Origin of the sequence: Streptomyces sp. DH24 (assembly GCF_029813775.1) — a bacterium.
Taxonomy (GTDB): Bacteria; Actinomycetota; Actinomycetes; order Streptomycetales; family Streptomycetaceae; genus Streptomyces.
On the sequence record NZ_JARVKW010000016.1, the window covers coordinates 111,913 to 158,227 of the forward strand.

The 46,315-nt window shown below is 73.2% G+C and carries 36 protein-coding genes (1 of these 36 cut by a window edge); 25 read left to right on the top strand and 11 right to left on the bottom strand.

Features of this window, described 5'->3' with window-relative positions; translation table 11 throughout:
* The 4 genes from QC282_RS15600 to QC282_RS15615 all read left to right on the top strand — a co-directional run.
* Positions 1–32, top strand: the 3' end of a protein-coding gene (locus QC282_RS15600; RefSeq protein ID WP_279549982.1) for a hypothetical protein. Its footprint begins 1,387 nt before the window's first position; the window shows 32 of its 1,419 coding nt (coding positions 1,388–1,419); the start codon falls outside the window, past its left edge; the stop codon is at positions 30–32.
* Positions 29–1,444 (top strand): VWA domain-containing protein, encoded by a 1,416-nt coding sequence (locus QC282_RS15605; protein ID WP_279549983.1) that lies wholly within the window; start codon positions 29–31, stop codon positions 1,442–1,444. The genes QC282_RS15600 and QC282_RS15605 overlap by 4 nt, the downstream gene beginning before the upstream one ends.
* Positions 1,445–1,524: 80 nt before the next feature.
* On the top strand, positions 1,525–2,649 hold the full coding sequence (locus QC282_RS15610) for an AAA family ATPase (protein ID WP_279549984.1): 1,125 nt from the start codon (positions 1,525–1,527) through the stop codon (positions 2,647–2,649).
* A complete protein-coding gene (locus QC282_RS15615; RefSeq protein WP_279549986.1) occupies positions 2,646–5,444 on the top strand; it encodes a DUF5682 family protein in 2,799 nt (932 codons plus the stop codon). Before QC282_RS15610 ends, QC282_RS15615 begins: the two co-directional genes overlap by 4 nt.
* A 57-nt stretch (positions 5,445–5,501) precedes the next feature.
* On the opposite strand, the gene QC282_RS15620 is transcribed toward QC282_RS15615, so the two are convergent.
* Positions 5,502–5,873 carry a ferredoxin gene (locus tag QC282_RS15620; RefSeq protein ID WP_279549987.1) on the bottom strand — a complete coding sequence of 124 codons (372 nt, stop codon included), beginning with the start codon at positions 5,871–5,873 and terminating at the stop codon, positions 5,502–5,504.
* Between the two features lie 124 nt (positions 5,874–5,997).
* On the opposite strand from QC282_RS15620, the gene QC282_RS15625 reads away from it, so the two are divergent.
* The 3 genes from QC282_RS15625 to QC282_RS15635 all read left to right on the top strand — a co-directional run bounded on the left by QC282_RS15625 (position 5,998) and on the right by QC282_RS15635 (position 7,239).
* Positions 5,998–6,402: a ChaB family protein gene (locus QC282_RS15625; RefSeq protein WP_279549989.1), complete on the top strand. Its 405-nt coding sequence runs from the start codon at positions 5,998–6,000 to the stop codon at positions 6,400–6,402.
* 37 nt (positions 6,403–6,439) lie between these two features.
* Positions 6,440–6,805, top strand: coding sequence for a DUF6479 family protein (locus QC282_RS15630; protein ID WP_279549990.1), 366 nt, complete (start codon positions 6,440–6,442; stop codon positions 6,803–6,805).
* A gap of 83 nt (positions 6,806–6,888) precedes the next feature.
* On the top strand, positions 6,889–7,239 hold the full coding sequence (locus QC282_RS15635) for a hypothetical protein (protein ID WP_279549991.1): 351 nt from the start codon (positions 6,889–6,891) through the stop codon (positions 7,237–7,239).
* Between the two features lie 202 nt (positions 7,240–7,441).
* On the opposite strand, the gene QC282_RS15640 is transcribed toward QC282_RS15635, so the two are convergent.
* The 4 genes from QC282_RS15640 to QC282_RS15655 form a co-directional block, all read right to left on the bottom strand.
* Positions 7,442–9,814, bottom strand: coding sequence for a glycoside hydrolase family 65 protein (locus tag QC282_RS15640; protein WP_279550027.1), 2,373 nt, complete (start codon positions 9,812–9,814; stop codon positions 7,442–7,444).
* A 69-nt stretch (positions 9,815–9,883) separates the two neighbouring features.
* Positions 9,884–10,690: a beta-phosphoglucomutase family hydrolase gene (locus QC282_RS15645; RefSeq protein ID WP_279549992.1), complete on the bottom strand. Its 807-nt coding sequence runs from the start codon at positions 10,688–10,690 to the stop codon at positions 9,884–9,886.
* 273 nt (positions 10,691–10,963) lie between these two features.
* The gene (locus QC282_RS15650) at positions 10,964–11,965 is read right to left on the bottom strand and encodes an alpha-L-glutamate ligase (protein ID WP_279549993.1); all 1,002 of its coding nucleotides are present in this window, start codon (positions 11,963–11,965) and stop codon (positions 10,964–10,966) included.
* 247 nt (positions 11,966–12,212) lie between these two features.
* A complete protein-coding gene (locus QC282_RS15655) occupies positions 12,213–14,636 on the bottom strand; it encodes a phosphoketolase family protein (protein ID WP_279549994.1) in 2,424 nt (807 codons plus the stop codon).
* 243 nt (positions 14,637–14,879) lie between these two features.
* Here QC282_RS15655 and QC282_RS15660 point away from each other — a divergent pair, with 243 nt between their 5' ends.
* Both QC282_RS15660 and QC282_RS15665 read left to right on the top strand, forming a co-directional pair.
* On the top strand, positions 14,880–15,560 hold the full coding sequence (locus QC282_RS15660; RefSeq protein WP_279549995.1) for a class I SAM-dependent methyltransferase: 681 nt from the start codon (positions 14,880–14,882) through the stop codon (positions 15,558–15,560).
* A 215-nt stretch (positions 15,561–15,775) separates the two neighbouring features.
* Positions 15,776–17,494, top strand: coding sequence for a SpoIIE family protein phosphatase (locus QC282_RS15665; protein ID WP_279549996.1), 1,719 nt, complete (start codon positions 15,776–15,778; stop codon positions 17,492–17,494).
* Between the two features lie 547 nt (positions 17,495–18,041).
* Here the strand turns inward: QC282_RS15665 and QC282_RS15670 are convergent.
* Entirely contained in the window at positions 18,042–18,578 is a 537-nt protein-coding gene (locus tag QC282_RS15670) for a MarR family transcriptional regulator (RefSeq protein ID WP_279549997.1), read from the bottom strand.
* Positions 18,579–18,945: 367 nt separating this feature from the next.
* Here QC282_RS15670 and QC282_RS15675 point away from each other — a divergent pair, with 367 nt between their 5' ends.
* The 13 genes from QC282_RS15675 to QC282_RS15735 all read left to right on the top strand — a co-directional run bounded on the left by QC282_RS15675 (position 18,946) and on the right by QC282_RS15735 (position 35,929).
* Positions 18,946–20,208 (top strand): sodium:proton antiporter, encoded by a 1,263-nt coding sequence (locus QC282_RS15675; protein ID WP_279549998.1) that lies wholly within the window; start codon positions 18,946–18,948, stop codon positions 20,206–20,208.
* A gap of 117 nt (positions 20,209–20,325) precedes the next feature.
* Positions 20,326–22,278: an NAD-binding protein gene (locus QC282_RS15680; RefSeq protein ID WP_279549999.1), complete on the top strand. Its 1,953-nt coding sequence runs from the start codon at positions 20,326–20,328 to the stop codon at positions 22,276–22,278.
* A 259-nt stretch (positions 22,279–22,537) separates the two neighbouring features.
* The gene (locus QC282_RS15685; protein WP_279550001.1) at positions 22,538–23,056 is read left to right on the top strand and encodes an SRPBCC family protein; all 519 of its coding nucleotides are present in this window, start codon (positions 22,538–22,540) and stop codon (positions 23,054–23,056) included.
* A 58-nt stretch (positions 23,057–23,114) separates the two neighbouring features.
* Positions 23,115–25,448, top strand: a complete 2,334-nt coding sequence (locus QC282_RS15690; RefSeq protein WP_279550002.1) for an FdhF/YdeP family oxidoreductase — start codon at positions 23,115–23,117, stop codon at positions 25,446–25,448.
* Between the two features lie 233 nt (positions 25,449–25,681).
* Positions 25,682–27,973: an FdhF/YdeP family oxidoreductase gene (locus tag QC282_RS15695; protein ID WP_279550003.1), complete on the top strand. Its 2,292-nt coding sequence runs from the start codon at positions 25,682–25,684 to the stop codon at positions 27,971–27,973.
* 129 nt (positions 27,974–28,102) lie between these two features.
* Positions 28,103–28,939 carry a formate dehydrogenase accessory sulfurtransferase FdhD gene (gene fdhD, locus QC282_RS15700; RefSeq protein ID WP_279550004.1) on the top strand — a complete coding sequence of 279 codons (837 nt, stop codon included), beginning with the start codon at positions 28,103–28,105 and terminating at the stop codon, positions 28,937–28,939.
* Between the two features lie 63 nt (positions 28,940–29,002).
* Positions 29,003–29,932 (top strand): LysR family transcriptional regulator, encoded by a 930-nt coding sequence (locus tag QC282_RS15705; RefSeq protein ID WP_279550005.1) that lies wholly within the window; start codon positions 29,003–29,005, stop codon positions 29,930–29,932.
* 240 nt (positions 29,933–30,172) lie between these two features.
* Positions 30,173–30,445, top strand: coding sequence for a hypothetical protein (locus QC282_RS15710; RefSeq protein WP_279550006.1), 273 nt, complete (start codon positions 30,173–30,175; stop codon positions 30,443–30,445).
* A gap of 241 nt (positions 30,446–30,686) precedes the next feature.
* Complete coding sequence (locus QC282_RS15715) at positions 30,687–31,505, top strand: alpha/beta hydrolase (protein ID WP_279550007.1); 819 nt, start codon at positions 30,687–30,689, stop codon at positions 31,503–31,505.
* Positions 31,489–32,844, top strand: coding sequence for a PP2C family protein-serine/threonine phosphatase (locus QC282_RS15720; protein ID WP_279550008.1), 1,356 nt, complete (start codon positions 31,489–31,491; stop codon positions 32,842–32,844). The genes QC282_RS15715 and QC282_RS15720 overlap by 17 nt, the downstream gene beginning before the upstream one ends.
* 1,030 nt (positions 32,845–33,874) lie before the next feature.
* The gene (dhaK, locus tag QC282_RS15725) at positions 33,875–34,867 is read left to right on the top strand and encodes a dihydroxyacetone kinase subunit DhaK (protein ID WP_279550009.1); all 993 of its coding nucleotides are present in this window, start codon (positions 33,875–33,877) and stop codon (positions 34,865–34,867) included.
* 49 nt (positions 34,868–34,916) lie between these two features.
* On the top strand, positions 34,917–35,522 hold the full coding sequence (gene dhaL / locus QC282_RS15730; RefSeq protein ID WP_279550010.1) for a dihydroxyacetone kinase subunit DhaL: 606 nt from the start codon (positions 34,917–34,919) through the stop codon (positions 35,520–35,522).
* Complete coding sequence (locus QC282_RS15735; RefSeq protein ID WP_279550011.1) at positions 35,519–35,929, top strand: PTS fructose transporter subunit IIA; 411 nt, start codon at positions 35,519–35,521, stop codon at positions 35,927–35,929. Before dhaL ends, QC282_RS15735 begins: the two co-directional genes overlap by 4 nt.
* A 268-nt stretch (positions 35,930–36,197) precedes the next feature.
* Here QC282_RS15735 and QC282_RS15740 read toward each other — a convergent pair whose 3' ends face one another.
* Positions 36,198–36,893 (bottom strand): glycoside hydrolase family 75 protein, encoded by a 696-nt coding sequence (locus tag QC282_RS15740; protein WP_279550012.1) that lies wholly within the window; start codon positions 36,891–36,893, stop codon positions 36,198–36,200.
* Between the two features lie 368 nt (positions 36,894–37,261).
* Here QC282_RS15740 and QC282_RS15745 point away from each other — a divergent pair, with 368 nt between their 5' ends.
* Complete coding sequence (locus tag QC282_RS15745; protein ID WP_279550013.1) at positions 37,262–38,251, top strand: fibronectin type III domain-containing protein; 990 nt, start codon at positions 37,262–37,264, stop codon at positions 38,249–38,251.
* A 166-nt stretch (positions 38,252–38,417) separates the two neighbouring features.
* Complete coding sequence (locus QC282_RS15750) at positions 38,418–38,972, top strand: hypothetical protein (protein WP_279550014.1); 555 nt, start codon at positions 38,418–38,420, stop codon at positions 38,970–38,972.
* 91 nt (positions 38,973–39,063) lie between these two features.
* Here the strand turns inward: QC282_RS15750 and QC282_RS15755 are convergent, their stop codons facing one another.
* The 4 genes from QC282_RS15755 to QC282_RS15770 form a co-directional block, all read right to left on the bottom strand.
* Positions 39,064–39,615: a PadR family transcriptional regulator gene (locus QC282_RS15755; protein ID WP_279550015.1), complete on the bottom strand. Its 552-nt coding sequence runs from the start codon at positions 39,613–39,615 to the stop codon at positions 39,064–39,066.
* 206 nt (positions 39,616–39,821) lie between these two features.
* A complete protein-coding gene (locus QC282_RS15760; RefSeq protein ID WP_279550017.1) occupies positions 39,822–41,837 on the bottom strand; it encodes an NADPH-dependent 2,4-dienoyl-CoA reductase in 2,016 nt (671 codons plus the stop codon).
* A gap of 182 nt (positions 41,838–42,019) precedes the next feature.
* Entirely contained in the window at positions 42,020–42,391 is a 372-nt protein-coding gene (locus tag QC282_RS15765; protein ID WP_279550018.1) for a hypothetical protein, read from the bottom strand.
* A 115-nt stretch (positions 42,392–42,506) separates the two neighbouring features.
* Positions 42,507–43,382, bottom strand: coding sequence for a hypothetical protein (locus QC282_RS15770; RefSeq protein ID WP_279550019.1), 876 nt, complete (start codon positions 43,380–43,382; stop codon positions 42,507–42,509).
* Positions 43,383–44,094: 712 nt separating this feature from the next.
* Between QC282_RS15770 and QC282_RS15775 the strand changes: the two genes are divergently transcribed.
* Positions 44,095–46,119: a SpoIIE family protein phosphatase gene (locus QC282_RS15775; protein WP_279550020.1), complete on the top strand. Its 2,025-nt coding sequence runs from the start codon at positions 44,095–44,097 to the stop codon at positions 46,117–46,119.
* Positions 46,120–46,315: the final 196 nt, after the last annotated feature.

The following is a 46,315-nucleotide window of genomic DNA, read 5'->3' on the forward strand; positions in this document are numbered from 1 at the left end:
GGGAGCGGGCCGGAAGGTTGCTGCGGAAATGACCCAGGAGACGAACGAAACCCCGGACGCTCCCGCCGTCGACCCGGGCGCCAACCGCCGGCAGGTCCTGTACTGGCGGCTCCTCGCCCGCCTCTTCGACCAGGAGGAGCAGGCCACGCTGGAGTCCGCGAGCCTCTCCGTCGTCGAGGACATCGGCCTGCCGGCCGCGCTGCTCGACCCGGGGGCCTCCGTCGACTCCGTCGTGCAGCGCCACCCGGAACTGGCGGCCGAGTTCGACGGACTGATGACGCCGGACGCCGATACCGACCGCGACCGGGACGCGGAGGTCCGGCGGGCCGCCCTGGTGTCGAAGGTGCTGCTCAACGTGTTCTCCTCGGGCACCGGCACGGTCACCGCCGGGCAGCTCGCTCGCTGGCAGTCCGACGCGGGCTGGCTGGAGCGGGCCCTCGGCTGCAAGCCGGGCGAGCTGCGCGGCGGCCGGGCCGGCGGCGGGGCCGGGCGGGGTGCCGGCCCGACCGGTACCGGGGGCGGCGGCACGACGCCCGACCTCGGCACGCTGATCCCGGCGATCGGCCCGGAGCTCGGCGCGATCGAGGCGGACCTGGTCAAGCGCATGCACCTGCGGGAAGTGCTCGCCGACCCGAAGCTCGCCGCGCAGCTCACCCCGAGCATGTCGCTGATCGAGCAGCTCCTGCGGGACAAGAACAACCTGTCGGGCGTCGCCCTCGCCAACGCCAAGGCGCTGATCCGCCGGTTCGTCGACGAGGTCGCCGAAGTGCTGCGCACCCAGGTGGAGAAGACCACCGTGGGCGCCCTGGACCGGTCGGTGCCGCCGAAGCGGGTGTTCCGCAACCTGGACCTCGACCGCACCATCTGGAAGAACCTCACCAACTGGGACCCGGAGGAGGAGCGGCTCTACGTCGACCGCCTCTACTACCGGCACACCGCCCGCCGGACGACTCCGCAACGCCTGATCGTCGTCGTGGACCAGTCGGGTTCGATGGTCGACTCGATGGTCAACTGCACCATCCTGGCGTCGATCTTCGCCGGGCTGCCCAAGGTGGACGTCCACCTGATCGCGTACGACACGCAGGCGCTCGATCTGACGCCGTGGGTGCACGACCCGTTCGAGACGCTGCTGCGCACCAACCTGGGCGGCGGCACGGACGGCACGGTCGCCATGGCGCTGGCCCAGCCGAAGATCGCCGAGCCGCGCAACACGGTCGTGGTGTGGATCTCCGACTTCTACGAATGGCGCCGGGAGCCCCTCTTCGAGAGCATGGCCGGCATTCACCGCTCGGGCGCGAAGTTCATCCCGGTCGGGTCGGTGACCAGCTCCGGCCGCGGCAGTGTCGACCCGTGGTTCCGGGAGCGGTTCAAGGACCTCGGCACGCCGGTGCTCTCCGGCCACATCCGCAAGCTCGTCCAGGAACTCAAGACGTTCCTCGCCTGACGCTTCGTCAGGCCGATCCACCTTCTTTGTCTTCGTACATCCCTCTTCCTTCCTTCGTCTTCCGTACCGAAAGGCACGTCATGTCCGACCTGTTGCGCGCCCCCGCCGAGCTCAAGTACGCCGAGGAGCTGGACTGGCTGGAGTCCGTCGACGACAACCCCAAGCCGTTCTCGTGGCGGCTGTCGCCGAAGATGGTCCGGCTGTTCATTCTGGGCTCCGAGCGCTCCGACGGCCTGGACCGGGAGATCTCCCAGAAGTGGTTCGGCGACCGCAGCTTCGTCGAGCGTTCCATCGTCACCCTGGCCTCCGACCGCGGCCTGCTGCTGATCGGCGACCCCGGCACCGGCAAGAGCTGGCTGGCCGAGCTGCTGTCCGCGGCGATCTGCCGCAACTCCACCCTGGTCGTGCAGGGCACGGCGGGCACCACCGAGGACCACATCAAGTACTCGTGGAACGTGTCGATGGTCATCGCCAAGGGCCAGTCGCGGGAGTCGATGATCCCCTCGCCGATCATGACGGCGATGGAGGCCGGCGCGATCGGCCGGTTCGAGGAACTGACCCGTTCCACCAGCGACGTCCAGGACGCGCTGATCTCGATCCTGTCCGAGAAGTACATCTCGGTGCCGGAGCTCGGCAGCGACCGGGACAGCGACAACATCGTCTTCGCCAAGCCCGGCTTCTCGATCATCGCCACCGCCAACAGCCGCGACCGGGGCGTCAACGACCTGTCCTCCGCGCTCAAGCGCCGCTTCAACTTCGTGCGCATCCCGGTGGTGACGAACAAGAAGAGCGAGGCGGAGATCGTCCGCTTCCGCACCGAGGAACTGCTGCGCCGCCACCAGATAGAGCTGGACGTGCCGCCGACGCTGCTGGACGTGCTGCTGCAGAGCTTCGCCGACCTGCGCGCCTCGGCCGCGGCGGCGGGCAGCGACGACGAGAAGCTGGAGTCCGCGCTGTCCACCGCCGAGCAGATCGGCGTCCTGGAGGACGCGATCCTGCACGGGAACTTCTTCGGCGAGCGCGCCCTGACCGCCCGCACGCTCGCCTCCTCGCTCGTCGGGTCGCTGGCCCGGCGGGAGCCCGAGGACCTGGCCATCCTCAACAAGTACCTGCACGGCGTGGTCGAACCGCGCAGCAAGGAAGAGGGCGGCTCCTGGCCGGAGTTCCTGGAGGGCGGCCGCGACGCGATCGCCACCCTGTCATGAGCGGCGGCCACGAGAGCGCCTTCGCGGCACTGCGGGGCCAACTCCGGGAGGCAGCCGCGGCGTTCGCCGACGGGCCGGGCGCCCTGGAGGGCATCCTCCTCGGCATCGTCGACGACGTGGACCGCGCGGTGCGCGAACCGCTGGAGATCTTCCCGGTCTGCCACCACTCCCCCGCCTCCGCGCTGGCGATGGCCCGCCGGCTGCGCGAGAAGCAGCCGAAGGTCGTGTACCTGGAGCTGTGCGAGGACATGGCGCCGCTGCTGACCGAGCTGCGCAACTGCCGGCTGCCGGTGGCGGTCCAGGCGTTCGCGTCCGAGATCGACGGTTTCCCGGTCGAGTGGGCACCGCTGTCGGTGGTCGCGCCGATCACGGAGGCGTCGGCCGAGTACCAGGCGATCGCCTACGCGCTGGACACGCCGGGCGTCGAACTGGTCCTCGTCGACCGGTCCTCGGACCACGTGTTCCAGTGGGACGCGCGCGGCGAACGGCAGACCGGGCAGGCCGGCCCGGACGCGCCGCCCGCCGAGGAGGAGGCCGCGCTGCACGGCGACGCCGTCGGCGTGGAGATCGGCGACCTGCGGCCGCGCTTCGCCGAGCTGGAGGAGCACCTGCTGCGGCACGGCAAGGTGCGGCACTGGTCGGAGTGGTGGCACCAGTACGTGGAGCTGCCGCTCGGCGACAGCGACCACGACACCTACCGGCAGGTCATGCTGCTGATCGGCAGCCTGTTCCGGCGCCTGGCGCCCGGCGACCCGCACCGGGTGCGCGTCGACGAGGACCGCGAGCGGTACATGTGGACCCGGATGCGGGAGCACCTTGCGGCGACGGGCACCGATCCGGAGGACTGCCTGTACGTGTGCGGCGCGTTCCACGCGGCCAGCCGGGTCGAGGAGTTCGGCGTGGCGGGTTCGGACGGCTTCGAGATCTCGCCGCGCTCGGCGACGAAGTGGCAGCACGGTCTGATCCCGTCGAGCCACGCCGCGATCGAGGCGCAGTTCGGCCTCGCCGCCGGTTCGGTGTCCATCGCGGCGACCCTGTGGGCGAAGAACCTCAGGCGGACGCGGGTGCGGCCGTACCGGCTGGCGGGGCAGGCGGGCACGAAGAAGGCGAAGAAGGCCGTCACCGCGCCCCCTGCCCCGGTGGCCCGGGCACCGGAGGCGTCCGACAAGCTGACGGGGTTCCTGCAACGGCCGCCGGTCATCGACCAGTTGGACGAGGCCGAGCTGCTCGGCTGGTCGGTGGACATCGTGCGCGCCGCCCGCCGCAACGGCTATCTCGCCTCCACCGCCGACGCCATCGCGGTGTTCGAGACGTCCATCCTGCTGGCCGGGATGCGCGACCGGGCCAAGCCGACGCCGTACGACTTCCAGGACGCGGCCGTCACCTGCATCGAGAAGGACGTCGTGCCGGGCCGGCGGGACGTGCGCAGGCTCGTCGAGATCATGATGGGCGGCGACCGGATCGGCCAGGTCGGCTACGACGCGCTGCCGCCGCTCGCCCGTGACGTGCACGACCGGCTGGAGCCGCTCGGTCTCAAACTGCAGCAGCGCGGGGTGCGACGGGCCCTGCTGGACATCGCCGGCCGGCCGGAGCTGGAGGCCTGCTCGGACGTGCTGTGGATGCTGCGGTATCTGATGCCGCACGGCGCCGCACGGCCGATCATGGGCGAGCGCACGCTCGGCGAGCGGCCCATCCAGGAGTCCTGGGACCTGGCGCTCGGCACCCACCAGCGGGCGCTGATCGAGCTCGGCTACGAGGGCGTCAGCATCGAGCAGGTCCTGGAGCAGCGGCTGCGCCGCACGGCGTACGACGCGCGCGCCACGGCGGCGACGGTGCTGCAGACGGTCGAGGACGCCACGCTGTACCTGCGCAGCCGACGGCTCGCCGACGAGCTCGGCACGCGCGCCCTTGAGGTGCTGTCGGCCGAGCGCAGCGTCGACGGCGCGCCGGAGGTGCTGCGCCGGGTGCGGCGGCTGCTGGCGTACTACCGCACCAGCGAGCCGGTGCTGCCGCAGTGGATCGAGCAGTTCACGAAGACGGGCTACGCGCACTACTGCACGCTGCTGCCCACGGCGTTCACCGACGAGGACGCGACGGTCGGGCAGGTGGCGGCGATGCTGGGGTTCCTGTTCGGCATGGAGGGCCTGGCGCTGTCGCTGGGCTGCGACCGCACGCAGCTGGAGCTGGCGGTCGGCCAGTCGCATCCGGAGGACCCGGCGAAGTCGGCGCTGCTGTGGGCGGCGCAGACCCATCTCGGCACCCTGTCCCGGGCGCGGTTGCGGGAGCGGTGCGACGAGCTGCTCGGCAACCCGCTGGTGCTGCCCGCCTATCCGCGGTACCTCAGCGGTTTCCTGCACGCGCTCGTGCCGGTGCCGGGGCTGACCGACTTCGTCGTGGAGGCGGTGTCGAACGCGTTCGCTCGGCTGCCGGACCCGGTGCTGCTGCCGTGGCTTCCGACGCTGATCAGCACGCTGCGCTCGGGTGGCGCCGAGCTGGCTCCGCTGCTGGTCAGGGAGGCCGGGCGGATCTTCCCCGGCCGGCTGGCGGCGCTGGACTCGTGGGTGCCGCCGTGGCTGGCGCAGCCCGACCCGGCCGCCGCGCTCCCGAAGCGGCGCGCGGCGGCCGGCGGTGTCGCCCTGCTCGCGGCGCACCCCGCCACGTGCGACGCGGTGGCGGAGCTGCTGGGCTGCGACGGGGAGTGGGCCGCGCCGGGCGGCGGCCCGGACGGGGTGGCCCTGCTGGGCCGGCATCCGGAGACGGCCGTGGCGCTGGAGGCGCTGCTGGCCCGGTCCTGACCGGCCGTTCCGGTGCGGGGAGGGACGGCCGGCGGTGTCCGGCCGGCCCTTCCCGCGTCACCTGAGCGTGGCCAGGAAGTCCGTGCAGGCCTGGGCGCATTCGCGGCAGGCCTTCGCGGTGTCCTCGGCGCCCGGGTGGTCGTCGAAGACCTGAGCGCCCTCCAGGCACACGGTGCGGCACCACTCCAGTTGCATGCGGATGGCGCCCTCGTCCACCTGGTTCTGTTCGGAGAGCACTCGGCACGTCGCGTCGCACACCTCCGCACACATGATCGCCTTGCGTCGTACGAGTTCCTGTTTCTCGCTCCCGTCCGGCTCCACGAGGCTCGCGCGCAGCGCGCACGCCCTGGCGCACTCGGTGCACGCCTGAGCGCAGGCGAAGCGGTCCTCCAGGAACCGGAAGAGCTCCTGCTGGGATGTCGTGGTCACACGGCGCGGGTAGCCGTCGCCGACGGCGTCAAACCCGGTGGTCCCAAGGGTTCCGGCCAGTTTTCGCGGCGGGGTGCCGGGCACTCGGGGCGCACCGGCCCGACGACGGACGGAGGTGGGTCCCGTGCCCGGACGACAGGAGCTCCCGTCGACCCTGGAGCGGTCCGCGAGGGACGCGCAGCGCACCTGGATCAAGGCGCACGACTCGGCGGTGGAGCAGTACGGCGAGGGCGAGCGCGCCCACCGGGTGGCGTTCGGAGCGCTGAAGCACACGTACGAGAAGGTCGGCGACCACTGGCAGCGCAAGGAGGCCGGCCGCAAGGGCCCCTCGGACCCGCGGTCGGCACGACCCCGCGGGCAGGGCGGCCGCAGCGGTGAGGGCGTCGACGAGCAGGCGTCGAAGCGGCACCTGTACGACCTGGCCCGTGACCTGGGCATCGACGGACGCTCGCGGATGTCGAAGGCGGAGCTGCTGGACGCGATCCGCAAGGCGAACCGCGCCAAGACCCGCGCGGCCCGGTCGCGGTGATCGGGTTCATGCCGGGCGGCCGGGGTACTCGCCGCCCATGAACACCGTATCGATGGACATCGCCGCAGGTCGGGGTGCGGTCGGCGGCGGACTGCTGGTGGCGGGACTGATCGTCGTCGCGGTACTGATCGGCGCGTTCGTATTCGGAGTTCGCGTCATGCGCCGCGAGTCACGACGGCCCCGGCGCGAGGAGCAGCCGCACCTGCCCGCCGACGGCCCGGTCCGCGAGGTGCGGGAGAACCGGGCGCCGGACGAGATGCCGCGCAGCGACGAGCGGATCCTGCCGCACGACCTGCCGGCCCACGGCAACTCCGGCAGCCGCACGGACCCGTCGGCGGACCGGCCGCGCTGGAACGACGGCAGCAGCGGCTCGTTCGGCAGTGGCGGCCCGGGCGGCCGCTGACCGCGCCGGACCGCGACCGCACCCGGTCGCACGTGAGGCCGTCGCCGCGTCGTGCAAGCCGTCGCACAGAGGGAGTGAGAACCATGGCAGACCCCGCCCGCAACACCCTGCCGCTGCCCGACTACGACCATCTGCCCCTCGGTGGACTGGAGAGCCGCGTGCGGTCGCTGTCCGCCGAGGAGGTGGAGGACCTGCTCGCCTACGAGCGGTCGCACGCCGACCGGCTCCCTGTGACGGAGCTGCTGACCGCCCGCCTGGAGCAGCTGCGGTCCGGCGCCGAGCCGACGTCCGGTGACCCGGGCGCGCTGCGGCCCGAGAGCAGTTCCGGTCGTGCGGGTTCGCCGGTGTCGCCGGCGACGTCGCCGGAGCCGTTCAGCCCGCCGCCGCACGGCACCCCGGACCAGCGGGGCAAGCCGAAGGGTGACCGCACCTAGGCCGTGTCCGCGAAGTGGCGCAGGTCCGCCGTTTTCCGGCACGGCGACGGAAGGGCCCGGGCAGTCGCCCGGGCCCTTCGGCGTGTGTGGACGCGCCGCCGGCCGGACCGGCGCTCGCCTCCCGATCCGGCGCGGTGCGGGGCGGGCCCGGCCGCCCGGCTTGCCTGCCCCGCCCCCGGGACTGCGCCCCCGGCCGGCGCGTTCAGTCGGACAGCGCGAGCGTGGTCGTCCCGCCGGGCTCCAGGCGGACCGCGCGGCCGGGCAGTCGCAGGTCGATGGGCGGCAGGTCGGAGGACGGCACGGTGACCTCCATGTGTCCGGACTCCAGCCGCAGCCGGACGCCCCAGTGGCCCTGGTAGCGGACGGAGAACCCGTAGGAGGACAGCTCCGGCAGCGGCACGGGGTCGAGCCAGAGGGCTCCACCGCGGGTCTCCATACCGGTGAGGCCGCGCTGCACCAGGTCGAGGGTGCCGGCCATGGCGCCCAGATGGATGCCCTCGCCGGTGGTGCCGCCCTGCACGTCGGCGATGTCGCCCCGCAGGGCCTCCTGGCAGAACTTCCACGCCTCGGCGCGGCGGGCGCGGGCCAGGACCCAGCCGTGCACCAGGCCGCTGAGCGTCGAGCCGTGGCTGGTGCGGTGCAGGTAGTGGTCGACGGTGCGCCGCCAGGTGTCCTCGTCGAGCCGCAGCCCCAGCCGCCGGAACAGGTTCTGGAGTTCGCCGGGTGAGAACAGGTAGCCGAGCATCAGCACGTCGGCCTGCTTGGAGGCCCGGTAGCGGTTGACGGTGTCGCCCTCGGCCTCCAGGATCCGGTCCAGCCGGCGGATGTCGCCGTAGCGCTCCTGGTAGCCGTCCCAGTCGAGCTCGGCGAGGTCGCCGTAGCCCTCGAACTGGCTGACGACACCCTCGTGGAACGGCACGTGCAGGGTGCGCGACACCTCCTCCCAGCGCGCGGTCTCGTCGTCCCCCAGGCCGATGCGCTCGACGAGTTCACGCCGGCGCGGCTCGGGCAGCGTGTCCAGCAGCTCCAGCGTCCGGGACAGCACCCAGGCGGCGGTGACGTTGGTGTACGCGTTGTCGTCCAGGCCGGGTTCGGTGGCCCCGGGGTACGCGTCGTGGTACTCGTCGGGGCCCATCACGCGCAGGATGCGGTGCCGTCCGAGGGTGTTGTCCCAGGAGGCCGAGTCGCCCCAGAACCGGGAGATCTGGAGCATCATCTCGGCGCCCTTGGTGTGCAGGAACTCGGCGTCGCCGCTCGCCTCGCAGTACTGCCACACGTTGTACGCGATGGCCGAGCCGACGTGGTGCTGGAGGTGGGTGTGGTCGGGCAGCCAGCGTCCGGAGCGGGGGTTCAGGTGCAGTTGCTGGGTCTCCTCCCGGCCGTCGCTGCCGCTCTGCCAGGGGTACAGCGCTCCCCGGCGGCCGATGTCGCGGGCGGCGGTGCGGGCCCGCTCCAGGCGCCGGTGGCGGTAGCGCAGCAGGGCGCGGGCGACCTCGGGGAAGTGCAGGTTGAGGAAGGGCAGCACGAACAGCTCGTCCCAGAAGACGTGCCCGCGGTAGGCCTCGCCGTGCAGTCCCCGGGCGGGCACGCCGACGTCGAGGTCGGCGGTGTGCGGGGACAGCGTCTGCAGGACGTGGAAGAGGTGCAGCCGCAGGATGCGTCCGGCGTCGCCCGGGACGTCGAGCCGGGCACGCCGCCACAGCTGGTTCCAGGCCGTGCGGTGCGAGGCCAGCAGCGCGTCGAAGCCGGGCGCCCGCCCGACCCGGTCGACCGCGGCGTACAGCGGGTCGCTGATCGCCGGGTCGCGGGAGGTGTGCAGGGCGACGGTCTTGTCGACGGTGGCGGTCCGTCCGTCCGTCAGGCGCAGCCGGGCCAGCTGCCGGGTGACGGGCGGTTCGTGCCGGATGGTCAGGGGCGCGCCGTCGGCGGTGACGCGGGACGCCATGCCGATGCGGATGTCGGAGGTGCGGGTGCGGCAGCGCAGCCACACCCGGTCGGGGGCGGCGGTCCCGGCGTGCACGTGGGTCAGGTGGCGGCCGTCCAGGTCCCGGTAGCGGGGCACACCGTCGTTGGTGACGCCGCCGTCGAGGGCCGCCGCGACCTCCAGCTCGCCGGAGAACCCCTCGGCGGTGAACTCGGTGCGCAGCGCCGCCAGATGCGGGTCGGCCATGTGCACGAGCCGCTGCTGGCGCACGGCGAGTGCGCGGCCGTCGCCGAGGTCGAACCGGGTGCGGCGTTCCAGCACGCCCGGGCCGAGGTGCAGGACCTGACGGTGGTCGAGGACGGGCGCGGTGTCCGGGGTCAGCCACTTCCCTCCGGCGAGGCGGAACCGCAGGGGCAGCCAGTTGGGCACGTTGACCATGTCCTCGTTCTCGACCCGGCGGCCCGACACCTCGGAGGTGAGCCGGTTGTAGCAGCCGGCCACATAGGTGCCCGGGTAGTGCACGTCGTCCGCGGTGCACTCGGGGAGGACGCCCCGGCTGCCGAAGTAGCCGTTGCCGAGGGTGCACAGGGACTCCCGCAGCCGCTCCTCGACCGGGTCGTAGCCCTCGTACTCCCAGGTCAGGTCCGGCAGTTCGGCCGGTTCCGGTGCCTTCACCGGTTCGGTCGGTTCGGTCGGTTCCGTCACGTCGGTGCTCCTCATTCACTCGCCCGGGCCGGGTCGCCGGCCGCCGCGGGCCGTGTCGAGCAGTTCCGCGAGGTCGCGTACGACGAGGTCGGCGCCGTGCCGCAGCAGGCCCTGCCGGGTCTCCTCGCTCGCGGCGCGGTCCACCCCGACGACGAGGGCGAACCCTCCGGCCCGGCCCGCCGCCACGCCCGCCAGCGCGTCCTCGACGACGGCGGCGCTCCCGGCCGGGACGCCGAGCCGCCGCGCGGCCTCCAGGAAGAGGTCGGGGCGCGGCTTGCCCGGCAGGCCGAGACGGGCCGCCTCGCCGCCGTCGACGAGCACGTCGAAGAGGTCGAGTACCCCGGCCCGGGTCAGCAGCTCGCCGGCGTGCCGGGAGGCGGACGCCGCCGCGCGCGGGACGCCGGCCCGGCGCAGGGCCCGCACCAGCCGTACCGTGCCCGGGTAGGCGTCGACGCCGTCCTCGCGCAGGCGCCGGGTGAACAGGGCCTCCTTCGCCTCGGCGACGGCACGCACCGCCTCGTGGGAGGGGTCGGGCACGCGGGAGGCGAGGAACGCGGCGGCGCCGTCGAGCCGGGACCTGCCGTCCACGTACCGCAGGTAGTCGTCCCGCACGTCGAACGGGCGCCGCAGGGCGGGGTCGGGGGGCGGATGTGCGCGCAGGTAGGCGTCGAAGGCCTCCTTCCAGGCGGCGGCGTGCACCCGGGCCGAGTCGGTGATCACTCCGTCGGTGTCGAAGACGACGCCGCGCACGTCGCGCAGCTCGGCGGCGAGCACGTCGGGGGACGTTCCGGTGGTGCCGGTGCGGTGCGCGGGCTGCTCCATCGTCCGCACCGCCTTTCGCCGGGTCGGGGGCCGGTTCGCGGGCCCTGTCGGATGCGTGCAGAACCAGCGTCCACCGTCGGCGGGCCGCGCGCAGCCGGGCGGGCCGGACGGCCCTGGCGGTTCCGGGGCGGGTGTGGTCTGCTGAAGGGAGACGGGAAGGACCCGTGTGTGAAGACGCGGAGAAGCGGCCTCGAGCCGTGCACCGCGCAATCCGGATCCGCGAGAAGCGGATGGGTCCTTCCCGCCGCCGTGTCGTGCCGCTCCCGCGGTCCGTCAGACGGTGGACGCGCCCGTGGCCCTGGGTTCCCCGGCCTGGCGCGGCAGCACCCCCGTCCGCTCGCGGCCCCGGGCCAGCGCGTCCAGATGGGCCCGGACGTAGGGCACGGCGACCTTGTCGAGTTCCCCGTCGACGAACGCCGGGTGGACGTTGACCTCGAAGACGACCCCGCCGTTCTCGGGCGCCAGGTCGACACCGGCGAACGGCAGGCCGACCGAGGCGGTCGCGGCGACGGCGAGTGAGGCCAGGTGCGGGGGCAGGTCGGCGGGGGCGAGGGGTACGGGGGTGGCGCCGCGGCAGGTGTTGCAGGGGGTGTCGGGCGCGGGCTGGACGTGCTCGCGGGCGTGGATGACGCGGCCGTGCAGGACGAACACCCGCAGCTGGTGGCGGGCGCCGCCCGCGGTGAAGTTCCCGGCGTCGCGGGACAGGAGCCAGTCGGTGCCGCGCCGGGCGTAGAAGGCGGTGGCGTGTTCCAGGGCGTCGGTGGTGGTGACGTGGAAGGTGTCGTCGCCGCCGGTGCCGACCACGGGCCGGGCCCAGGTGTCGCCGCCGAGCCTGTCGAAGGCGGCCCGGGCCTGAGCCGGGGTGGGCCGGGACAGGACGACGGTCTCCATCTGGGCGACGCCGTCTTGCTGGAGGCGTGCGACGGTCAGGTCCTTCTCGGTCGCCGTCCGCCAGGCCTGCGGGCCGGCGTCGAGCGTCACCGCGCCGTGCCCGTGCAGCAGGTCCTGGAACGCGGCGAGTCCGGCCCGGCGGTGCGGCGGGATCTCGTAGAGCAGGACGACGTCGGGCACGAAATCCAGCTCCTCTTCGGGCACTTGGAGCCGTAAGCGGCCCCCGGCGGGAGTCGCGCGGCCGGTTCCGCCGGCGGCGAAGTGCCGGGCGGCCACGCGGACCGGTGGCGCGCCGGTGAGCAGTTCGACGGCCTGGGCGAGGTACTCCCGGCAGCCTTCGGACGAGGTGGGGTCCGCGATCAGGGCGACGCGGGGTCGGGACACAGCAGCCTCCAGCGACGATCGACGCGCATCGGCCGCGCCCTGGGCGACGCGGCCCGAGCGACTTGCGGGTGGTGCGTCTCGCGTGGGCTTGTCATCGGCGGGGGCCTCAATGTATGTGCCCGCCGGGTGCCCTGCCAGGGCGCACGGCCGACCGCTGCTCTGCTCCCGTCCCTGCGCCGGTCCGCCCCGCCCGTGCGCCCTGTGGCACCCGCTGTGAGCAGGGCGGATTCCGGCCGTGTGGCGTGCTTCAGCCGTCCCAGGTCCAGTCGGCGACCTCGGGCAGGTCGGTGCCGTGGACGCGGATCCAGTCGTGGTGGCGCATACGGGTGTCCGCCATGCGCTGCCGTACGTCGGCGGCGCGCACGGCGAGGCCGGGGACGCGGTCGACGACGTCCATGACGAGCCGGTAGCGGTCGAGGTCGTTGCGGACCACCATGTCGAACGGCGTGGTCGTGGTGCCGATCTCCTTGTAGCCGCGCACGTGCAGGTGGGCGTGGCCGGTGCGGCGGTAGGCGAGGCGGTGGATCAGCCACGGGTAGCCGTGGTAGGCGAAGATCACCGGCCTGTCGCGGGTGAACAGCCCGTCGTACTCGAAGTCGCTCATGCCGTGCGGGTGTTCCTCGCCGGGCATCAGCCGGGCGATGTCGACCACGTTGACCACGCGCACGGCCAGGTGCGGCAGGTGTTCGCGCAGCAACCGGGCGGCCGCGAGCACCTCCTGCGTGGGCACGTCACCGGCGCAGGCGAGGACCACGTCGGGGTCGCGGGAGCCGTCCTCGGTGCCGGCCCAGTCCCAGATCCCGGCGCCGCGTGCGCAGTGGGCGCGGGCGGCGTCCATCGGCAGCCAGTCGAAGCAGGGCTGCTTGCCGGCGACGATCACGTTGACGTAGTCCCGGCTGCGCAGCGCGTGGTCGGCGACCGACAGGAGGGTGTTGGCGTCCGGCGGCAGGTAGACCCGTACGGCCTCGGGGCTCTTGTTGAGGATGTGGTCGACGAAGCCGGGGTCCTGGTGGGAGAAGCCGTTGTGGTCCTGGCGCCACACGTGCGAGGTGAGCAGGTAGTTGAGGGAGGCGATGGGGGCGCGCCAGGGCAGCCGGCGGGTGACGCGCAGCCATTTGATGTGCTGGTTGACCATGGAGTCGACGATGTGCACGAACGCCTCGTAGCAGGAGAACAGTCCGTGCCGGCCGGTCAGCAGGTAGCCCTCCAGCCAGCCCTGGCAGGTGTGTTCGGAGAGGATCTCCATCACGCGTCCGTGCCGGTCGAGGTGTTCGTCGACCTGGAGGGTCTGCGCCTGCCACGCCTTGCCGCTGGCGCCGTAGACGGCCTGGAGCCGGTTGGAGGCGGTCTCGTCGGGGCCGACGAGGCGGAAGTCGCGCCGGTCGGCGGTGGCGCGCATGACGTCCTCCAGGCAGTCGCCGAGGACGCGGGTCGGCTCGTGCAGGGTGGCGCCGGGTTTGCCGACGGCGACGGCGTACGACTCCAGGTCGGGCAGGGGCAGTTCGCGCAGACGCAGTCCGCCGTTGGCGTGCGGGGTGGCGCCGAGCCGGCGTTCGCCGTCCGGGACGCAGGCCAGCACCGGAGGGCGGGGCCTGCCCTGCTCGTCGAACAGTTCCCCGGGCCGGTACGAGCGCAGCCAGGCCTCCAGTTGCCGCAGGTGCTCGGGGTTGTCCCGGACGGCGGCCAGCGGCACCTGGTGGGCGCGCCAGGTGCCCGCCACGGGCAGCCCGTCGACCTCGGCGGGGCCGGTCCAGCCCTTCGGGGTGCGCAGCACGATCACGGGCCAGCGCGGCCGTTCGGTGGCGCCGTCGTCGCGGGCGGCGCGCTGGAAGGCGGTGATGCGGTTCAGCGCCAGGTCCATGGCCTCGGCCATGGCGCGGTGCACGGCGGCCGGGTCGTCGCCCGTGACGTGGATCGGGTCGTGGCCGTAGCCCTTCAGGAGGTCGTCGAGCTCGCTCTCCGGGAGCCGGGCGAGCACCGTGGGGTTGGCGATCTTGTAGCCGTTGAGGTGCAGGATCGGCAGGACGGCCCCGTCGTGCACGGGGTCGAGGAACTTGTTGGAGTGCCAGGAGGCGGCCAGCGGGCCGGTCTCGGCCTCGCCGTCGCCGATGACGCAGGCGACGAGCAGGTCCGGGTTGTCGAAGGCGGCGCCGTAGGCGTGCGACAGGGCGTAGCCGAGTTCGCCGCCCTCGTGGATCGAGCCGGGTGTCTCGGGCGCGACGTGACTGGGCACGCCTCCGGGGAAGGAGAACTGCCTGAAGAGGCGCGCCATGCCGGGCGCGTCCCGTGTGACGTCGGGGTACGTCTCGGTGTAGGAGCCCTCCAGCCAGGAGTTGGCGACCACCGCGGGGCCGCCGTGGCCCGGCCCCCACACGCACAGCGCGTCCAGGTCGCGGGCCTTGATCACCCGGTTGAGGTGGGTGTGCACGAGGTTGAGTCCGGGCGAGGTGCCCCAGTGGCCGAGCAGCCGGGGTTTGACGTGCTCCGGGCGCAGCGGCTCGGTGAGCAGCGGGTTGGACATGAGGTAGATCTGGCCGACGGTCAGGTAGTTCGCGGCGCGCCAGTGGGCGTCCAGCGCCCTCAGCTCGTCGTGGGTGAGTGCGGTGGGACGGGGGTCCCCCCGGCCGGAGCCTGGAGGAGGGGCGGGCGCCTGCTGCGGGTCGGCGGGCATCGGGGGTTGCCTTCCTGATCGGGGGCGGCCGGGCGTGCGGCGGTCCGTACGTCCCGGCCTGTGCCGTTTGCCGGGTACCCGGCAGAGCTGGTCGGGCGAACCACGGGAGTTTCCGCGAGCGGGGCAATAAGGTCGTGCCTCCGGGATGCGGGCCCTGCTCCCTCGTGCCCGGCCCCGCACATCTCGCAATCGTGCAATGTATGACAAAATCACCTCACGAGCCCTTAAGGGTGGATATCACAGATGAGTGACCCCGCTGGCCGTCTCGAATACGGCGACCTGCAGCTCGACCGCACGGGCCAGGCCGAGGCCTTCGACGTCATCGGCGACCGCTACGACGAGGCCTTCCCGCACAAGGAGGGGCAGCTCGCGGCCGCCGAGTGGCTCGTCGGCTCCCTGGACGCCGGGTCCCGCGTGCTGGATCTGGGCTGCGGTACCGGACTGCCCACTGCGCGTCAGCTGGCCGGGGCCGGCCTGGACGTCGTCGGGATCGACCTCTCGGCCCGCATGGTCGCGCTGGCCACGTCGCACGTGCCCGACGCGACGTTCCACCAGGCCGACATAGCGGACCTGCGGCCGGGCGGTCCTCTCGACCTGGGGCGCTTCGACGCGGCCGTGGCCTTCTTCTCGCTGCTGATGCTGCCCCGCGCCGAGATCCCCGTCGCGCTGCGCACGGTCCGCGACCTGCTGGCGCCGGGCGGGCTGCTCGCCCTGTCCATGGTGGAGGCCGACGTGGACGACTACCCGATCCCGTTCCTGGGGCGGCGTATCCGGGTCTCCGGCTATCTCCGCGAGGACCTGCGCCGCGTGGTGGAGTCGGCGGGCTTCGAGGTCGTCGACGAGACCTCGTACACGTACGCCCCGGCCAGCACCGAAGTGCACCCCGAGGAGCACATCTTCCTCCGCTGCAGGCGACTCGACTGAGACACCCGGTTCCCTGCCCGCCGCGCGGGCACCGCACAGAGGGAAGGACACGCGTGACGCAACACCGCTCGGCACACGCGGACCCCGGCAGTGAGGCGGACGGATCCGGCCGCCCGGACGGCTCCGCGGCACGGGCCCTCTCCCCCGCGCCGTCGCCACCGCACGGCGGGCAGGGCGGGGAACCACCGGTCGCGGCCGTCGGCCGTGGCGAGGGGATGCCACGGCCGGACGGGGCGGGCTCCCCGCAGCGTGGCGGCCCGCCCGTCCGCATCCGGGGCGCGGGAGGGCACGCCGCTCGCGCGGCGGGCGAGCGGGCCCGCGCGGACCGGCTGCGCTTCCTGGACGCGGCGACCCGGCGCATCGCCCGTTCCATGGAGCTCGACGAGACGCTGGACGAGCTGACCGCCGCGGCCGTGCCCGGGTACGCCGACCGGGTGCACGTCTTCCTGCGTCACCCCCAGCCGCTGGCCGACGGCGCGCCGGACACCCCCACCGTGCTGCGCGCGCACGGCACGGCGCGCCTGGGAGACGCCCTGCCCACGGCGGTCACCCGACGGCTCGCCGGACTGCTGCGCGGCCGGCGGCCCGTGTTCGGGGACTCCCCGGCGAGTGCCGCCACCCTGCAGGACATGCTGGGGTCCGAGGCGGGCCCGCGGGGACGTCGCTCGATCGTCGCCCCGCTCCTCGGCCGCGACCACGCCCTGGGCGTCGTCGTCCTGACGCGCGAGGCGCACCGGCCGGCGTTCGCCGAGGACGACCTGTTCGTCGCCTCCCAGCTCGCCACGCTCGCCGCCCTCGGCATCGACAAGGCCGTGCGCCACGGGCACGAGGCGTCCGTCGCGGACGCGTTGCAACGCACGATGCTGCCCCAGTCGCTGCCCGAGCCGACCGGAGTCCGGCTCGCCAGCCGGTACCTCCCGGCCTCACGCACGGCGCAGGTCGGCGGCGACTGGTACGACGCGATTCCGCTGCCCGGCAGCCGCGTGGCCCTCGTCATCGGCGACGTGATGGGGCATTCCGTGACGTCGGCGGCGATCATGGGCCAGCTGCGCACCATCGTGCAGACGCTGGCCGGGCTGGACCTGCCCCCGGCCGAGATCCTGCACCACCTGGACGAACAGGCGGAGCGACTGGGCGGTCAGCACATGGCGACCTGCCTGTACGTGTTGTACGACCCCGTACAGCAGCGGCTGCTGATGGCGAACGCGGGCCATCCGCCACCGCTGCTCGTGCGCCCGGACGGCACCGCCGAGATCATGAAGATCCCGACCGGGGTGCCGATCGGGGTCGGCGGCTGCGCCTTCGAGTCGACCGAGATGCCGGCGCCGCCCGGGGCGACGCTGATGCTGTACACGGACGGCCTGGTCGAGTCCCGGGGGTCGGACCTGCAGACGGGCGTGGAGCAGTTGGCCACCCGGCTGGACGACCACACCGCCGCCCACCCCGGCGGGCCGCCGCCCCTGGAGTCGCTGTGCGACGAGGCGCTGCGCACCCTGGGCCATCGCGAGCGGCACGACGACGTGGCGCTGCTCGCCGCCCGGCTGGAAGGCGTGGAGCCGGAGACCGTCACGTACTGGTACCTCGCTCCCCACCCGCGCACCGCCGGCCAGGCCCGCAGGCTGGCCCGCAGGACGCTGCGGCGCTGGCAGCTCGACCCCCTGCTGGAGACGACCGAACTGCTGGTCAGCGAGGTGATCGGCAACGCCGTGCGCTTCGCCACCCGGCCCATCAGTCTGCGGATCCTGCGCACGGACGTCCTGCGCTGCGAGGTCGGCGACGACGCGCCGCAGGTGCCGAGGATGCGCCACGCCCAGTTGAGCGACGAAGGCGGCCGGGGCCTGTGGCTGGTCGACCAGCTCGCCGACCGCTGGGGCGCGACGCGGTTGAGCACCGGCAAGGTGGTGTGGTTCGAGCTGGAGCTGCCGGAGGAGTGAATCCGGCGCGGGCGGACGCGTTCCTCGTCGTCGGCCTCACGGCTCCGGGCCCCCACGCGTCGGCGTCCGTCGCGCTCCTTTCCGTCGGCGTCGCCGCCCGGCGCGCCCGCTGCCCCGACGGTCGATGCCTCCGCCTCCCGGTCAGCGGGAGGTCGTTCCCGTCCTTTGCGAGTGCCCTGCTCCGGTCGCGGCGGGAAGGCCGGACGGGACGGTCCGGGTCATCCGGTGGGAGCGGACGACCGCGACCGCGCACGCGGTGACCGGCGCGGCGGCCCAGCCGCCCAGGTCGCCGACGAGGCCCGGGGCGCCGCCCCGGTCTGCACGCCGCGCGGCGGCACCCGTCCCTCCGCTTCGTACACGACGGCGAGCGCGACGCCCGGACGCGTGGCGGGTCCGCAGCCGCGCCGGATGCGGACCTTGAGCGGTACGCCCCCGGGACCGCTCACCGAGCACAGACAGCGGCCCCCGGCCGAGACCGCACCCGGCCCGCCCTCGACCGCCGCCACAGCGGGCGCGGCCCGCCCCTTTCCGGTGACATCGGGAGACGTCAGGCGTCCCGGACCGCCGGGACGTCCGCGGACCAGCCCAGCGGGTGTGCTCCCACGTCGTCGGCCGCCGGGGCGAGGGGTTCGCCGCCGGCCTCGGTGAAGGCGGTGAGCGCGTCGACGAGCGCCGCACGCTGCTCCGGTCCGAGCCGTTCCACGATCGTGGCGATCTCGGCGCGGCGCCGGGCGGTGACCTCCTCGACCGTGCGACGGCCCTCGTCGGTGAGCCGCAGCAGCGTCTCGCGCCGGTTGCGCGGGTTCAGCCGACGGTCGGCCAGCCCGGCCGCGATCAGCCGGTCCACCATCCGCATCGCCGTGGACGGCGCCACCTGGAGCAGCTCGGCGAGCGTGACCAGCTTGGTCGCGCCGCGTGTGGCCAGCACCACCAGCATCCGGAACTGCGGGAGGGTCACCCGCTCCTCGACCTCGCCGAGGGAACGCGCGGACACCGCCACCAGCAGCCGGGAGGCGGTCAGCACGGCACGGGTCACCGCATCGACATCGTCCAGGGCCCCGGCGGGGGCGGCGCGCTCCGACATGGGACCTTTCTACCGCGCCGAAGCCGCCGGGATCTCACAGGTCTGCCGCGCCGGAGCCGCCGGGATCTCACAGCAGGTGGACGCGCTCGTCGCCGGGGAGCAAACCGACGTCCGGCCCGGCCACGACGTCGGCGACCGCCACCCCGGCCATCACCGCGACCGGCATCCAGGACAGCGCCGTCCGGCTCGTGAGTGACTTCGTGTCGGTCGCGCCCGGTGCCGGGTTCCGGCAATGTACGGGCCGCCGCACTGCGCGGGGGCGCTCTGTCAGTGCCGCGTCAAGTCCGTATAAGGTTCGCAGCGGTGTGCCGGGAAGCCTGGTCGGCGTTGTGGTCAGAAGTCTCTTTCGCCGATCGGGGGTCGGGTCATGGTGCTTGTCGTGGTGTTCGGGGTGGCACTGCTCATCGCGGTGCTGCTGTCGGGGCTGGCCGCCCGGACCGTACTGTCCACGTCGTTCCTCTTCCTCGTGGGCGGCGCGCTCGTCAGCGACGGTTTCCTGGGCCTGATCCACATCACGCCGGACAGCGAGATCGTGTCGGTCACCGCCGATCTGGCGCTGTTCGCGGTGCTGTTCACCGACGGCATGCACGTCTCGTTCCCGAAGCTGCGCGAGAACTGGCGGAACCCGGCCCGCGCGCTCGCCCTCGGCATGCCGCTCGCGCTCATCGGCACGGCCCTGATCACGCACTACTTGGTGGGCCTGGACTGGACGACGTCCTTCCTGGTCGGCGCGGTACTGGCGCCCACCGACCCGGTGTTCGCCTCCGCGATCGTCGGCCGCAAGGAAGTCCCGGCGAAGCTGCGGCAGTTGCTGAACGTGGAGAGCGGCATCAACGACGGGCTCGCGCTGCCGGTCGTCCTGGTGCTGATCGCCGCGGCCGGCCCGACGTCCGGGCACGCCGAGGCGTCCCTGGGGAAGATCGCGCTGGAGCTGTTCCTCGGGCTGCTCTTCGGTGTCGCCCTGCCGTTCCTGGTGGTCGAGCTCGTACGGTTCCGGCTGCTGGGCGCCGAGCCGAAGCTCCAGCCGCTGCTGCCGCTGGCGATCGGCGTGATCCTGTACGCGGCCTGCCACCTCACGCACGCCAACCCCTACCTCGCGGCGTTCTCGGCGGGCGCCGTGCTCACCGCGCGCTCGCTGGAGGCGAAGGAGGCGTTCGAGCCGCTGGGCGAGGCGCTGGCTGAGCTGGCGAAGTTCGCGGCGCTGCTGGTCTTCGGCGCGCTGCTGACGCCGCACCTGTTCGGCGACCTGTCGTTCGGCGGTTACGTCGCCGTGGTCCTGGCCATCGTGCTGATCCGCCCGGCGTCGCTGCTGCTGTCGCTGCTGGGCACCCGGTTCGACCGGCGGGAGAAGCTGGTCGCGGCCTGGTTCGGGCCGAAGGGCTTCGCATCGGTGGTGTACGGACTGCTGGTGCTGCAGGCCGGTATCCCGCAGGGCGAGGAGGCCTTCACGCTGATCGCCGTGTGCATCGCCTTCTCGATCATCGCCCACAGCAGCACGGACGTGCCGATCGCCCGCCTCTTCAACGTCGACGACCTCGCCGGGGTGGCCGGCGGCGACACCCCGCCCCGCGGCGCGGCGGAGGCCGAGGAGACCGCGAGGGCCGGGAAGACCGACCGCGGCGAGAGGTGAACCCGCCGGTGCGGCCACGCTGTCGCGGCCGCACCGGCGCGCCCCCGCCCGATCCGCGACGGCCCGGTTCACGAAGGGCCGGTCCGCGCTCGCCCGAACAGCGACCGAGGGAGCGACATGGCTCTTTTCCCGCAGCCGACGCGCACGAGCCCGGGGCCGGGGCACGTGATCGTCTCCGGTGACGACGCGCTCGCCGAGCGGCTGGCCGCCGAACTCGTCACGGTGTACCGGGAGTCGGTGACTCTCGTCGTCCCGTCCGGGCACCGCGCCGACCTGGCCGGGCGCCCACGGGCCGGGGCACTCCTCGGCCGGGTGCAGACCGTCCTCGGCCCCCGCACGCGAACGGTGGCCGCCGACGGGGAGCCGGGCGCCCCCCGGTTGCTGGAGGCACCCGAGCCGACCGAGGCCGTCCTGGCCGAGGCAGGGGTGCGCGAGGCGGCCGCGCTGGCGCTGGTCCACGACGACGACGAGACGAACATCCGCGCCGCCCTGGCGGCCCGGCGTCTCAACCCGCGGCTGCGCCTGGTGATCCGGCTGTACAACCGCAAGCTCGGCCAGCACCTGGAGGAACTCCTCGACCAGGCGGCCGCGCTCGCCGTTCCCGGCCTGGACCCCGAGGCCCTGGACACCTCCACCACGGTCCTGTCGGACGCGGACACGGCGGCCCCGGCGCTCGCGGCGACCGCCGTCGCCGGCACCAGCAAGGTCGTCCAGGCCGACGGCCTGCTGCTGCGCGCCGTGGAACGCACCCCGCCGGCCCACGGCGACGTGGCGGACCCCGGCCTGTGCACGCTGGCCCTGCTGTCGGCCACCGCCAGCGACCCGGCCGGCGCGGAGGGCTCGGACGCCAGCGGCGCGGCGGGGCCCCTGCTGCTGCCCGACGACCGCACGGTGGCCGCGGCGACGGGCCGCGGCACCGTGGTCCTCGAAACCGTCACGCACACCGGTGCCACCGAGCCACCGGGCCGGCTGGCGGGGCGGGTCGCGCCGCTCACCTCGCTGTTCTCACGCAGGCTGCGCTGGTCACTGGCCGGGCTCGTCGGCTGCGTGCTGGGCCTCGCCGTGGCGTCCTGGCTGACCACCGGCGACCATCCGCTGCACGCGGCGTACCTCACCCTGCTCGACCTGTTCGCCATCGGCGACCCGGCCCTGGACCAGCCCTTGGCCCGCCAGGTGATCCAACTGCTGTCCGGGCTCGCCGGGTTACTGATCCTGCCCGTGCTGCTCGCGGCGGCCCTGGAGGCGTTCGGCACCTTCCGCACGGCATCCGCGCTGCGCCGCCCGCCGCGCGGCCTGTCCGGGCACATCGTCCTGCTCGGCCTCGGCAAGGTCGGCACCCGCGTCCTGGCCCGGCTGAGGGAGCTCGACATCCCCGTGGTGTGCGTGGAGGAGGACCCCGAGGCACGCGGCGTCCCGCTCGCCCGCCGTCTGCGCGTGCCGACCGTCATCGGGGACGTCACCCAGGAAGGCGTCCTGGAGGCCGCGAAGATCCACCGTGCGCACGCCCTGCTCGCCCTCACCAGCAGCGACACCACCAACCTGGAAGCGGCCCTGTACGCGCGTTCCGTCGAGCCGGGCCTGCGGGTGGCGCTGCGCCTGTACGACGACGACTTCGCCACGGTCGTCTACCGGACGCTGCGCGCCGCCCACCCGCACGCCCTCACCCGCAGCCGCAGCGTCTCCACCCTCGCGGCGCCCGCCTTCGCCGGGGCCATGATGGGCCGCCAGATCCTGGGCGCCATCCCGGTGGAGCGCCGGGTGCTGCTGTTCGCCGCCCTGGAGGTGGCCGGGCATCCGCAGCTGGAGGGGCGCACGGTCGCCGAGTCGTTCCGGGCCGGGGCGTGGCGCGTCCTCGCGCTGGACACCGCCGCGCCGGACGAGCGGTTGCCCGACCTGGCCGCGGCCCCGGCGCGGGACGGCGCGGACCGCCCCGCCGGACTGGTGTGGGACCTGCATCCCGGCTATGTCCTGCGGCCCCAGGACCGGGTCGTGCTCGCCACCACCCGGCAGGGACTGGCCGAGCTCCTCGGCAGGCAGCCCCGGCTGGGGACGCGACCGGCCGACGCGTAGCGCACGTACGGCACGCCCCTCGCCCGCCGTTCCCGTCCCCTCCGCTCCGGGCTGGACGCGCGTGCGAGGACCGGTCGGGACGGGCGAGGAGGTCGGGCGGACGTGGCGGACGACGGGCGGGTGCCGGCGGACAGCCTGCGGCGGCACTGGCAGGACACGTACATGCCCATACGGCGAGCGCGACGCGCCACGTTCGCATGGCGGCTCCTTGGACACCCGGTGACACTGGGGACAGCAGTGCCCGAGGACAGGTGGGCCGATGATCACAGTTGAAGAGACCGTCGACGTGGCGGTGCCGGTCAGCACCGCCTACAACCAGTGGACGCAGTTCAAGAGCTTTCCGCGGTTCATGACCGCGGTGAAGTCCGTCGAGCAGATCCGGCCCAATCTCACCCACTGGGTGATCGGGCTCGGCCCGCTCCGGTACGCGTACGACGCGGAGATCGTGCAGCAGGTCCCCGACTCCCTCGTGGTGTGGCGGAGCCTGGACCGGCGTTCCGGTCACCACGGTGAGGTGTCGTTCCGCGCGACGGCGGCGGACCGTACCGCAGTCGTCGTACGGATGCATTTCGGGGAGCGGCGCGTCACGGGGCTCCTCGCCCGCGCTCCCGGGCTCACGGAGCGTGTGCTGCGGGCCGAGCTGGGCCACTTCAAGGAGTTCATCGAGGGCCTGGGCCAGGAGGTCGGGGCCTGGCGGGGCGTCATCCGCGACGGCCACGTCCAGCCGCAGGAAGCGCGGCCGCCCAGGAGCCGGGTCCCCCACTGGCCCGTCGGCTGAGAGTCCCGCCGGCTGCGGAACCGGTCGGCCGAGAGTGACAGAGCGAGAGGCACGCCCGATGAAGAAGGCACCGCGCGAAGAGCCGGTCGAAGACCTCACCGTCACCCCGCCCAAGACGTGGGCGGCGGGGATGCCCGCGGTGACGCACGCCCTGGAGTACTCCCTCGACGAGACGACGGTCCGCCGGACCGGGGTGACGCTGCTGACCATGAACCAGGTGGACGGCATCGACTGCCCGGGCTGCGCCTGGGCCGATCCCTCCCCCGGACACCGGCACCGCAACGAGTACTGCGAGAACGGCGCCAAGCACATCAACGACGAGGCGACGTCACGGCGCGTCACGGCCGACTTTTTCCGCCGGTACCCCGTCTCCGAACTGGGGCGGCGCTCCGACCTGTGGCTCAACCAGCAGGGCCGGCTGACCGAGCCGGTGGTGAAGCGGCCCGGCTCCGACCACTACGAGCCGATCAGCTGGCACGACGCCCTGGGCCTGCTGGCCGAGGAGCTCACGTCGCTGGACTCCCCGGACGAGGCCGTGTTCTACACGTCGGGCCGGGTCAGCAACGAGGCCGCGTTCCTCCTGCAGCTGTTCGCCCGGGCGTTCGGCACCAACAACCTGCCCGACTGCTCCAACATGTGCCACGAATCCAGCGGTTACGCCCTGCACGAGACCCTGGGCACCGGCAAGGGCACGGTCGCCCTGGAGGACCTCCACCACGCCGACCTGATCTTCCTGGTGGGACAGAACCCCGGAACCAACCATCCGCGGCAGCTCTCCGCCCTGGAGCGGGCCAAGGACAACGGCGCCCGCGTCATCGCTGTGAACACCCTCCCGGAGGCCGGGCTGCTGCGGTTCAAGAACCCGCAGAAGGTGCGCGGCGTCATCGGGCACGGCGTGGAGATCGCCGACCGGTTCCTGCACATCCGCAGCGGCGGCGACCTCGCCCTGTTCCAGGGCCTGAACCGGCTGCTGCTGGAGGCGGAGGACGCCCGGCCGGGCACCGTGCTCGACCACGACTTCATCCGCGCCGACACCAGCGGCTTCGAGGAGTTCGACCGGCACGCCCGGACCGTCGCCTGGGACGACGTCCTCGCCGCGACCGGACTGACCAGCGGCGAGATCGAGGCGGTCCGGGACGACGTCCTGCGCAGCGAACGCGTCATCGTCTGCTGGGCCATGGGTGTCACACAGCAACGGCACGCGGTGCCCACCATCAGGGAGATCGTCAACTTCCTGCTGCTGCGCGGCAATCTCGGCAAGGCGGGAGCCGGCGCCTGCCCGGTGCGCGGACACAGCAACGTCCAGGGCGACCGCACCATGGGCATCTGGGAGCGGATGCCGGACTCCTTCCTCGACGCGCTCCAACGGGAGTTCGGCTTCGACCCGCCGCGCGCCCACGGGCTCGACGCGGTGAACTCCGTCCGGGCGATGCGCGAAGGCCGCGTCAAGGTGTTCCTGGGTGTCGCGGGCAACTTCGTGCGGGCCGCCCCCGACAGTCCCGTCACCGAGGACGCCATGCGGCAGTGCAGGCTCACGGCGCACATCTCGACCAAGCTGAACCGGTCCCACACGGTGTGCGGCCGGACGGCGCTCGTGCTGCCTACCCTGGGCCGCACCGAGCGTGACATCCAGGCCACCGGCGAGCAGTTCGTCACCGTGGAGAACTCGATGAGCGAGGTGCACTCCTCCCGCGGGCGCCTGGAACCGGCCTCCAAGGTGCTGCTCAGCGAGGTCGCGATCATCTGCCGGCTGGCGCGCCGCACCCTCGACGGCAGGGCCGGCATTCCGTGGGACGAGTTCGAGGCCGACTACGGCGCCGTCCGGGAGCGGATCTCCCGCGTCGTGCCCGGGTTCCAGCACTTCAACCAGCGCGTCGCCCGCCCCGGCGGCATCCGGCTGCCCAACCCGGTCAACGAGGGCGTGTATCCCACACCGACCGGAAAGGCCCTGTTCACCTGCAACGCCTGGGAGATGCCGCAGGCCCCCGAGGGTTGTCTGCTGCTCCAGACACTCCGCTCCCACGACCAGTGGAACACGATCCCGTACACGGACAACGACCGCTATCGCGGCATCCACGGAAGCCGCCACGTGGTGCTGGTGAACCCGCAGGACATGGCCCGGCTCGGTCTGGAGGCGGGGCTGCGCGTCGATCTGGTGAGCGTGTGGGCCGACGACGTGGAGCGCCGCGCGGAGGGCTTCGAGGTGGTCCCGTATCCGACGTCCCCCGGCTGCGCCGCCGCGTACTACCCCGAGACCAACGTCCTGCTGCCGCTGGACAGCGTGGCCGAGACCAGCAACCAGCCGACCGCCAAGGGCATCGTGGTCCGGCTGGAGCCGACGGCCGCCGTGCGGGCCGGGCAGGACACCCCGACCGCCCCGACCACTCGCTGAAAACGTTCGGAGAATTCCCCCGGCCTCGCGCAGAGCCATTTCCGACGACGTGATCGGCGGCGCCTGTCCAGCCTGGCGAACGCGCGGTTCACGAGGGCGCCGACAGGTCGATAAGCCGCTCCGATCACGTCATCGGAAATGACGCTTTGACACGCCGTCGGGAATTTCAGGAAGCTGCTTGCCTCACTGCTATCCGGAGATTCGGAAAGAGTCGGAAAGAGGCGGACAAGAAAATGAGCAGCATCGCGGACCCGGGCGACGACCTGTCGGTCACGCCACCGAAGACCTGGGCGGCGGGCGTCCCCGCCGTGGCGCACGCGCTGGAGTACTCCCTGGCCCAGACGTCCCCCCGTCGCACGGCGCTGACGCTGCTCAACATCAACCAGGCCGAGGGCATCGACTGCCCGGGCTGCGCCTGGCCCGAGCCCGCGCCGGGCAAGCGGCACAGGAACGAGTACTGCGAGAACGGTGCCAAGCACATCAACGACGAGGCCACCTCGCGGCGCGTCACCCGGGACTTCTTCCGGGAGCACTCGATCGCCGAGCTGGACGGCATGTCCGACCACTGGCTCAACCAGCAGGGCCGCCTCACCGAGCCCATGGTCAAGCGGCCCGGCGCGACCCACTACGAGCCGATCGGGTGGGACGAGGCGCTCGAACTGCTCGCCCGCGAGCTCAGGGCGCTCGACTCTCCCGACGAGGCCCTGTTCTACGTCTCCGGCCGGCTGAACAACGAGGCCGCGTTCCTCCTCCAGTTGTTCGCCCGCGCCTACGGCACCAACAACCTGCCGGACTGCTCCAACCTGTGCCACGAATCGAGCGGTTACGCGATGCAGGAGACGCTCGGCGTCGGCAAGGGCAGCGTCTCGCTGGACGACATCCACGGCGCCGACCTGGTCTTCGTCGTCGGGCAGAACCCGGGCACGAACCACCCGCGGATGCTGTCGGCGCTGGAGGAGACCAAGCGCAACGGCGGTCAGGTCGTCGCCGTCAACACCCTGCCCGAGGCCGGGCTGATGCGTTTCAAGAACCCGCAGAAGGCGCGCGGGGTCATCGGCCGAGGCACGGCGATCGCCGACCAGTTCCTGCACATCCGCGCCGGCGGCGACCTCGCCCTGTTCCAGGCCCTCAACAGGATGCTCCTGGAGGCCGAGGACGCCGCCCCGGGCACCGTGCTCGACCACGCCTTCATCGCGGCCCACACCACCGGCTTCACCGCGTTCGCCGAGCACGCCCGGAAGACCTCCTGGGAGGACGTTCTCAGGGCCACCGGCCTGACCCGCGACGAGATCGAGCAGGTCTTCGAGCGGGTCCTGGCGAGCGAGAGGATCATCGTGTGCTGGGCGATGGGACTCACCCAGCACAAGCACGGCGTCCCCACCATCCGCGAGGTCGTCAACTTCCTGCTGGCACGCGGCAACATCGGCAGGCCCGGCGCGGGAGTGTGCCCGGTGCGCGGCCACAGCAACGTGCAGGGCGACCGCACCATGGGTGTCTGGGAGCGGGTGCCGCAGGAGTTCCTCGACTCCCTGGAGCGCGAGTTCGGGTTCACGCCGCCCGCGCGTCACGGTCTGGACGCGGTGAACGGCATCCGGGCCATGTACGAGGGCCGCGCCAAGGTCTTCCTCGGCGTCGCCGGCAACTTCGTGCGCGCCACCCCCGACAGCGCGGTCACGGAGGAGGCGATGCGCAGGTGCCGGCTCACCGCGCACGTCTCCACGAAGCTCAACCGCTCGCACACGGTCTGCGGTGACACCGCCCTGATCCTTCCGACGCTCGGCCGCAGCGACAGGGACGTCCAGAACGGCGTCGAGCAGTTCGTCACCGTCGAGGACTCGATGAGCGAGGTCCACGCCTCGCGCGGGAAGCTCCCGCCTGCCTCCCCGCACCTGCTGAGCGAGGTGGCCGTCGTCAGCCGGCTGGCGCGCCGCACCCTGGGGGACGAACCGGCCATCCCCTGGGAGCGGTTCGAGGCCGACTACGGCACCATCAGGGACCGGATATCCCGTGTCGTGCCGGGCTTCGAGGACTTCGACGCCCGGGTCGCCGTGCCCGGCGGCTTCCGGCTGCCGAACCCGGTGAACGAGCGGGTCTTCCCGACCCCGAGCGGCAAGGCCGTCTTCACCTGCAACGACTTCACGATGCCGCACGTGCCCGAGGGGCATCTGCTGCTCCAGACGCTGCGCTCGCACGACCAGTGGAACACGGTCTGGTACGCGCCGGACGACCGTTACCGAGGCATCCACAACGCCCGCCGTGTCGTGCTGGTCAACCCGGCCGACCTGGAGCACCTCGGCATCGCCGACCGCGCCGAGGTGGACCTGGTGAGCGTCTGGCACGACGGGAGGGAGCGCCGGGCGGAGAACTTCCGGGTGGTGGCCTACCCCGCCAGCCGGGGCTCCGCGGCGGCCTACTACCCCGAGACCAACGTCCTCGTGCCGCTGGACAGCGTCGCCGACTTCAGCAACTGCCCGACGTCCAAGGGCGTCGTAATCCGCCTGGAACCCGCCCGCGATCCCGGCTGAGCCGAACGGGACCGACCCCGCACGCCCGCGGCCGGGGGGCCGGTTCCGGCACACGGCGCGCGGCCCGGCCGGCCCACCGGACCGGCCCCGCACACCGCCCGACCGACGCCGCGAGGAGAGGAACGGACCATGGGACGAGTGACCGTACGACGGAAGGTCCTGCGCATCCGGGACGGGGTGGCCTCCCACCGGCCGGACACGCTGGCCGCCGAGGAGCCGCTGGAGATCCGGGTCGGCGGGCGTCCGCTCAGCGTCACCATGCGCACCCCGGGCGACGACTTCGACCTCGCCGCCGGATTCCTCGTCGGCGAGGGTGTCGTCCACGCCTGCGACGAGGTCGCCGGGATCCGCTACTGCGCGGGCGTCACCGCCGACGGCGGCAACAGTTACAACGTGGTGGACGTCGTCCTGGCCCGGGGTGTGCCCGCCCCCGACGCGTCCCTGGAGCGGAACTTCTACACCACCTCCTCGTGCGGGCTGTGCGGCAAGGCGAGCCTGGACGCGGTGCGCACCCGGGCGGCGTGGTCCGTGGCCGAGGACCCGCTGCGCGTCGGACCCGAGCTGCTGGCGGCCCTTCCCGACCGGCTGCGGGCCGCCCAGCGGGTGTTCGACACCACCGGCGGACTGCACGCCGCCGGGCTGTTCTCGGCGGACGGGGAACTGCTCTGCCTGCGGGAGGACGTCGGCCGGCACAACGCCGTGGACAAGGTGGTCGGGCACGCGCTGCGGTCGGGGCTGCTGCCGTCGCGCGGGACGGTTCTGATGGTGAGCGGCCGGGCCTCCTTCGAGCTGGTGCAGAAGGCGGTGATGGCCGGTATCCCCGTGCTGGCGGCGGTCTCCGCCCCGTCGTCGCTCGCGGTGGACCTGGCCGAGGAGAGCGGGCTGACCCTGGTCGGCTTCCTGCGCGGCGCCTCGATGAACGTCTACAGCGGCGCCGGGCGCCTTGAGCCCGTGCCCGTGTCCTGACCGGCGGCCGCGCCGCGGTGACGCCGATTGGCGCCGCGCCGGACCGTCCGGTACACCCGTGGAGTGCTGTTCCGTCAACTCGAGTATCTGGTGGCCCTCTCGCGGGAGCGCCATTTCGCCCGTGCCGCCCAGGCCTGTTACGTCTCCCAGCCCGCGCTCTCCGAGGCGATCCGGAAGCTGGAGGACGAGCTGGACGTACCGCTGGTCCGGCGTGGCCGCACGTACGAGGGCCTCACGCCCGAGGGCGAGCGCATCGTGGTGTGGGCGCAGCGCATCCTCGCCGACCGCGACGCCCTCAGGAGCGAGGTCGGCGCCCTGCGGACCGGGCTGAGCGGCAGGCTGCGGATCGGTGCGGTGCCGACCGCGTCGGGTGCCGTCTCCCAGCTGACGGCCCCGCTCTGCGCGGCGCACCCCCTGGTCACCGTGGAGGTCATGGCGGACCTCCAGTGGGACGACATCCTCCGGCAGTTGCAGAACTTCGAGATCGACGCCGGGATCACCTATCTGCACAAGGGTCTTTCGGACGGTTTCCAGGCGGTCCCGTTGTACGAGGAGCGGTACGTGCTGCTGACCAGCACGTCCGACGGCCGCGCGCATCCGGCCGCGGCGACCTGGGCGGAGGCCGCGCGGCTGCCGCTGTGCCTGCTGAACGAAGCCATGCAGGGCCGCCGGGTGCTGGACGAGGTGTTCGCCGAGGCCGGGGTGCGGCCGTCGCCGCGGGTCGAGACGGACTCGGTGGCCTCGCTGTTCGCGCATGTCAGGACGGGCCGCTGGGCCAGCGTCGTGCCGCACACCTGGCTCCATGTGTTCGGTGTCCCGCCGGGCATGCGGGCGGTGCCGCTGACCGGGCCGGCCCGGACCGTGCCGGTCGGTCTGGTCGTCACGGCGCGGGAGCCGGGCTCGGTCCTGGCCCGCGCCCTGACGGACATCGCCCGGCGGACCGATGTCGCCGCCGCCCTGGACCGGGTCCCGGGAGATCCCGGACCGCGATAGGACGGCCGACCGGTCCACCGGCAGGTGCGGGGCGGGCGCCTCGGCCACCGACGATGCCGACGACGGGGTGGACGGCGGTTGCCAGGATGCCGGTGCGGGGCGGGGTTCCGGCCGGTCCGGCGTCGCGGACGACCGTCCCACGGAGCCCGCAGTGCCCGGGAGCGGGGCTCCGGATGCGGGGCCGCACCATCCGGGCGACTCTTGAGGGAGATCCTGACCCCTCACCCCCAAGGGATAGCCATGATCAAGAAGCTGCACGAGATGGGCATGCGGAGCGAGCACGCCTACATGGCCGCATTCGCGTCCATCGGCCTCTCCGTCGCCACCTGGATGACGTCCCTCAAGGCCGAGCCCGGCGCCGGCATCGCCCGCGCCGACCGGTGGGGAATCTTCATCGGCGAATGGGCGCCGACGTTCTTCGGCCTCGGCCTCGCCCTGTCCCACTACGAGCAGTCGGAAGGTACTCTCCTCGCCGGCGTCAGCGAGATCCGCGAGGAACGAGCGGCCATGTAGCCGCCGAGCCCTTCCGCTCCGCGCCGCCGTCCGTCCCGCCACCCGGAGCACCACGCTGCCCGGGTGGCCGGCCGGCGGCGTGCAGTCCGTGTCGGATGCGGCTGGAGCAGATGGAGCGGACGGAGCGGACGTCGGAGCGGATGGAACGGACAACGGCACCGACGGAGCCGGACACCCGCACGGCGTGATGTGATCTTGAAGCGCCTTCCGGGTGCCTCGACCGGATGTAAAGATGGCTGGCATGGACATCCACCGCAGGAACAACGTGACGGTGACCGGTCCTGACGACGGGCCGGTGGTGGTGCTGGCGCACGGGTTCGGCTGTGACCAGAACATGTGGCGCCTGATCGTCCCGGCCCTGGCGAAGCAGTACCGGGTGGTGCTGTTCGACTACGTCGGCTCCGGCGGCTCCGATCTGTCGACCTGGAGCCAGGAGCGGTACTCCTCCCTCCACGGCTACGCCCAGGACGTGGTCGAGGTCTGCGACGAGCTGGACCTTGAGCGAGCGGTGTTCGTGGGCCACTCGGTCAGTGCCATGGTGGGGGTCCTGGCGGCGCGGGCGGCGCCGCAGCGGATCGGGGCGCTGGTGATGGTGACCCCGTCGCCCTGCTACATCGACGGCGACGGCTACCGCGGCGGCTTCAGCACGGAGGACATCGAGGACCTGCTGGCGTCGCTGGAGTCCAACTACCTGGGCTGGTCCTCCGCCATGGCTCCGGTGATCATGGGCAATCCGGACCGGCCGGAGCTGGGACAGGAGCTGACCAACAGTTTCTGTGCCACCGATCCGGACATCGCCCGTGTCTTCGCCCGTACCACGTTCCTGTCCGACAGCCGCGACGACCTGCAGAGCGTGCACGTGCCGACGCTGGTGCTGGAGTGCACCGAGGACGCCATCGCCCCTCGCGAGGTCGGCGCGTACGTGCACGCGGCGATCGCATCCTCCCGTCTGGTCACGCTGGACGCCACGGGGCACTGCCCGCAGCTGAGCGCGCCCGAGGCCACCGCGGAAGCGATTCTCGACTTCCTGCGGGACGTGCGTGGTGAGCCGCGTGGGTAGAGGGCCGGGGCCGTCCGGCACGGGTGGCGACGCCGGTACGGACGCGGCGTTCACCGCGCTGCTGGAGGACAGCGCCGAGGAGCTGTACGACTCGGCTCCCTGCGGCTACCTCTCCACGATGATGGACGGCACCATCGCCAAGATCAACACGACGCTGCTGCAGTGGCTCGGTCTGGAGCGCGAGGCGGTGGTCGGGCGCAGACGGTTCGCCGACCTGCTCACCGGCGGCGGGAAGCTGTACCACGAGACGCACTTCGCGCCGCTGCTGCGGATGCAGGGCGAACTGCGCGGCATCGCCCTGGAGATGAAGGCCGCCGACGGAGGCCGGCTGACGGTGCTGGTCTCCTCGCGGATCAAGCACAGCAGCGGAGGGGAGCCGCTGCTGATCCGCACCACGGTCTTCGACGCCTCCGACCGCCGCGCCTACGAAGAGGAGCTCCTGCGCCGCCGCCAGGACGCCGAGCAGGCCCGAGCCGAGGCCGAACGGGCACACGCGCTGGCCGAGGAGGCCCGTCGGCAGGCCGAGGAGACCCGCAGGCAGGCCGAGGCCGACCGGCAGCGGCTGGCCGACGTCCTCGCCGTGCTGCAGCAGTCCCTGCTGCCCGAGACCCTGCCCGACCTGCCCGGGATGGAGACGGCCGTCCACTACCACACGGCCTCCCCCGACCAGCTCGGCGGCGACTTCTACGACCTGTTCCCCGTGGACGACGGCAGGTGGGCGTTCTTCCTCGGCGACGTGTGCGGCAAGGGACCCCAGGCGGCCTCCCTCACCTCACTGACCCGCTACACCCTGCGCGCCGCGCTCCACCACGACCCCGACCCCGGCGCCGCGCTGACCACGCTGAACGCCGCCCTCCAGGGGAGGCGGACCGCCACCGGCGACCCCGAGTACTGCACGTGCGTCGTGGGCATCCTGGAACGCGGCGAGGACGACGAGCACACCACGGTCCACCTCGCCTCCGGCGGCCACCCTCCGGCCCTCGTCCTGCGCGCCGACGGCCGCGCCGACTACCTGCCCACCCCCGGCGGGCTGCTCGTCGGTGTGCTGCCCACCGCACCCGTCGGCACGGCGGAAACCGTCCTGGCTCCCGGGGAGACGCTCCTGCTCTACACCGACGGCCTCACCGAGGCCCGTACCGGCCCCACCCGCGACAGCCTGTACGGCGAAGAGGCCCTGCGCGCCTTCGCCGCGGCCCGCGCCCCCGCCGCACCCCAGGAAGTGGTCACCGCACTGGCCGGATTGCTGGAAAGCTTCGGCGACGGCCTCGACGACGACACCGCTCTGCTCGCCCTCGGCGTCCCCCCGCCACCCGCCCCCGCCGGCACCGGCGCCGTATGACGCGTACGCACAGGCCGCCCACGCGGGCACCGCGCCTCCCTCCGCGCCCGACGCCATCGTGCTGCAGCGTGCCCTGAGCGGAGTCCTCTTGGAAGGCCCGGCAGCTGCCGCTGCCGCTGCCGCGGCACCCCATCGACTGCGTCCGACGCATGACAAGTCGCACGAACTCGAGCGAGCAGAGCCGGCTTTCGTATCGGTGACTCAGGAGTGCTGCCGATCCCGGTAACTAAGTTGGATGTCATCAACGAGTCTGCTCGTGCTGACGCTGTTGTGCCACCACTGCGAGAGCGCTGGGCACAAGAGTTTGGGATTCAGTCCCCGCGTCGCTGCTGATCATGATCGCCGTAAGCATGATGAGCACCGTGAGCGCGGCTGCTGAGACGAGCGCGGTTGCAAGCCACAGCCGCTGGCGCGCCTTGGCACGTGCCTGGCTGTGCAGCCGGAAGCCGACAAAGGTGAATGGGCTGTCTCGTTGGGGCGCAGAGCCGGGCCGGATCAACCCTGATTCCCACCGTTCCCACGCCGCAGCCGATCTGGTCGTCCCGGATCACAGTTCCGGCCGCAGACCGGATCGTTGCGACAGGACATGTGTGTGTCGGATGCAGTGGCGGATGCGGACGTGCCCCTTTCATCGCCGATCGCATGCAGCCATGGAATCGGCGCATCGCCCTCGGACGTCGCTCGCTGCCCGCGCGAGCGAAGGTGGACCGACTGCGACGACAGGGGCCCCACTCGCACATCCCACACGCGGCCGTGAAAACGGCGCGCATGCCGACCCTCGCCCCGTGGCACGTGACCTTCGCTGCCGCAAGGTCGATACTGCCGACAGAAGGGACTTCGACCATGACCTGACCGGGAGCGGACGGGCAGCTGAGGACCAGCACCAAAGTCGGCATTCAGTCAGCGCCAGGACCGCCACGACACGCTTCCGACCGCCACCGACCGCCAAGATCCACAACCAGCCTCACCCACCGTGACCTGCGAAGACACTGGTCATTGGACTGTCTGCCAATCTCACCAGGAGGTACCCATGAAGATGCTGATCAACGTTCCCGAGACGGTGGTCGCGGATGCGCTGCGCGGCATGGCGGCCGCCCATCCCGAGCTGACCGTGGATGTCGATAACCGCGTGATCGTGCGGCGGGACGCGCCCGTGTCCGGGAAGGTCGCCCTGGTGTCCGGTGGCGGTTCGGGGCACGAGCCGCTGCACGGCGGTTTCGTCGGCCCCGGCATGCTGTCGGCGGCCTGCCCGGGTGAGGTGTTCACGTCCCCCGTGCCCGACCAGATGGTGCGGGCCGCGGCGGCCGTGGACAGCGGGGCCGGCGTCCTGTTCGTCGTCAAGAACTACACCGGTGACGTCCTGAACTTCGACATGGCCGCCGAACTCGCCGAGGACGAGGGCATCCAGGTCGCGAAGGTGCTCGTCAACGACGACGTGGCGGTCACCGACAGCCTCTACACGGCCGGCCGGCGCGGCACCGGTGCGACGCTGTTCGTGGAGAAGATCGCGGGCGCCGCGGCCGACGAGGGGCAGCCGCTGGAGCGGGTGGAGGCGGTGGCCCGGCAGGTCAACGAGAACTCCCGGAGCTTCGGTGTCGCCCTCAGCGCCTGCACCACCCCCGCCAAGGGCAGCCCCACCTTCGATCTGCCGCCGGGCGAGCTGGAGTTGGGCATCGGCATCCACGGCGAGCCGGGCCGGGAACGGCGGCCGATGATGACCTCCGGGGAGATCGCCGACGCCGCCGTCGAGGCGATCCTCGCCGACCTCACCCCGAGCAACCCGGTCCTCGTGCTGGTGAACGGCATGGGCGCCACACCGCTGCTGGAGCTGTACGGCTTCAACGCCGAGGTGCAGCGGGTGCTCGCCGCCCGTGGTGTCGCCGTCGCCCGCACCCTCGTCGGCAACTACGTCACCTCCCTCGACATGGCGGGCGCCTCGGTCACCCTCTGCCAGATCGACGAGGAGACGCTGCGACTGTGGGACGCGCCGGTGAACACTCCGGGCCTGCGGTGGGGCATGTGACGGCGAACGGGTAAGCGATCACGACGTACCTACCAGGCAAGGAGATCCAGTGCTCGACGCCGACTTCTTCCGCCGTTGGATGACGGCGACCGCCGCGTCCGTCGACCGGGAGGCGCAACACCTCACCGATCTCGACTCACCCATCGGCGACGCCGACCACGGCAGCAATCTGCAGCGCGGGTTCCGGGCGGTGACGGCCGTACTGGAGAAGGAGGCCCCCGACACCCCCGGCGCGGTGCTGATGCTGGCCGGGCGGCAGCTCGTGTCGACGGTCGGCGGCGCCTCAGGGCCGCTGTACGGAACGCTGCTGCGCCGCACCGGCAAGGCGCTCGGGGACGCCGCCGAGGTCAGCGAGGAGGAGCTGGCCCAGGCGCTGCGGACCGGGGTGGACGCGGTGATGGCGCTCGGCGGTGCCGCGCCGGGCGACAAGACCATGATCGACGCGTTGGTGCCGGCCGTGGACGCCCTCGGTGAGTCCTTCGCCGCCGCGCGCGCCGCCGCCGAGCAGGGCGCGGCGGCGACGACACCGTTGCAGGCCCGCAAGGGCAGGGCCAGTTACCTCGGGGAGCGCAGCATCGGGCACCAGGACCCGGGTGCCACCTCGGCGGCGCTGCTCGTCGCCGGTCTGTCCGAGGCGGCGGGAGGCGCGCGGTGAGTGACGAGAAGCTGGTCGGGATCGTGCTGGTGTCGCACAGCGCGCAGGTGGCCGCCTCGGTGGCCGAGTTGGCGAAGGGACTGGCCGGCGGCGGCATCTCGGTGCCCGTCGCGCCGGCGGGCGGCACGGAGGACGGCGGGCTGGGCACCAGCGCCGAGCTGATCGCCGCCGCGGCAGCCTCCGTGGACCGGGGCGCCGGGGTCGCCGTGCTGACCGACCTGGGCAGCGCGGTGCTCACCGTGAAGGCGCTCCTCGCCGAGGGCGACGAACTCCCGGAGGGCACCCGCCTCGTCGACGCCCCGTTCGTGGAGGGCGCGGTTGCGGCGGTCGTGACGGCGTCCACCGGGGCCGACCTCACGGCGGTCGAGGCGGCGGCTGCGGAGGCGTACACGTACCGCAAGGTGTAGAGGCGGAAACCGGGGCGCCTCGTCCCCGCGACCCGGTGGGCGGTGACACCGCACTGCGCCGGTCCGGCGGACCGGGGCACTCCGGCCCACCGGTCCGGTGATCCGCTGTTCCGGCGGACGGTGGCGCCTCGGCCCGCCGGCCCGCCGGCCCACTGGTCCGGCGGGTCACTCCGGAGGCGGCGAGCGGCGGGCTCCACGACGCGATTCCGGCCGGTGGACGACGGCCGGGCGGCCGTCCGACGCGTCGTCAACAGCCTCAGTAGGACGTTCAGTTGCCCCGGACGAACTGCCGTGCCAGTCGTTCGCCCGTCAGCACGGCCGCCGCGTGGTCCTCGATCGGTGCCACCGTGCTGTCCTTGAAGGCGATGTACGTGACCTCGGCGTCCGTACCGCCGCCGTGCGGGTCGGGTCGGATGCCGAGGTCGCGGGCCATGGCGTGGGACGCCTCGCCGATGATGCCCCGCGGGCCGACATCGGCGACGACCCCGTACCGCACGCGGTCGCGGTGGACGACGGCCACGACGGCTCCGCCGCGCACGCCGTGTTCGCGGTGGTCCCACATGCGGCTGGGGCCGGGCACGACGACGTACGGGAGGCGTTCCGCGCTCGGCGGGCGGCCGTCGGACTGCGCGTAGGCCGTGGCGCCGGAGAACAGCGGGTCGGTGCGCGCGTTGCAGCGGGGTCCCGGGCGGCCGTCGCAGTCGATGTCGAGGTCGGCCTTCCAGTAGACGGCGCCGCGGGTGCCGCACACCGGGATGTCGGCGGGTCTGCCGAAGTCGCTGCGGTACCGGCCGCGGGAGACGGGTGCGCAGTCCCGGGCCCTGGCCAGCAGGTCGGCGGCGCGGACGGCACTCGCGCGGGGCAGGACGGGTTCCTCACGGGGCTGCGGGGACGGGACGGGCGGCGTCGTGGGGGCGAGCAGGGCGGCGCCTGCCGCGGCCAGCATCAGGTACTGGACACGCACGATGTAGGGCCTCTCCGGGAGACACTGAGGGACACTCGGCCCAATCTGGCCCCGGTCCCGCGACCCGGCCACCGTTGAGGGGCCGTACGGTGCATCCCGGCCGGTCCCGGCGGGGGCCGGGGGCCCGGGCCGGTGTCGGCCCCGGCCGCCCGGCCACCCGCGTCGGCGCGGCGACAGCGACGACAGCGGTCCGCGCCCACGGCACGAACTGCCCGGCACACCGGGCGAGTTCAGCCGTACGGGGCTTCAGCATACGTAACCACCCGCAGTGGTCACCAACGACCGCCCTCTTGATGTGGGCGCGCGACGACGCCATATTGGTCCGGACCATTGCCGTGACCGTCCGACCCTTTCCGGGAGGCTGAGTCGTGCGAGGCGTTCCCTCACCCGTCGCCCTGTGCCGCCGTGTCGCGTGCTGCGCCGCGCTCGTGCTGGTCGCGTCCTGCGGCTGGACCGGCGCCGACGACGGCGAGGGCGGCCGGCTGCCCGGCGCGCCCACCGGTGTCACCGCCGAGGCGGGGAGCGCGACCAGCGTGCACGTCATGTGGAACGCCCTGCCGGGGGACGACATCAGCCACTACGAGGTGTACCGCGGCGCCAGGAAGGTCGTGGACGTGCCCGCCTCCCGGCACATGGTGGACGTCACCCGGTTGCGTCCGTCCACCGCGTACGCCTTCTCGGTGCGGGCCCGGGGTGACGACGGGCGGCTCGGGCCGCCCAGCCGCGAGGTCCGGGCGACGACCCCCGCGGTGGGCGCCGCGGACCGCTCGGCGCCGACCCGGCCGGGTTCGATGCGGGGCCGGGCGGCCGGGAGCCGGGTGGTGCAGCTGTCCTGGTCGGCGTCGACGGACGACCGGGGCGTGGTGTCGTACGACATCTATCAGGGCGGCACGAAGGTCCACAGTGTGGGCGGGAACCAGACGGCGGCCGTGGTGACAGGGCTCAGGCCGGGCACGCGGTACGCGTTCACCGTCCGGGCCCGGGACGCGGCCGACAACCTCTCCCCCGCCGGAACCGCCGTCCGGCTCACCACGCCGGGCTCGGACGACGGACGCGCGACCGCCCCCGGTGACTTCCGGGCCACGACCCGCCGGGCGGACGGGGCGTTCCACATCGACCTCAGCTGGGTGCCGCCGCGCACGGACGGCGTGATCACCGAGTACCAGATCCACCTCGACGGCCGGCCGGCCACCTCGCTCGTCTACGGCGGGACCGTGCCGCGCGGGCGGGCCACGTACAGCTTCTACGCCGGACCGGACTCGGGCGTCACCCACCGGGTGCGCGTCCGGGCCAAGTTGCCGGACGGCACGTGGGGCGGGTTCTCGGCGGAGCGGACGGTGACGACCGGCGCACGCTGACGCCCGTCGGGATGCGCCGGGCGAAGGAACGCGTCACCTGCACGGGTGCGGTCGGAGTGCGGTCCCGACCGGCGGCACGTTGGCTGACCCCGAGGCAGCACGGGCGTTCCCCGACCTCGGCGGCGCAAGGGATGTACCGCCACCGTGCCGCCGGAGGGCAGTCCACATGCGCAACTCATCGCCACACCTTCGCACCGGCCTGACCGTGGCGGCCGTCGCCGCGCTGCCGATCGCCCTGGCGGCCGGTTCCGCGCACGCGGGCCCCGGTATCTCGGTCAGCACCACCGGGTCCACGGTCTCGGTCAGCACCAGTGCCTGCGCCCAGCTCAACGGCAGCTGGGGCACGGCCGCGCTGCTCAGCAGCGGCCAGACGAGTTTCGCCCAGGGGCGTCAGGCGACGCTGTCGGGCACGAACTCGGGCCAGTCCGCCGCCTGGGCGAATGTCAGTCCGGGCACCTACACCGTGATCGTCATGTGCTCCAACAACAGCACGGCGGGCACCCAGTCCGTCGTCGTCTCGCCTCCCGTCACGCCGACGATGTCGGCCACGGCCTCACCCACGGCGTCGCCGTCGCCGTCGCGCGGCGTCATGGGCGGCATCGGCGGCGCGGCCCGCGACTACGGCACCGTCACCCTCGTGGGCGGCGGGATCCTGGTCGGGTCCGGCGTGCTCGCCACGGCCTGGTACCTGCGGCGCCGTCAGAAGCCGTACCGCTTCTGACGTTTCCGGCGGGTGAGCCGTACCGATGTGAGCAGTGCGTCCGGCATGGCGGCGACCCCCCCGCCGCGGTGCTCCGGACGGGCGGTCGCCGTCATGCCGGGTCCTGGCCCGGCACCTCCGGGAACTCCGCGAGCGCCTGCCGCAGCCACCGCGTCCAGAACGTCTCCAGGTCGATGCCCGCGCGCAGCACCAGATGCCTGAGCCTGTCCTCCGGGCCGTCCTGCCCGGGACGGAAGTCCCGCTCCTCGATCTCCCGGTACCGCGCCAACTGCCGTTCGTGCAGCTCCAGATGGCGCCGCAGGTCCTCCTCGATGCCGGCGGTGCCGACCACGGCCGCGGCCCGCAGCCGCACCGGCAGCGGGTCACGCATCGGCTTCGGGTCCTGCGCGGTGGCGGTCCAGCGGGCCAGTTCGGCGCGGCCCGCCGGCAGTACCTCGTAGTTCTTCTTCTGCCCACGGGCCGGCTGGTCGGACGGCAGGGCGCGGATGTGGCCCTCGGCCTCCAGCTTTCCCAGCTCGCGATAGATCTGCTGGTGCGTCGCCGACCAGAAGAAGCCGATCGACTTGTCGAACCGGCGGGTCAGCTCCAGCCCCGACGACGGCTTCTCCAGCAGGGCGGTGAGGATCGCGTGCGGGAGTGACATGGCCTCATCCTAGGCCGTGTCCGCGAAGGGGCGTCAGCGCCCGGAGGGTGGGCGCACGGCGTCGGTGCACACCCTCTCGCCGTACCGCCCGGAAGCCCTCGTACTGGGCGCACTCGGCTTTCGGGCGGTACGGCGAGGGCGTGCCGGGCGGCTCGCGGCTGGCGCCCCGTCGCGGACCCGGCCCGGGGGGACCGCCCGGCCCGCTCCTACAGTGCCGCGGCCACCTCGGTGCCCTGCTTGATCGCGCGCGTGGCGTCCAGTTCGGCGGCCACGTCGGCGCCGCCCACGAGGTGCGCGCGGCGCCCGGCGGCGACCAGTTCCTCGTACAGGTCGCGGCGCGGCTCCTGCCCGGTGCACAGCACGACGGTGTCGACCTCCAGGACCGTGCTCTCCTCGCCGACGGTGACGTGCAGTCCGGCGTCGTCGATGCGGTCGTAGCGGACGCCCGGGACCATGGTGACGCCGCGGTGCTTGAGCTCGGTGCGGTGGATCCAGCCCGTCGTCTTGCCGAGGCCGGCGCCGACCTTGGTGGGCTTGCGCTGGAGCAGGTGCACGGTGCGCGGCGGGGCGGGGCGTTCGGGCGCGGCGAGTCCGCCGGGCGCACGGTAGTCCGTGTCGACGCCCCAGAGCCGGAAGTACGTCTCCGGGTCCTCGTGGGCCTTGTCGCCGCCGTCGGTGAGGAACTCGGCGACGTCGAAGCCGATGCCGCCCGCGCCGAGGATCGCGACGCGGTCGCCGACGGGGGCGCCGTCGCGGAGCACGTCGAGGTAGCCGACGACGCTCGGGTGGTCGACGCCGGGGATGTCCGGGGTGCGCGGGGTGACGCCGGTGGCGACGACGACCTCGTCGTAGCCGGTGAGGTCGTCGGCCCGCACCCGGGTGTTCAGGCGGACCCGCACGCCCTCCTCGTCGAGCCGGGTGCGGAAGTAGCGCAGCGTCTCGTCGAACTCCTGCTTGCCGGGGACCTTGCGGGCGACGTTGAGCTGGCCGCCGATCTCGCCGGCGGCGTCGAACAGCGTGACGTCGTGGCCGCGTTCGGCCGCGGAGACCGCGCAGGCGAGGCCGGCCGGGCCGGCGCCGACGACGGCGACGGTCTTGCGCCGCCGGGTCGGGGACAGCACCAGCTCGGTCTCGTGGCAGGCGCGCGGGTTGACCAGGCAGGAGGTGATCTGCCCGCTGAAGGTGTGGTCGAGGCAGGCCTGGTTGCAGCCGATGCAGGTGTTGATGGCCTCGGAGCGGCCGGCGGCGGCCTTGGCGACGAAGTCGGGGTCGGCGAGCATCGGGCGGGCCATCGACACCATGTCGGCCGCGCCCTCGGCGAGCAACTGCTCGGCGAGTTCGGGGGTGTTGATGCGGTTGGTGGTGACGAGCGGGACGGACACCTCGCCCATGAGCCGCTTGGTGACCCAGGTGTACGCGCCGCGCGGCACGGACGTGGCGATGGTGGGGATGCGGGCCTCGTGCCAGCCGATGCCGGTGTTGATGATGGTCGCCCCGGCGGCCTCGACGGCCTTGGCGAGCGTGACCACCTCGTCCAGCGTGGAGCCGCCGGGCACCAGGTCCAGCATGGACAGCCGGTAGATGAGGATGAAGTCGTCGCCGACCGCCTCGCGCACCCGCCGCACGATCTCGACCGGGAAGCGCATCCGGTTCTCGTACGAGCCGCCCCAGCGGTCGGTGCGCCGGTTGGTCTGCGTGGCGATGAACTCGTTGATCAGGTAGCCCTCGGAGCCCATGATCTCCACGCCGTCGTAGCCGGCGTCCTTGGCGAGGCGGGCGGCGCGGGCGTAGTCCTCGATGGTCCGCTCGACGTCGGCGTCGGTGAGCTCGCGCGGCACGTGCGGGCTGATCGGCGCCTGGAGCGGGCTCGGCGCGACCAGGTCCTGGTGGTAGGCGTAGCGGCCGAAGTGCAGGATCTGCAGGGCGATCCGGCCGCCCTCGCGGTGCACGGCCTCCGTGACGACCCGGTGCTGGTCGGCCTCTTCCCCGGTGGTGAGCCGGGCGCCGCCCGGGTACGGCCTGCCCTCGTCGTTGGGCGCGATGCCGCCGGTGACGATCAGGCCCACTCCGCCGCGGGCGCGGGCGGCGTAGAACGCGGCCATGCGCTCGAAGCCCCGCTCGGCCTCCTCCAGGCCTACGTGCATGGAGCCCATGAGGACCCGGTTGGGCAGTGTGGTGAAACCCAGGTCGAGCGGGCTCAGCAGATGCGGGAAACGGCTCATCGGACCCTCCGTGCGCGGTGTCGTGCCCCCAGTTCTAAGGCAGGGCGGACACCTTATGCAACTAGTTGCACAATGGGTCGCGGGTGACTCCCGACACGGTGCGGGCCCGCCCCGGCCGCGACGGACCGGGGCGGGCCCTTTCACCGGCGGCGCGCGCTCGACGGGCTACCGGCGGTACGCGCTCAGCGGCTCTCCAGCCGCACGTGCAGCTCCTCCTCCTGGTCGCCCGGCACCGTGCTGAGGTGGTGCACGGTGAACAGGGAGTCGAGGGTGGTGCGGAACCGGTCGATGGCCCAGTAGCCGCCGTGCGCGTCGGCGACGACGGGGGACGACAGCCGGGCGGCGGGCCGGGCGCCCTCGCGCGCGTCGGCCACGTCGAACGTGCCGAGCCACACGGCCGGGCGGGTGTCCGAGAGTTCCTCGGGTACGTCGTCGGCGCACCGGTCGGACGCGAAGCACGCGCACAGCGTGTCGAACACGACCCGAGCGTCGTCCTTGCTGCAGCCGCTGATCTCCACCGAGACGTGTTCCGGGTGCGGTCGCTCGCTGTCCATCGGGATCGCTCCTCTCCTGGCCGGGGGTGCGGTGCCGGGTGCCCCGGGACGCCGGCCCCACCCCCAGATAAGCACCACCCGCGCCCGGCCACTACCGGCGCGGCGGCGCCACCCGTCAGCCGCGGGTGAAGCGGTAGGTCTTGCTGTCGGTGATGACACAGAAGCCCGGCGACACGACGATCACCCGCAGGGTGCCGGTGCGGCGGTCGTAGTCGATGCCCTCCGTCTCGAAGGAGCCGGAGCACGAGCTGCGCAGGGGCAGCTGACGCAGCGCCGTGACGTGGCCGGACACGTCCGAGGTGCCGTTCGGCGCGGCGGAGAGGTCGATCTGGAGCAGCGGCTTGGTCATGCCGAACAGCGCGCCCTCCGGGTCGTCGGAGGAGCACAGCAGCCGGGTGGCGGTGACGAAGTCGCAGCCCTGTACGTCGCGTACGGCGTGGTCGAGGTGGACGGTGGCGGCCTGCGGGAGGTTCGCCGAGGGCGAGGTGGTGCGGTTGACACCCGGGGTCGGGAAGACCAGGAGGCGGTTCATGGTGCCCCACTCCCCCGACAGCATGTACTGGCCGTCCGGTGAGATCGCGACCCAGGAGTTGTTCATGGCCTCCCCGGGGCCGAGGGCGTGGACGTACTCCGCCCAGCCGCCGTCCGGCGCCTGCACGCGGAACATCTTCGCGCCGCCCGAGTCCCGCTGGTACGGCTCGATGTAGTGGCCGTCGTAGGAGGCGTCGGGGTCGCCGACGTGGTTCCAGCCGCGGCCGGACACACCCACGGGGATGGTGCCGATGCCGGTGTAGCGGTTGGGGCTGTTCGCCGGGACCTCCACCGACGTCAGACCCTGGCTCTCGGTCAGCGGATCGGCGCGGTCGGAGCCCACCTCGTTCCAGACGTCGGCGGCGGAGGCCGGCTGGGCGGCGGCGAGGACGGCGGCGGTGGCGAGCGTGAGGAGTCCGGCCAGGACGGCGTGACAACGTTGCCGGGCGCGCAGGCGCATGGGGCAGCTCCTTGTGGGGGGTGGGAAGCGTGTGGCGACAGTCTGGCCCGCGGCTGCCAGTCATGTACAGACCAATGAGGGCCATGCGTCGCGCGGTCGGGAGGATTTTGCGCAGCGCTCACCGCGCCGTTGGGGGATGGTGGAGACAGACCGCGGATCGGGCGGAGGAACCGCGCGGCTCGCGGTGGAACAAGGGGATCGGCACCCGGGAGGCGTGCCGCGAGGATCGGCGAAGGCGGGGCGTGCGATGAGTGCAGCCGGGTCTCCCCCGGGAAGCGCCGGGTCTCCCCCGGGTGACGGCCACGGGTTCGGGCAGGGCGGCGGAGGAACACGCCCCGGCCGGGGCGGCCTTGGCCCGGAGCCCGGCGGCTCCGCCGTGCCGGGCGGTGGGCCTTCCCCGGAACCCGGCGGACCTGCCTCCCCGCCCGGTGGGGCCTCGTCGGCACCCCACGGCTCCGCCGCGCCGCCCAGTGCGTCTCCCCCCGAGCCCGGAGGGCCTCCGCCCGGGCCCGGCGGCTCTGTGCCGGGCGGCGCTGGGCCCGGTCAGGGCCCTGGCACGTCCGGTCAGGGCCCTGGCACGTCCGGCCAGGACCATGGCGCGGCCGATCCGGGACGGCACAGCACGGTCGGCCCCGGACCCGGACATGGCCCCGAAGGGCCGAGCCCCGGTGCCGCCGGGCGCGCTCCCGGCGTCGAGCCGCCCCGCGGGGCCGTGCGGCCGAGTGGGCTGCTCGACGTGCTCGGCGTCGCGTCGATCGTGCTGGACGCCGAGGGACGGATCGTGCTGTGGAGTCCGCAGGCCGAGGAACTGTTCGGCTATCCGGCGCCGGAGGCGCTCGGGCAGTACGCCGCGCGGATCATGGTGCACGAGCGGCATTTCGATCTGGTCGTCAAGCTGTTCGCCGACGTCATGGCGACCGGCGAGGGCTGGGCCGGCGCCTTCCCGGTCCGGCGCCGGGACGGCACGACCCGCCTCGTGGAGTTCCGCAACATGCGGCTCCTGGACGACCGCGGCGACGTGTACGCCCTCGGCCTCGCGGCCGACCAGTCGACGGTGCTCAGACTGGAGCAGGACGTGGCGCTGTCGACGCGGATGGTGGCGCAGTCGCCGATCGGTCTCGCCGTGCTCGACCCCGAGCTGCGGTACGTCTCGGTCAACCCGGCGCTGGAGCGGCTCAACGGCGTGCCCGCCGCCGAGCACATCGGACGGCGGGTGAGCGACGTCCTGCCGGCGCTGGACGCCGCGCCCGTGGAGGCGGCGCTGCGCCAGGTACTGGAGACCGGGCGGCCTCTCATCGACCGGCAGTGGATCGGCCGGAGCCCCGCCCATCCCGACGAGGAGCACGCCTGGGCGGCGTCGCTGTACCGCCTGGAGGACACCGTCGGGAACGTCCTGGGCGTCGCCTGCTCGGTCGTGGACGTCACCGAGCAGTACCGGGCGGGCGTGGAGGCCGAGGCGGCGCGGCGGCGCCTGGCGCTGATCGCGGACGCCTCCGCGCGGATCGGCACGACGCTGGACCTGGAGCGCACGGCGTGCGAGCTGGCCGAGGTGGCGGTGCCGGAACTCGCCGACGTCGCCGCCGTCGACCTGCTGGAGTCGGTGGTCGAGGGCCGCAGCTGCCGTCTGGGGCCCGCCGAGCCGGCGACGATCCGCGCCCTGGCCGTCCGGGCGGACGACTCGCCGGACGCGCTCGCGGCGGCCGACCCGCCCGGCAAGGTCGCCCGCTACCAGCCCGACCGCCTCGTGACCGAGTGCGTGCGCACGGGCGACCCGGTGGTGGTGCCGGAGGTCGGCGACGAGGACCTGCCCCGCATCGCCCGCTCGCCGCAGGCCGCCGCGCTGCTCGCCCGCGCGGGCGTGCACTCGTATCTCGCCGTGCCGCTGATCGCGCGCGGCGAGGTACTGGGCGCCCTCGACCTCAAGCGCACCCGCAACCCGCTGCCGTTCAGCCCCGACGACCTGCTGCTGGCCCGGGAGCTGGCGGCCCGCGCGGCGGTGCAGATCGACAACGCGCGCTGGTACCAGAACGCCCGCGAGACGGCCCTGACGCTCCAGCGCAGCCTGCTGCCGAGCCACCCTCCGGTGACGGGCGGGCTGGAGGTCGCCTCCCGCTACCAGCCGGCCGGCGCCACCAGCGAGGTCGGCGGCGACTGGTTCGACGTGATCCCCCTGGACGGGGAGAGAACCGCCCTCGTGGTGGGCGACGTGATGGGCAGCGGCATCACCGCCGCCGCCACCATGGGCCGGCTGCGCACCGCCACCAACACCCTCGCCTCCCTGTCGCTGGAGCCGGAGCGGCTCCTCGACCACCTCGACAGGATCGTCTCCGGCCTGGACCAGGCCTTCGCGACCTGCGTGTACGCCGTCCACGACCCGCACCTGCGGCAGTGCCGCATCACCAACGCCGGGCATCTGCCGCCGATCCGGGTCCGCGCCGGACGACCGCCCGAGCTGCTGGACCTGCCCACCGGGGCGCCGCTGGGCGTGGGCGGCGTCGCCTTCTCGACCACCACCGTCGGCCTGGAACCGGGCGACCGGCTGGTCTTCTACACCGACGGGCTGGTCGAGACCCGGCGTGACCCGCTCGACGAGCGGCTCGATCGGCTGCTGGCGCTGCTCGACGGCCCGGACCGCCCGCTGGAGGAGGTGTGCGACCTCCTCCTGCGGACGCTGCGGGAGCCCGACAACTCCGACGACGTGGCGCTGCTCATCGCCTGCGCGCGGGAGTTGCCCTAGGGCCTGTCGTCGCATTCCCGTCGTCGCCCGAAGGGCGGCCCCGCGGCGTCAGGCGCGTGCTCTCGGCGTGCCGGGTGTAGCCCCTCGTACTGGAACGTACGAGGGGTCCGCGCCCGGTGCGGCGAGAGTGCGTGCAGGGCGTCGCGAGGCAGGCGGGAACGGGACGACAGGCCCTGGCCGTGCCGTGGCAGCGCAG

Bases quoted from the DNA above. Each gene is read 5' to 3' on its own strand.
- QC282_RS15765 (WP_279550018.1), bottom strand. From the start codon at position 42,391: ATGGACAGCGAGCGACCGCACCCGGAACACGTCTCGGTGGAGATCAGC.
- dhaK (WP_279550009.1), top strand. From the start codon at position 33,875: ATGAAGATGCTGATCAACGTTCCCGAGACGGTGGTCGCGGATGCGCTG.
- QC282_RS15750 (WP_279550014.1), top strand. From the start codon at position 38,418: ATGCGCAACTCATCGCCACACCTTCGCACCGGCCTGACCGTGGCGGCC.
- QC282_RS15710 (WP_279550006.1), top strand. From the start codon at position 30,173: ATGATCAAGAAGCTGCACGAGATGGGCATGCGGAGCGAGCACGCCTAC.
- QC282_RS15715 (WP_279550007.1), top strand. From the start codon at position 30,687: ATGGACATCCACCGCAGGAACAACGTGACGGTGACCGGTCCTGACGAC.
- QC282_RS15635 (WP_279549991.1), top strand. From the start codon at position 6,889: ATGGCAGACCCCGCCCGCAACACCCTGCCGCTGCCCGACTACGACCAT.
- QC282_RS15645 (WP_279549992.1), bottom strand. From the start codon at position 10,690: ATGGAGCAGCCCGCGCACCGCACCGGCACCACCGGAACGTCCCCCGAC.
- QC282_RS15685 (WP_279550001.1), top strand. From the start codon at position 22,538: ATGATCACAGTTGAAGAGACCGTCGACGTGGCGGTGCCGGTCAGCACC.
- QC282_RS15675 (WP_279549998.1), top strand. From the start codon at position 18,946: ATGGTGCTTGTCGTGGTGTTCGGGGTGGCACTGCTCATCGCGGTGCTG.
- QC282_RS15665 (WP_279549996.1), top strand. From the start codon at position 15,776: ATGCCACGGCCGGACGGGGCGGGCTCCCCGCAGCGTGGCGGCCCGCCC.
- QC282_RS15630 (WP_279549990.1), top strand. From the start codon at position 6,440: ATGAACACCGTATCGATGGACATCGCCGCAGGTCGGGGTGCGGTCGGC.
- QC282_RS15655 (WP_279549994.1), bottom strand. From the start codon at position 14,636: ATGCCCGCCGACCCGCAGCAGGCGCCCGCCCCTCCTCCAGGCTCCGGC.
- QC282_RS15670 (WP_279549997.1), bottom strand. From the start codon at position 18,578: ATGTCGGAGCGCGCCGCCCCCGCCGGGGCCCTGGACGATGTCGATGCG.
- QC282_RS15605 (WP_279549983.1), top strand. From the start codon at position 29: ATGACCCAGGAGACGAACGAAACCCCGGACGCTCCCGCCGTCGACCCG.
- QC282_RS15760 (WP_279550017.1), bottom strand. From the start codon at position 41,837: ATGAGCCGTTTCCCGCATCTGCTGAGCCCGCTCGACCTGGGTTTCACC.
- QC282_RS15615 (WP_279549986.1), top strand. From the start codon at position 2,646: ATGAGCGGCGGCCACGAGAGCGCCTTCGCGGCACTGCGGGGCCAACTC.
- fdhD (WP_279550004.1), top strand. From the start codon at position 28,103: ATGGGACGAGTGACCGTACGACGGAAGGTCCTGCGCATCCGGGACGGG.
- QC282_RS15660 (WP_279549995.1), top strand. From the start codon at position 14,880: ATGAGTGACCCCGCTGGCCGTCTCGAATACGGCGACCTGCAGCTCGAC.
- QC282_RS15610 (WP_279549984.1), top strand. From the start codon at position 1,525: ATGTCCGACCTGTTGCGCGCCCCCGCCGAGCTCAAGTACGCCGAGGAG.
- QC282_RS15680 (WP_279549999.1), top strand. From the start codon at position 20,326: ATGGCTCTTTTCCCGCAGCCGACGCGCACGAGCCCGGGGCCGGGGCAC.
- QC282_RS15755 (WP_279550015.1), bottom strand. From the start codon at position 39,615: ATGTCACTCCCGCACGCGATCCTCACCGCCCTGCTGGAGAAGCCGTCG.
- QC282_RS15690 (WP_279550002.1), top strand. From the start codon at position 23,115: ATGAAGAAGGCACCGCGCGAAGAGCCGGTCGAAGACCTCACCGTCACC.
- QC282_RS15770 (WP_279550019.1), bottom strand. From the start codon at position 43,382: ATGCGCCTGCGCGCCCGGCAACGTTGTCACGCCGTCCTGGCCGGACTC.
- QC282_RS15695 (WP_279550003.1), top strand. From the start codon at position 25,682: ATGAGCAGCATCGCGGACCCGGGCGACGACCTGTCGGTCACGCCACCG.